A 57,671-nucleotide genomic window follows, 5' to 3' on the forward strand; every position below is an offset into this window, starting at 1 on the left:
TCAATGAACAAGTTACCAGATAGGTGATCAATTTCGTGCTGCATCACAATCGCCAAGAACTCATCGCTCTCGATTGTAGTCGGGTTGCCATCACGGTCTAGTGCAGAAACAACAACTGACGTGTAACGCTCTACATCTGCGTAGTACTCAGGAACAGAGAGGCATCCCTCTTGACCAAGTGCTTTGTTTTCTCCGCTCACCACTTCTGGGTTAACCAAGATTAAAGGATCATTGCGTTCGTCAGAGATATCGATGACAACAACCGCCTCTTTTCTGCCTACTTGGGTTGAAGCTAAACCGATACCATTGCCCGTTGCGTAAAGTGTTTCTAGCATATCGTCTATCAGCGTTTGTACTGTCGATACATCAGTGACTTTTTCTGCTTTTACTTTAAGCCTTGGGTCTGGAATGGAGAGAATTTCGAGGACTGCCATACTTACCTTTCATATCTATAAATCGTAATTCGTGGCGAATTATACACACGTTTCTCGATACATAAACCTGCTAAGCTATCTTGCGCACAAGGCATAAACCATTAACTCAAACGACAACACAATAAATGGGTTTGCCTTTTAAACAAAAAATCCTACAAATAGGAAACTAAAACGCCAGCACATTATGGCTGGCGTCTTGTCATGATCCTAATTGAATCGTTTGTTGTATTTTATCTACTGACTTTCCTTGGCTTTTAGTAACACTCTAATCGCCATTTTCTCACCACTTTTTAAAATTAAGTAGGCGATGCCAATCGTTATTAGCATTATGATAGCAATAAAAATACTTACCCCACCGAGCTCAGATAATAAATAAAACGGAGAAATATCTAACGACATTAAGATAAGAGAGAACACTACCAAACTTGCTAAAGTCCACAGTAAAACAGCATACCATCTTGTTTTTGATGGCATTACATCTCCAGTCTTGTAGCCGAAGTAATAACCAACACTCATGGCTGGGATTAACGTGCTAAGAAAGCCTGTACCACTCATTTCTATCCCAACAATATATTCAATGGCCAACAGCAATGCAGCCCAACAAACGGACGCCAGACACAACAGAGACGTAACAAGAGGTACCGATGGTGGCTGGTTTATTTCTGATTCTGAATAGTTATTTTTTAATTCCACTTTCATTTCCCTTCATTTATTTGAATAAAATAAGCGTTTTAGACCATGCTTCCGCTTGGACAACCTAGAGAAACAACACCGCCATAACTCGTTGTTGGCGTAACTACCATGACTAAATCAACAGGAAGAAACACAACGTCCGTTGCTAACGACAAAGGAATGTCAATCAATGAAAGTGGGTATAACGCGATAGAAGTAATATCAGATCTTAAATAGCAAGGTTGTCGTGCAACTGATAACGCGGTGCCTGAAAACGGCTTTCCGTATCCGCCACCAGCATGCGCATCTATAGATGAACACCCCACCATTAAAGATGCTGACACCACAAGAAATACAACTTGTAGCTTTTTAAATAGTTTTATTTTCATTTAACCTAGATTCCAACTAACTGTTACTTTTTAAAACTAAACCCTCTCTCTCAAATTGTATATTCAATAAGTTTACTCATATGGGTCTAGTGCAACCATGTTAATACGTTCTATGTATCAGAAACAATTCATTTATTTCCAATGGCACTAGTGAGATTATGCGACGTGATTGGAATCTCACTTAAGTTTTCATGGACCTATCGCGCTGAAAATTGAAGCCTCTACCTATCATAGAATAAAAAGCCGTCAAAACCAGTTGGTTCTGACGGCTTTTTATTTTCTATTACACACTCGATTATTGTTGCAGATTCGCTGTGGCTTCTACTGCTTTGTAGAAGTCCAGCACTCTCTGTTTGAGGTTCGATTAAAACCCTATAAAACATTAAGCCGCAATATTAATTGAGTTGTTCTATATAGCGATTCAGCTCTACCGCATATGTTTTTTGATCAATCGCAGTGTCACCTATTTCTTCATCTAGAAATCCAAGTAGCATTTGTGCACCACCTTCACCATTATTTAACGCTTGCGTCAAGTAATAGGCTGAAAGCACCTTATTTTCAGGTAAACCACAGCCATCATCATACAAACATGATCCTAAATAAAATTGTGCACTAGCCAACCCATCATCAGCAGCCTCTGAGATTAAAGAAAAGCCCCGCTTAACATCCATGACTTTTGGCTCTTTCAGAAGGATTACCCCTAAAAGCTCTTTACTATGAACATCATCCACTTCGATAGCTTTGATCAATAAAGACTTTGCTCCTTGCACATCACCTCGTTCATAAAATTTATTTGCTTCGCTGTACAACTGCTCTGGAGCTTCTCGGTTCTTAGTTAGGAGGCTTTCTGTCGTTTTAGTTGCCTCAAACTTTGACGTAGTATCGTTACATGCCGTAACAAGGAGCACTACGAATAAAACGTTAACAATTCTCATGTTATTCCCATGTACATTTGATAAACAAGACTGCTGTCGAGTATGAATCGTCATACTGACCGCTTACAATTTGAAACTTTGTATTGATAGGAGCTTTAGCACTAGCTTCACACATATTGGCAATTTGACCACGAACATAAGCACTCGAATCAAAGTTATACTTGTCTTCTTGAGGAATTATACTTGCTAATGAAACTCTAGATAGTTGAGGAGCTTTCCCATATTCCCTTTCGACTTTCAAATACTTCACATTAACAATCAAAATGCAGCCAGATGATTCTAGATTTGCATTGTGTACTCGATTAGCTAGTACTCTAACGTTTTGTCGGATAATATCAAAGAGAAGCATAGCTCTGCCTTTCTGTAATACCATCCCTAAAGCCATGGCCCTTCCACTATTTGCTTTCATTGCAGTAGAAGCTAGAGTTGACGACTGTATTGGAGCTAGAGACGAAAATTTACGTGAAGGAATAACAGCTTTGTTTTTCCAGTGCATTCGATCGGTTAACATACCAGACTTAACCGCCATGTTGCGATCTATCTGTTCCTTAAGCTTTTGTAACCTTTTCTCACCTGTAATATCATTTGGAAGCTTACGTAATGGTCCCGCAAGAGAAGTATCTTTTATGGTATTAACGGGAATTTTCTCATTATCTAATTTGCTTCTTAGTTCGACACAAGAGCTAAATAGTTTGTCAGCTGGATACATGTAATTAATGTAGTTGATTGATAACGGCGTATCTCTCTCGTGCGTTAGTATAGAAATGTACATAATGATTCTCTCAAAACCATTATTATGAACAGGATTGCATAAAGTTCCAAGCTCTAAGTTGTCCTAGTTGTGAGATATACCCTAATCAATGAAAGTTAATTTATAGTTAGATATTTGTTAGAAACACTCAGCGGTCATTACAAATAAACATTCGTTAACTATATGTGTTGTCACCATTACATGTAAGATTATTAAAAATAAAGGCTAACCAGTTGGTTAGCCTTTATTGATATTACTGCTACAATTTTGCTTTGGCTTTTACGCGGACTTTAATTAACACATCACCATCGACCAACCTAAGGTCGAATATTGGTGAATGTCGCGGTGGTGACTCCATCACTTTGTGACGACAACGATTTTACGTCTGCGCTAAAGTAATATGGATTAAGTGGCATTTTATTCTCTGCTGGTCGCGCGTAGTAAAGCTTGGCAGGCTGTTTTGCCATTTGTTGCGCGTACAAATACCCGACCAACGCATGTTCAAACTGGTGGTAACCATTTCCCCAATGGAACGCTTTGGTTGATTTAGGGCTTAGACCGACGCCTCCATATTGATGATCCACCCATGCATCCATAAAAGTGGGTAACGTGTATTGAAGCGTTTCTTTCATCGAACCATCAACAAGGGAAACTGTCATTGCCGCTTGATCGAGCTCTGCCCATTCCCAAGACGAGCTATAGTGCTTGTATGGTCTTGATTGCCAAGCAGGAATGCTCTCTTGCGTCCATTTACTCTGCCATTCTGGTGAGAAAAGCGCTTTGACTTGCTCAAAGTTTTGCTGGTATTGCGCTTGTTTAAGCGTGTGTTTCATTCCTTTGAAACCAAACTCTGTCCAATTGGAATTCTCCAACAACTGACCAGTGAGATACGTCATCCAATACGCTTTGATGGTGTGTCCAAAATCATTGTGTTTCGCATCTGGCATCATTACCGCTTTGTGGTGTATCGCGCCATAAAAACGCTGCTCTTTGACGGAATGGTAGTTATCTAGCATCACTTGCATCAGCCATTGCAGATCTTGCTTCCACTTGGCTTGCGCTGGTTCTGGTAAAAGTGGCGCCGTTAACAACAGGTAGCCATTAATTTGGTCAAGTTGAGCGACTAACTCTTGCTGCTTCTCACTTTCCCCATCACCATCTTTCAAAACCCACGCCAGACCGCGATCATCGCTTCGTCGGTATTGTTTAAATATAAACGCTTGCTGGTCGATAAGTGCTTGTTCAACCTTTGGATCTTGCGTTAAGTAGTAGTACATCGCCAACCCCACCAAGGCGTAAGCTTGGTCTTGAGAAGTTCGTTGTTGCCACTCCATCCCCGGTTTTCCACTACGCGTAAAGCTCACGAAGCCGCCGTTTTTCTCATCTTGTAGATGATCAATCAGGTAATAAGCCCCTTTCTTTGCCAGCTCTAATGCTTGCTTGTCACCCGTAAGATGAAAAAGTACGCCATAAGCGTAAGTTTGGCGCGATTTCATGCGGGTGTATTCGCGATCGAAGTGCGGGCTAATCCACCCTTTGTTTAATTCTTCACACGGCTTTTGTGGGTCGAGAATGACACCGTTATCACAACGAAATGTCGGAAAATTCCCCGCAGGTTGTCCATGCGCGCTTTCCATCATCCAATATGGGGCTAGGCCATTCGTCACATGGTTTAACCAATAATCCCCCGAAGGCAGGCCTACATCAGCAAAGCTGCTCATGCTCGTCGTTGCGAGCAATAAGGTAAGATATTTAAAAGACATAACACTCAATTAAGTTATTGAATTTTATCCAGTATAAATAACTCCCTTTACGCATATTGTTGTCGTGCTCACAATCGCCTTACGCATTTGTTTGCATCAATCATCTTTCAGCCTTGTTCGATGACTGAGCCGAGAATAAACGCTACTCTGTCTTCGACTGACATTTTGAGCACTTCGATCAATTGATAACCGAACTTGTGGTATGCATCGACCATCTGTTGATACGTGGCGACCGCTTCAGAAAAATCTTGTTTTCGCTCTTCATCGTTACTGAATATCGATGCCCACGGTGGAAAAATGAATACTTGAGGATGATAACGAAGCGTCTGGCAATGCGTGATGAGCTCATGCGAGATTGGCAGTTGTTCCAACTTGCTGTAGCCATATACGTCCACAATACTGCGATCAAAAAACACGTCCCCTTGGTGGGCATTGAAAGCTCGGTAATTGCTCACTTCTGCCTTCATCATTTCGTCTCGAAAAGCTTGTTTGTCATTCCAAGGTAATGCTGAACCGTGATTGGCAACCTGCGTTTGTATTATTTGACGGCCGGTTTCTGGCGCGCAGATAAAGCCTTGTGTTTTTAGTTGTTCGATAACCGAGGTTTTTCCTGCACCGGGACCACCAGTGAATACAATGAGTTTGTTCAAAATCTTTTCCTTATTTTTTTGTTTGAGTGAAGTAATGCGTGTACAGCCAAGAAAATGGGCATCATCTGGCGTTTGAAATTGGAATTTGGCACGCTAACGTTAAGCGAGGATCGGTAGTGGGAAATTTGGGGAATAGAACTGAGCAGTGAAGAGATTTACAAAGTAAGAACCGAAACGACGTGTTCATCGGTTATGGAAAACGGAGGAATGCTGAGCGAAGCAAGCTCGCCCAAAATACTGGGTTGGGAAATGGTGCGATTGGTTCTGCTGGTTAACGCGTCAATTGGATATCTATATCAAGAAAATGGCACCTAAGCCTAAGAACGCAAAGAAACCGACGACATCGGTAACGGTCGTCAATACTACCGAGCCAGCCACGGCGGGGTCAATGTTAAACTTCTTCAACGTGAATGGTATCAACGTACCCGATGCCGCGGCCGCCAAACTATTGAGGAAAATGGCACAGCAAATAATAAGCGCCAATGGCAAAGAGTCAAACACCATGTAAACGACACCCGCGATCACCAATCCCATAATTAAACCATTAATGGTGGCGATTTTTAATTCCTTATTCACCAATAGCTTCAAGTTACTTTGGTGCAAGTGGTTTAGTGCGATACCTCGAATGGCCACCGCTAAGGTTTGGCTACCCGCGATGCCGCCCATGCTCGCCACGACAGGCATTAAGATCGCAAGCGCAACGACTTGCTCGACCACATTATCAAAAAGCCCAATGATGGCGGAGGCTACGAAAGCGGTCAGCAAGTTAATCACCAACCAAAGTGCTCTTAGCCTTGTCGCCACGCTTAATGGTGTAAACAAATCTTCTTCGCTTCGTACGTTTTCTGCCACTACAGCTTGTAGGCTGAGTTCACGCAAGGTAATCGCGATGGTCGCCATCGACAAGACGCCCATAATTTTGCCACCAGCCATGATAGGAAACCAATGTGCTCCACCATCAATCGAGACTTGTTTGCTGACGCTTTGAATCGTTTGAATATCTTCTAGAATTGGCGTAACTACGGTCAAGTCGGTAAGTTTGATATGATTTTCGTGCAGCAACAGGGTTTGCGGCTCTATCGTACCAATCACACCACTTGCATCACGCACAATAATCAACCGCACTGGACTTTGCCCACGTTTTAGCAGCTCGGTTTTGATGCCTCCTACGCTGTTTTTAGGGTTTGCGACCAGAAAGTGAGGCTCGGCATAACGTCCAACTTTGTTGTCTTCATACGACAATGCTTGTTGGATATGCGCGACAGACTCTTCACTTTGATCAATAAGGTATTCATCTACAAATTCGGTCGGTAGAAAGTCCGCAAAGATGATCAGTTCTGAATCCGTTATGTACGCCAAGCGTTCATGTTGTAAGTCTTTATTGAGTGATTGATGAATGTGCTTGGCGGTGTCGTATCGGAGCAAATTTAATACCGTCCAATACTTCTCAGGCGGCACTGCTTCTATGACACGCTTACGGTAAGCAATGTTGACCGATTCCAAAATGTTCGCAATCTGTGCTTCTTGATAGTCTTTCAAAAAGCTCAAGTCTTCGGTCGATTCTATCGCTTTAATGATCTCAGCAAGCAAATGTGGCACTTTGCGGTTAATTTGCAATTGGTTGGAATCTATCATTACTTTTACCTATAGCTTTCACTACCACATTCGCCGCATTGACGATATGTGCTATCCGAAGGCATGAATTCTTGATGTTAAAATTCTAGGCGATAGTTGACTTAATTGCGGAATTTATATTTCGCTCGCAGAAACAAAACGCCTCTGCATCAGTTCATGGTATAGACTTGAATGTGTGTCAGGCTCATTCGCCTTGTTTGATAATGGAGTAATCAATGGCACCTGTATTTTTTCTGACTCAGCAGGCCGCCTTACCAAGTCGTAAGGTGCTTCGTAAAGTGATTCAATTTTCGACAGCGCTGGCTCAGCCTATTGTAGTTTTAGTGGAAGACCATCGCCGAAGTGAAGATCACGCATTCGCTCATTTTCTCAGTTTCAACTCTGACCATATAGAAAAAAGACAAGCTGAGTTTGAAGCTTGGACCTTAAAGTTCAACGCATTAATTGTCGAACTTTGTGAAGAAGAAGAGCTTGAAACACCAACGCTCTCTTACGAGCATTTCAAAGGGAGCCATTGGGTTGAGCAAGTTGCGAAACGACTTGTTGACCACACTGACTTACTGCTCGTGGGACACTTTAACAAACACGAGATTCAAACGATGCTCACAGAACTGGCACAACAAGATTGCGACTTGTTGCTACTGAGTGAGCGTTCATGGCCTTCTCACGCCAACATGCTTTGTGCAATCGACCCACTTCATCGAGGGGATGAAAAGTCGATAGTAGATAAAGCCATCGTCTCGCGAGGCTCAAAATTAGAACAAACCTTAAGCGGGAAAATGACGCTCGTTTACTGCCGATACGTCGCGCCATACCTCTCTCGCTATCGTGCAGAGATATTAAGCAATCAAAAAGCAGGCATTACAGATTTTATTAGTGCGCAAAAGTTAACGCGAGTTCCATTACTATTACCGGAAGGAAACCCTGAAACGGCGTTACCAAAAGCAGTTAAGCAATCACAAGCAGCGATTTTGATTATGGGGGCATGTAAACGAAGCATGTCATCTCAATTTTGGTCTGGCAGCACTGTAGACACGTTACTTGATCAACCACCTTGTGACCTACTGTTGGTCAACAGTTCCAAGGGCTGACTAGGTATTCCCTATTAACCAACCCTTTCAATACCAAGCGCAGTTATTGGCTCTTTACATCTTCTAACTGCGCGGCTTCGTGCTCTGCGTTCAAGGCTTGTTTCTGCTGCTGTTTTATCTCATCCCAACTGCGTCCCGACTCAATCGCAGATACACGCTGATCGTATTTGTTGCAGGCTCTTTCGAGTACTTTCTCAGGATCTATGCCCTTTTCTCTTTCCAGCGCTTTTAATACGTTAAGATAGTTCCACAACACATCGCCTAACTCGTCTTCCAAATGACAAAGGCGATCCTCACGAATCTCTTCGCGGACTTCATCAACTTCTTTGCCAATGGCCTCCAGATAAGTCTCTACGCCTTTAAACCAAGTGTTGGTTTGGTCATATTGAGATTTTCTCGTCGCAATTGCATACAGCTCATCAAATTTCTTCATTGCCTCTCCGTAGAACACGTTTTTATTTATGCCTTTTTAGGACGAATAAACTTCCCTTTAGCCGTCACTCTAACTTCGCTATTGACCCGCAATTGAGCCACCAGTTGATATATACCGCGTCGTTCACCTTCACAGTGTGCGGTAATCGTGACTCGATCATCTAACTGAATAGGTGCATGGTAGCGCACATCCAACTGCGCCGTAAGGGCTTGAATGTCTTTAGATAACAAACAATGCGTCATTGCACCATCGAGAAGCGAACTGGCAATACCACCATGCAACAGGTCTGTGTAACCTTGATGACGCGGTAAAACGTGAAACTCTCCGACAACAGAGCCATCGGCTAGGTATTGGTAGTTCACGGCCAAAGAGTTCGGATTCACATTAATTGAAGAACAAACCGCACATTGATGATGAGATTCGTGAGTGTAATGACAATAGCTGTTTGTAGACATGATAGTAACTCGGTTTCTCAAAAGAGTAATTAGCATATGCCAACAATTAAAAAGAAACGGCGAGTAATCTTTGTTTGCATGTTGCAGGGCCAGTAACCTCGCTTTTCATAACACTAAATAATCATTTTAATAATTAACGATAATTTCCAGTTTATTTAGAGTGGCGATATGGTTTGCATAGTGATTACGCAACGTTATGAAAAGGCGACTTATGAAGTTTCTCCACACGATGATCCGTGTAGCTGACCTAGACAAATCTATCGAATTTTATACAAAAGTTCTGGGAATGAGTGTTTTGGATCGTTTTGAAAACCAAGAATACCGTTACTCACTGGTGTTTGTTGGTAACCCTGATCAACCAGATGGCGCGACCATCGAGCTAACTTATAACTGGGATACCGACAGTTACGACTTGGGTAACGCATTCGGACACATCGCACTGGGGTCTGAAGATATTTACGCCGCTTGCGAAAAAATTAAAGCGCTTGGTGGCAACGTTACTCGCGAGCCAGGTCCAATGAAAGGCGGAGAAACTCACATCGCGTTCATTAAAGATCCCGATGGTTACCAAATCGAACTCATCCAAACTCAAAAATAACGAGGTTTCCTATGACAGGCGCATTATTTCAACCCATTCAACTTGGCTCTCTCTCACTAAAAAACCGTATCGTTATGCCTCCGATGACGCGCTCTCGTGCTTCTCAACCAGGTAATATCGCTAACGATATGATGGCGACCTACTATGCTCAACGTGCTGAAGCGGGCCTAATCGTTGCTGAAGGCACACAAATTTCGCCAATGGGTCAAGGCTATGCATGGACACCAGGCATTTACAGCCCAGAGCAAATTGCTGGCTGGAAAAGGGTAACTAATGCGGTGCACGAGAATGGCGGCACTATCTTCGCGCAATTGTGGCACGTTGGTCGCGTGACTCACCCTGATAACATTGGCGGTGAGCAACCTATTTCTTCTTCTGCGCTAAAAGCAGAAAACGTGAAAGTATTTGTCGATAACGGCACAGACGAACCGGGCTTTGTCGACGTGGTTGAGCCACGTGAAATGACCAAACAAGACATCAAGAACGTTATTGAAGAGTACCGCCAAGCCGCACTAAACGCGATAGAAGCCGGATTCGATGGTATCGAGCTTCATGCAGCGAATGGCTACTTGGTTAACCAGTTTATCGATTCTGAAGCGAATAACCGCACCGATGAATACGGTGGCTCTATTGAAAACCGTCTGCGTTTTCTTGGTGAAGTGATAGAAGCGATGACGCAAGCTATTGGCGCTGAGCGTGTTGGTGTTCGTCTTGCACCATTCACTTCGTTAAATGGCACCGTTGATAGTACGCCAGTCGAAACCTACACCGCCGCTGCAGCGCTGCTTGATAAACTCAATGTGGTTTACATTCACATTGCAGAAGTAGATTGGGACGACGCGCCAGACACTCCGCACGACTTTAAAACCGCAGTTCGTGAGGCGTATAAAGGCACACTGATCTATGCCGGTCGTTACAACGCAGAAAAGGCGCAACACGCGATTGAAAGTGGTTTAGCTGACATGATTGGCTTTGGCCGTCCGTTTGTTGCAAACCCAGACTTACCAAGCCGCATCAAGCATGGCTATCCACTGGCAGAACATGACCCTGCCACATTGTTCGGCGGCGGTGAAAAAGGCTTAGTGGACTACCCTGCGTACCACGCGGGTTAATTCATCTACGTAAAGCTGATTCGCAACTCGCGACAAACCAATAGCTAACCCAAAAGAACCTTGCTCTTCCCCCTGTGACGCCAAGATGCAGGGTTCTTTTTAGGCAAGCCACCAGAATTAACGTCTTTGACAAGATGTACAACCTCGGCACGCAGAGCGCATCGTTTTACTGAGCAAACTGCGTTGTACTTTACAGTAAGCATTCTTTAAAGCACGACGACCTGAAAACCAATCATCCGGTTTAGTGAGGATTAAGTAGCCGTGAAACCTCTTAACCAACTCGGTTCGATTGTTTTCGATAAATCGGCTATCAAACTCGATGTCGAAGTAATTCAAAGCCTCTTCGATACAAGTAAAGCTGGCAATTTTTTCCTGAATCGTATTCTCTGTCATCGTTTCTTTAGCGTAATCATTTTCAATGAAGTCTAAGTGCCTCGCGCTTTACGTTCTTTGATTTAGCGCTTCTTAAGAGCATTCTTTATGGGTTTTCCATATTGAGATTCAATTTGGGAATTCGTTAACCCACCTAGCATTTTCATTTTGACAATCACTTTAAAGTGCTGATTTAAAGCAACATTATTTCTGGTTCAGATTTTGCTCTACTTCATTAAACGGAATGTTGGAGCAACACGATATGACTTACAGAGCAGAAGTAGACGGATTAAGGGCGATTGCTGTCACGTTGGTGATTTTGTTTCATGCAGGAGTTGAGCAATTCGCTGGTGGCTTTATTGGCGTCGACGTATTTTTTGTGATCAGCGGCTATTTGATCACTACCATCGTGATTAACGACTTAGAAAACCAGAAGTTCAGCCTCGGTGATTTTTATGAGCGACGCATTCGTCGCATACTCCCCCTCTTACTGGTGGTGATCGCCGTAAGCTATTTGATGTCTTGGTGGCTATTTTTGCCGCAAGCACACAAAGACGTTGGTCAGTTCGCAGTGTCTTCCATTCTTTCCGCATCCAACATTCTTCTGTATTTAAAAGGCCACAATTACTTCGGTTTAGAAGATCAAGCGAACCCGCTGTTCCACACATGGAGCTTGGGCGTTGAAGAACAGTACTACATTGTCATTCCTTTGCTACTCATACTACTCGCTCGTGGTAAAAACGCATTTTACCTGACTTTTTTTATCACGGTATTTGTGCTGAGTTTGATGACTATTGTCTACGAGAGCAACGATCCTGATTTCGCTTTTTACATGATCTTCTCTCGCGCTTGGGAGCTGGCAACCGGTTCATTACTCGCATTAGTGATGAGAAAAGTCCAAGTTCAATCTAACGATACGCTAGCAACCATTGGCATCGTTTTGATATTGGCTTCCGCGCTTTTGTTTGAAAAATCGCAAGATGGCGCGGGCATTACGCTGCTGGTGCCAGTCATCGGTAGCGCGTTGGTGATTTTGTTTGCCTCTAAAGGCAATGTCTGCGGTAGATTACTGAGCCTAAAGTGGGTCGTGTTCGTCGGCTTAATCAGCTACAGCTTATACTTGTGGCACATTCCATTATTTGTCTTTTACCGCTACGTGTTGGACACAACACAAGACGTCAATATCCCGCTTTACTTTATCGCTCTTTTTGTACTGTCTTACTTCACTTGGCGCTTTATTGAAAAGCCGTTCCGTAGCCGAAAAGCCATGAGCATGCGCACTGTGTCCGCGGTTATTGTGTTGTTGACGTTGCCCTTGCTAACGCTCGGCGTTATCGGTCATCAAAACGGTGGTTTTCCAGAAAGAAGCGCATTTTTCGAGGCCATGCGCGTTAACAACGGTTATGGTTTAGATTGCAACGGCAACACCAACGTTAACGATGTGTGCTCGTCTGCGCCGCAGCCCGCCATCGCTGTGTTAGGCAATAGTCACAGCATGGTTTACGTGAAGCGTCTATCCGAAGTAACACCAACTGGCGTGGTGCAACTTACTCAAGATTCCTGTGCGGTCGGTTATGTCGACATCCTAGAAGCTGCTGGCTCAATTTCTTGCCGACAGTTCTTCAATGAGGCTGTCGATACAATTCTAAGTACCCCTTCCATTCGTCGCGTTGTTATCTCTTCTAATTTCAATAAAGAGCTTTCACAAGCCGATTATGAAGCATCATTAACCAAATTATTGAATGAACTGAAAGGAAAGGAAGTGGTCGTTTTCGGTCCAACCCCTTCTGCACCGTTTGCGGTAGGAGAATGCCTTTGGAAAGCGCGTTTGTTTGGCGAGACAGAAGAGTCTGCCTGCGACTTTTCTCCCAAACAACATCACCCTCAAAACGTGGCGAAGTTAGTGAACTACTTTGAGCAATTTGAGCACGTTGAGTTTGTCGACTTGACCGATGCCATTTGCAGAAATGGCGTATGTCGAATGAGAGTTGGAGCAAACAATGCGATGTATACGGATGACAGCCATTTATCTTACAAAGGTGCTGAGTTGGTGCTTGGACATTACCACAACAGTACAAATGAAGCGCAACAGTTCACTTACGACCGACAATAACCAAGGGAATAAACTTTTATGCTTCAGCGCTTATCTCAGGTAAGCGCTGAATGCTTTAAAGCAAGACAAAGCTAGGCGTCTATTTGAAAATGCGCGGATCAAACGCGAAATCGAGCTTTTCGGCTTTCTTGATGATCTCTTTCATTTTGGGATGATTTGGATTCACCACGTAGTTTTTATCACGAGGTGAAATCGTTGAAGGCACTTGCAGCGCGGCAAACTCTGGATGAGGATCATTGAGAAACTGATCACCAATGTACTGCGTAGACTCGCTCGCCGGTATTGCTCGCCACGTCACAGGGAGATCTTCTTCATCTAAGGTGGCGATGAGGTATTCTGGCATTTCAATACGATATAAATCGTAAAGTTTGGTGATAGCAGGATCGTTGTTTACGTGAACAAATACTTCCAACGAGCAAAGGGATTCCGATTCAGAGAAGTAGAGGGCTTCGGTTCCTTTTGAGTTCCATCGCCCTCCAAACAACTTTGCGCCAACGGGGCTGAATGGCGTGTCAGCAAATTTCTTTTGTGTGAGACGATAGAGCTTCATATTACGAGAATACCCCGTGCTCTAAACGGCCGATCAAATCTTTTACGATTTCAAAATCCACCGTGGTCGAGACCATATCAAGTGGACGTTTACCTCCTAAGCCATACACATTCTCTCTCATCCATTTTAACGCGCGCTCTTCGTCGTCAAACAGCTCTGTCGCGAGTTTCAATAACATCGCTAATCGATAGATTGCATCACTTTCTTGCGTATTGAAGCGTTCATCGTTTTTTAGACGACGCTTGACCGTGCTGACAGGTATCAATGTGACGTTTTGAAACTCACTCTGAGAAAGCTTCACACGCTCAACAATATTGCGATACACCTTTGGCTCAAAGCCTTTGTGAACCGCATCAGTGCGACCTGTTTCAGCGTCTTCAATACCCAACATAAACCAGAAATTGGCTTTATGAGGTTGTTTCGGTTTGAAGCTTTTTAATGCTGCAGTTGCCATATCAAGCTCCTATGGTTCATATGGTCCAGTTATTATGGTTCAAATGAGCTTAATTTTCAATCAAAGTAACAATCAAAGTAAAAAGATAGGTAAAGAAAAAGGCGAGCTTTTCGCCCGCCTCTCTTACTTATTCATCAACTTTGTTTACGCATCTATCGATGAACATCGTTTCACTTATTGCAAGTCAAAACGATCCGCGTTCATGACTTTCGTCCATGCGGCGATGAAGTCATGGATGAATTTTTCCTGATTATCATCTTGCGCATACACTTCCGCATACGAACGCAGGATCGAGTTTGAACCAAAGACAAGATCCACACGGGTTGCCGTCCACTTCACAGCGTCGGTTTTACGATCACGGATTTCATATTGATTAGCACTCACTGGTTTCCACGTATATGCCATGTCAGTAAGGTTCACGAAGAAATCATTCGACAAAGTGCCGACTCGGTCAGTAAATACGCCCTCTTTTCCACCGCCGTAGTTACTGCCTAGAACGCGCATACCACCGATAAGTACCGTCATTTCTGGCGCCGTTAGCCCCATAAGCTGAGCACGATCTAATAAAAGCTCTTCTGGCTTAACCGCGTAGTCTTTCTTCAACCAATTTCGGAAACCGTCAGCGACAGGTTCAAGAACTTCGAATGATTCAACATCCGTCATCTCTTGGGTGGCATCACCTCGGCCTGGCGCGAATGGTACGGAAACATTATGACCTGCGGCACGCGCAGCCAGTTCAATACCTACGTTCCCAGCAAGCACGATAGCGTCTGCAACACTACAGCCCTCTTCTGCTGCTATTTTTTCTAGCACCGCAAGAATACGACTTAGACGTTCAGGTTCGTTCCCTTGCCAATCTTTTTGCGGAGCCAAGCGAATTCTCGCGCCATTTGCACCGCCTCGGCGGTCAGAGCCACGGTAAGTACGCGCACTATCCCACGCCGTACTTACTAACTCACTAATGGATAGGCCACTTGCTTCGATTTTTGTTTTTACTAAATCAACATCGTAGTCTGTCTTACCTGCGGGCGTTGGGTCTTGCCAAATAAGATCTTCGCTTGGCACATCAGGGCCGAAATAACATGATTTTGGTCCTAGATCGCGGTGTGTCAACTTAAACCAGGCACGAGCAAAAACGTCATCAAAGTACGCAGGGTCATTTTGGAACTTTTCTGCAATCTTACGATATTCAGGGTCCATTTTGAGCGCCATATCGGCGTCGGTCATGATTGGATTGTAGCGCTTAGAACCGTCTTCAACATCGACAGGCTTGTCTTGTTCTTCAATGTCGATTGGCTCCCATTGCCATGCACCTGCTGGGCTCTTTTTCAGTTCCCAGTCATACTTAAATAGTAGGTGGAAGTATCCGTAGTCCCATTGTGTAGGGTGTGTTGTCCAAGCACCTTCAATGCCACTCGTTACCGTGTCACGACCAATACCACGTGTTTTGTGATTAATCCAGCCAAGACCTTGCTCATGAACGTCTGCTGCTTCGGGCTCTGGGCCAAGGTTTGCGGCATCACCATTACCATGACACTTACCCACCGTGTGACCACCAGCTGTGAGCGCGACGGTTTCTTCATCGTTCATTGCCATTCGCGCAAAGGTCACTCGCATGTCATGTGCTGTTTTGAGAGGATCTGGGTTACCGTCTACCCCTTCAGGGTTCACATAGATAAGACCCATCATTACCGCAGCAAGCGGGTTTTCTAAATCTCGCTCACCAGAGTAGCGGCTGTTATCAGCGTCACTTGTGGCTAACCATTCTTGCTCAGAACCCCAGTAAGTGTCTTTTTCTGGGTGCCAAATGTCCTCTCGTCCAAACGCAAAGCCAAAGGTCTTAAAACCCATGGATTCGTACGCCATGTTACCGGCAAGGACAATCAGGTCTGCCCAACTTAGTTTGTTGCCATATTTTTTCTTGATTGGCCATAAAAGGCGTCGAGCCTTATCGAGGTTGGCGTTATCTGGCCAAGAGTTGAGAGGAGCAAAGCGTTGGTTGCCTGTAGCAGCACCGCCACGGCCATCCGCAATACGATAACTGCCCGCTGCATGCCATGCCATTCGGATCATTAAACCACCGTAGTGTCCCCAGTCGGCAGGCCACCATTCTTGGCTATCAGTCATTAAATCTTTTAAATCTTTTTTAAGTGCTTCGACATCTAGCTTTTTCAGTTCTTCTTTGTAATTAAAGTCCTGACCAAATGGGTTGGTTTTGGAGTCGTGTTGATGCAGGATGTCTAAGTTCAAGGCATTCGGCCACCAATCCATCACCGACTTATCTGTAGATGTTTGCCCACCATGCATAACTGGACATTTACCTACCGAACCGCCGTTTGCTTTGCTCATATAATGCTCCTTCGTGTCGTGGTTGTGGTAACCACTCTTTGTTATTCAATAAATCGAATATCCACCTCAAACAGCGTAGTTCATACACTGTTTTTTTAGTTAACGCCAAGTCAAAATTTCAAACATTTCAGCGAATAAATAATTGTTATCAAACATGTACCTATATGCAGAAAATATGGATAGAGATCAGTTTAAGTCCATACCTGAATACTTAATCCCAGACAGCCTCGCCATGTTGTGATCCCAGGTCGCTAAATCATGATGACTAAATTCACTCAGAGCGTGATGACCACAAGCCCTCGCCATGACTTTCATGAGCTCGACCGAGGATTCGAAGAAATTTTTCAGTTGCTGGGATGACTTTTCAACGTCGAGACGCTGCCTCAAATCGGCATTTTGTGTCGCAATGCCTGCAGGGCAATTATTGGTGTTGCAGATGCGAGCCGCGACACAACCGATCGATTGCATCGCACTGTTTGCTATCGCTACTCCGTCTGCTCCAAGTGCCAACGCTTTGACAAAATCCGTAGGAACTCGCAACCCACCAGTGATGATTAATGTGACGCTGTCACTTACACCTTTTTCATCTAAGTACTTACGTGCACGAGCTAATGCAGGGATGGTGGGCACACTAATATGATCACGGAACATAGTTGGCGCCGCACCCGTGCCACCACCGCGACCGTCTAAGATGATGTAATCAGCCCCAGCATCAAGCGCAAACTGAATGTCTTGCTCAATATGGTTGGCACTGAGTTTAAATCCAATTGGAATACCGCCTGTGATGCCACGAACTCTGTCAGCAAACTTTCTGAAATCGTGAGTAGTGTGAAGATCTTTGAACGTTGGTGGTGATATCGCTGGTTGTCCCTCGGGGATGCCTCTCACCTGAGAGATCTTACCTACATTTTTATTTGCAGGCAGATGACCACCCGTGCCCGTTTTTGCTCCTTGCCCGCCTTTGAAGTGAAACGCCTGAACATTAAGAAGCTTAGATTCGTCGTAGCCAAATTGAGCACTAGCAAGCTCATAGAAATACCGTGAATTGGCGGCTTGCTCTTCCGGTAACATGCCACCCTCACCAGAGCAAATCCCAGTCCCTGCCAACTCTGCACCTTTTGCTAGTGCAATTTTCGCCTCTTCAGAAAGTGCGCCAAAACTCATGTCCGACACCAACAAAGGAATGGCGAGTCTGAGCGGCTTACGCGCGTTTGGTCCCACAATCAACTCGGTAGACACAGGAACGTCTTCCAACAACGGTTGTGTCGCCATTTGCGCCACCATGATTTGTATAGCATCCCAATGTGGTAGCAAATGCCTAGGAACCCCCATTGCAGCCATCGGACCATGATGACCGAGTTTAGAGAGTCCTTCTCTCGCTAATTGGTGGATAAACTCGAGGGTTGGCTCTTCTTGAGTAGCAGACGCCGTTGGTTTGTCTCTTTTCTCTCGCTTTTGTTCCGGTCCCTCTTTACCGACTTGCTCTGCGGTAAATCGCTTGTGTGTACCATCACAAAAAGGAGCATTGGCGGTATGCTTACATTGGCAGAGATAGGCATCTTCGTCTTTTTCCGCACTAAAGCTCATTGGCTTTAAGCCGGTTCCCGAATGAGACCCATCGCAGTAAGGTTGATTTTTAGAACGCCCACATCGGCAGAAGTAATATTCTTGCCCAGCTTTCAACTCTACTTTGATCGGCTTGTTATCAGCGATGATTGGCTTGCTCATGTTGCCCCCTATTTATTATTGTTAACCATGCTTTCTCGCTGGCTTGCAATAAGCGTAGAACAGGAGCGTAAAGAGCGTCAGTGTCGCCGAGTAAAATGCGCGATTGTCGCCCGACTAACCTATACTTTTTATGGGTCTCATACACGTGGAGGCTATATGACGATTGCAACCCGATTAGATGAATATTTGACTGAGCATAACATTCACTTTCAAACCGTGAATCACAGCCACAGTCATAGCTCGCTACAAAGTGGTGTTGCAGCAGGTGTGCCTTTAATGAATATCGCAAAAGGTGTGATTCTAGAGGATCATGAAGGGCGTCATATGATGGCGGTCTTACCTGCCAACAACAAAATCAGTTTGTCGAGATTAAACGACGAGTTTAACGCCACCTTCCACTTGGTGAAAGAGCGTATGGTTTACCGACTCTTCACCGATTGTGAACACGGCGCTATTCCACCGATTGGTAGTCCTTACCACATGTCGACAGTTTGCGATGAAAGATTAGCAAACTTGGAACATGTCTACCTTGAAGCTGGCGATCATGAAACTCTGATTAAGCTGGACCGAAAGGCGTTTAAAGAACTGATGAACGACTGTAGATATCTAAGATTCAGCAGTGAAGTTCTGCATTAAACTTGCCAAGATCTCTCGACACTTCCTGAACAAGGCTCTTTCAGCAAGAGCCTTTCTTTGTTTTGTTGGTAGCACGCGAAGGAAGTTTCTCGAACTTTGGTGCCCAGCGTTTCAGAGCATATAGAAACAAAAAACCGCCTATTCGGGCGGTTTTTTATCAATCAAATCATAATTATTATCGAACAAAGATCTTTTGGATCGCTTTTATCGCCATAGCCCTACGGCGCATTAATACGCTCGTTCTTGGCAACCATTTCGGTGTGTGAAGAATGGTTTTCGCATGACTAAAAGTTCTGAATCCTTCCTCTCCGTGATAATGCCCAATACCCGATTCACCAACGCCACCAAAAGGCGCATCTTCAGCGCCAACATGTAAAACCGTATCATTAACGCCGACGCCACCACTGTGGGTGTTGCGTACAATATGTTTGATGGTCGATTTGTCGTCCGACATAACATACAGCGCAAGTGGTCTTTGGTGCTGATTAATGTAGTCAATCGCTTCATCAACGGCATTGTAGGGCTTAACAGGTAGAAATGGCCCGAAGATCTCCTCTTGCATGATTCGCATATTCGGCGACACATCCGTGACCAAATGAGGATACAGAAGTCGTTCCTCTTGGGGCGACGCTTCAACAGTGTGAAGGTTAGCACCTTGCGCTTTTGCATCCTCAAGTAGCGCAGTCAAACGATCATATTGTCGTTGGTTGACAATATGGGTCAGCTTTTGATTCTTGTTGGATTTTAAATAGAGCTTTTCAAAACGTTTTAAGAATAGCGAAATGAACTCTTCGACACGTTCTTGCGGTACAAATGCGTAGTCAGGCGCGACACAAATCTGGCCTGCATTAATGCATTTACCAAACAAGATAGCATCAACGGCTTTCTTCATGTCTGCATCTTTTGCAATGATCACCGGGGACTTTCCACCCAACTCTAACGTCACCGGGGTAAGGTTTTCCGCTGCCGCTTTTGCCACTGCGCGACCAACACTCGTAGAACCCGTGAACAAAAGGTGATCGAATGGCAGTTGGCTGAATGCTTGTGCGACGTCTGCTTCACCCTCAAAAACTTCGACATACTCAGACAACCCACGGCAAATATCGACGATGACTTTATTGGTTTTTGGCGTAAATTCGCTGAGCTTCATCATCACGCGGTTGCCAGCAGCCAATGCTGTCACTAAAGGCGCAAGGCTCAAAATCACAGGAAAGTTCCACGGCGAAATGATCCCGACGACACCTAACGGTTGATACTGAACGGTGACTTTAGAAGGTGCGAGCAATAAGCCGGATTCGCGCTTGCTGGGTTTGCACCATTTTTTTAGTCGTTTGAGGGTATAATTAATATGCGAGACCGTTGGCAAAACGTCGGTCATAGCGGTATCAAATTCTGAGCGATAGCCAAAATCGTCACTTAACGCTTCAACCAGAGCTTGTTTGTTCTCAAGCAGCGATTTTTTTAACAAAACGAGGCGCTGTTTACGTTCATCCACACTAGGATAAGGTTCGGCTGCATATGCCGCTTTTAAGCGTTCGAGGCTTTGCTGTAACAAGTTATCTACTTCAACCTCTGTGATTGCGTTCATGATGCTTCTCCTAACCTAGTTTCTACCAATGACGCCCCAAGTTAACACGAGCGCAACAATGTTACTATTGTAGCGCTCGTGAAGTTAGAGTTCGAACTCTGATTAAAATATCTCTAGGGTGGATACTACGTCAAACGTAGTTCATAAATGCCTAGTCGTTGAGAGCGGTCAAGCATATCGAACTCATGATCAACGTATTCTTTTAATGTGGCGCCTGCACGCTCAGCAATATTGATGCTAGCGATGTTATCTTCCATACAATGGAACTGAATGAATTGTGCGTGCCCTTTCTTCTTCAAAAAAGGGATCAATACTGCGAGTACTTGATCAATCACACGATGGCCTCGTCCATTGTTGGCAAGCCAGTAGCCAATTTCAGTAACACGTGTATGTGAATCCACACCTTTAATACCAATAACACCCGTAAGTTGCTCATCAAAATAAATTGCGCACCAGTGGGAATCTAGCGCATTACTGTTCACTCGCTGGGAAATGTAGTTCACGGCCTCTCGATGATTCGTGACAGAATCCGTCCAAGGTAGATAGCCCTCAAGGCTCTCTCGGTGAGTGTTCACAACCTCTAGTAAAGCGGACGCGTGTTTCGTGTTGAGGGGCTCAATTGAGACCCTTTGCGAGACGGAAAAACGCTTCTGTAAGTGATTTCCTTGATACGTCTCTTGGCATGTGACTTCATCCATAGATGTTATTCCTTTTTATTGTGAACGCTCAGCGCAAATCCTAACGCTTCATTTTATGAGAACAAACCTCTCTATAAAAACTAATCAAAGCCGTTGCCGTTCATTTAGCCCTTTTGATCGATCAGCGTAAATGGCGTTAGTGATGCCACATCTACATAATGTTTCCATACATGTTCATAGAGGTGATGCTGATTGGCAAACGGAGCCAGCTGCTTAGCTTCTTCAAGCGTACACCAGCGATACTCGGTATGCTCTTCGTTGAGAACAACTGATTGGTTAGGCGGACAAAGTAGCACAAAACATGGGATAACCATGATACGGTTATTTTTTGCTTCGTAGAACTGCTCTAGAAAGTCTGCTGTATGTAACTCAACTTGGTCAATTCGTGTCTCTTCTTTTAACTCTCTTAAAATGGTTTGCCACCCGGCTTCACCCGCTTCGATACCACCTGCAACATGGCACCAATAGCCACCTTTTACGCGTTTGAGTAACAGCATTTTTTCTATGCCATCAATTTTTGAAATGACAACGCCTGAAACATGCGTTGCTTTTATCGGGATCATGTAAGCTCCTTAAATATCGAGTTTTTATTGTTACGCTGAGAGAGACAGATTAATTGCTACGTATTCTACTGTTTATTCATCTTGTCGACAGAAGTGTTTGAGTTGAGAGGATTTAATCGCTAACTAAGTATGCTAAAGTGAGATCTGTCGCAACAAATGAGCAGTAAAATGTCCAATTCATTCAACACTATGATTCCCATCGGTGTGCGCTTTATGGTGCTTTCCGCGTTCGGCTTTGCTCTGATGTCGGCTACAGTAAAGCACGTCGGCAACTACGGTATCCCCGTTTTTGAAATCGTTGCAGCAAGAGCGCTCGTTTCACTTATCATTAGTTATTTCGATGTAAAGCGAAAACGAATTTCTGTATGGGGCAATAATAAGCCATTACTATTTGCACGCGGTGCTGTGGGCACGATGGCTCTGATGTGTGTATATTATTCAGTGACCACCTTACCTTTGGCAGAAGCGACGATATTCCAATATATTCATCCGGTGTTTACTGCACTACTCGCCGTATTTTTCTTGAAAGAGCGCATCCAGCCGTCAACTTTCCTTTGTATTGCGTTGTGCTTACTCGGCATCTATATCATGGTAAGCCCAGAAACTGGGCAAGGCTCAGATAGCGCTTTACCAATGTTTAGCGTCATGATTGCGATCTTAGGCGCATTTGGTAGCTCAATTGCCTACGTCATTGTCAGAAAACTGAGTCAGACAGAAGACAGCTCAGTGATCATTTTCTATTTCCCGTTGGTTGCTCTCCCCGCTTCACTCTTACTGATTGGCGACGATTTTGTAATGCCCGATCTATATCTGACTTTCATGTTGGTTCTAGTTGGTGTCTTTACCCAAATTGGGCAATTGGGGTTAACCAAAGCGATGCAAACTCAACAAGCGGGTAAAGCCTCCGCTTATTCGTATATCCAGATCGTATTTTCTGTGTTGTTAGGCATCATTTTCTTTGGCGAGGTTCCGATCATTTGGACGTACGTCGGTGGCGGTCTGATTGTTACAGGCGCATTAATTAATGCGTTTGGTCATAACTTACGGTTACCTTTTATTAAGCGCAACGCTTGATATACCTACCCAGAACCGTAAACACGACATTTAGAAAAACAGCCAGAGTGACTCTGGCTGTTTTGTGTTTAGCCTAACGTTAAGCTGATATTTTTAACCCTGCGATACCAGCGACAATCATTAGCAAGCTTAAGGCTTTGATAAGTGTTGCTGGCTCATTGAACAGATAAATACTCACGACTGCCGTGCCTATTGCGCCAATCCCTACCCATACGCCATAAGCAATGCCTAAAGGCAAGGTTCTTAACGCAATGCCAAGCAACCAAAAGCTCAATAACATAAAGACAATAGTGAATGCCGAAGCACCGAATTTGGTAAACCCTTGTGAATATTTAAGACCGACAGCCCATGCGATTTCACACAAGCCCGCAATGAAGAGAATTCCCCAAGCCATGTCACATTTCCCAACGAGATGGGGTCGTCCCCGAGAAAAGATAGAGCGGTGAGGTCGTCCTCACTTCTGATTGACTGCTTATTATATACGGAAATCTAAACATAAAAAATAAAACACGGCGATAAGCATACAACTCAAACATCTCATGTACGCTTAAATTCTACGCTTTTCTTTTTAACGGTGGCGGACTCTCTATTTCGCATCAATAACGACACCGTTTTTTAACAATTTACATATAACCTTCTGGTGTTGAAAGTGTTGCATTTATTGCACAAATCACACAAAAACTAATTGAACATGTAAATATGAAAACGTTTGTGTGACTAATATCGCTTAAAACAATGACTGATGACTTTAATATTCAGCCGAATTAATTATAAGGTATGACGTACCCATGAAAGCAATCAAAACCTCTATCGCTGTCCTTGTTGGCGCCGCTCTACTATCTGGATGTAATGACGATACTGAATACGTCAATGTTCAGCCTAAAGAAGTAAAAATAGCGACTTACAACCTCTCTTTTGACCGCGCTACCTTCGAAACTTTGGTAGATGAAATGCAAATTGAACCAACGCAACAAACTGCGTTGGTCACCTCTTATTTAGACGGTTCAATCGCAGCCGAAGACAAAACCACTGCGGAAAAAGTCATTCAAATTCGTAACGTTGCAGCAATCATTCAAAAGAATCGTCCTGATGTTCTCATGATGGCGGAATACAACAACGACGGAACAGGCGAAAACAAAGCAGCCATTGAAGGATTCCAGAAGAACTACTTGTCTGTCGCGCAAAGTATCGATGGCGCGGGCGGTGAAGCAAACCTTGAGCCTATTGAATACCCTTATGCTGAATCTTACTCAACTAATACAGGGTTGTTGAGTGAGTTTGATCTCGACAACAACGGAACCGCAGGTCAAATGCCAGGTGATGCATGGGGCTTTGGCATGTACCATGGTCAATATGCATTTGCCCTTATGTCTAAGTATAAAATTGACACAGCAAACACACGTACATTCCAAGCATTTAAATGGAAAGATATGGAAGGTGCGAAAATTCCAACCATTACTATCTGTGACGGTTCGCAAAAGATTCCAGACGGCATGAAGTGTGGTGATGAATGGTACTCAGCGGAAGAATGGGATCAAGTGCGTCTATCTTCGAAAAATCACGTCGACGCACCAATCATCATTCCAACTCGCAATGGCGAGGAAGTTGTACACTTGTTGATGTCTCATCCTACTCCACCAGTATTTGACACCGGTAAAAACAAAGCGCAAAACGCAGCAGAAGTGGAGTTTTGGCATCATTACATTCAAGGCAAAGACTATTTTTACGACGATGCGGGTAAAACAGGTGGCTTAACGAACGGCGCTAAATTCGTAATGATGGGTGATCAAAACCTTGATCCAGTGGCTGGTGACGGTATTAGCTCTGTAATGCAAGAGCTGCACAACGATCCATTGGTTAACCAAACCGTGATGAATGGTGCGCTTTACCCAACAAGCTTTGGTGCAGCTGAACACGCTGTTGACCGCAGTTCAACTCACTCATATCCGAATCGCATCACTTCAACGTTTGGCTTAGGGGTAGACTATGCCTTGCCTTCAGCAAATTTGAATGTAATAGACTCTGGTGTGTACTGGTCAGCGTCTTATGAAGAGGGCCGTAAACTATTTAACGATGCACGTATCGGTAAGTATGGTGATGGTAAGGATGTATCTTCCGACCATCGCATGATCTGGATTAAAGCACAGTTCTAGACTGCATAAAAAAAAGCCAACCACAAGGAGTCGTGATTGGCTGTATATATTTGTGAACAAGATGGTTCACTAACAACGTCAGTTGGCTAGGTGACCCTCGGCTTAGAAAGGGTCACTCATACTAAAGCATGAGGCGTGCCAACTTTTCAGCGCACAAAAACAGGTTGTTATTTAATCACTTTCATTAAAACTTAACCAATAGCTACTGTTTGCTCACAGAATAAATTGCAATTTGCAAACTACCATTGGCATTTCGCAATAAACCTGATCTTTAGCTCTTGCTTTTATTGCTTCCTAGCTAAGTCGCGTGCAAGGATTAACGCAAGTCCGAATACTTGCAAGAAGAGTCCGATATTCTTGTACCAAGCGATCTTTTCATCCTGCTTTGCCATTACCTCATTGAGCTCTACATTCTCAATGTAGTAATTATCGATGCGGTCTCTATACGAAGCTTGTGCCTGATTTATCTTTGACATTAGTTGCGGAAGTTGATCAATTTGTATTTCATCCGACTCGTTGTGAACCCAAGAAGATAAATGCCCTGCTAATACCTCTTCTAGCTCTAAAGGTATCGCTACGCTCTGACTTATGTGCACATGCAGCAGTAAAGCTTCTCTTTTCCTTTCTAGGGTTTCCACACTGTTCCATGCGAGTTGGATGGAATACAAGTTTTCTGCTGTTTGCTCTGCGAGCTGCGAGTGCTGTTTACCCAACTTATCAAGGACTAAGCTAGTAACGATGATCGCGCCAATATTCAGTACTAATCCAATCAGAACGAGTACCCATGGTGGTGGAATGTAACGTCGCAGACTTACCATAACTTATCGTATGGCAGGTAAATCATATTTAACACAACCAATGAAAGTATCACCAGAAATGTCACCTGCATCCCTCTAATGCGCTTTTTCAAGTCTTTTTTCAATATGCCTTTAGCATGAATAACTCGACCAATTACAAAAATAATACCGGTGAGATGTATCCATGTTGGGTAAGCACTATTGAATTCTAAAAGTGCCATTAAAATCAGGGTGATGGGGATATATTCTGTCGCATTACTCTGGGCACTACGAGCAATTTGTAGAGCCTCTACCCCACCATCGGCATAAGCAATTTGATTTAAGCGACGTTGCTTAATTACTTGAACAGCCAACCAAATAATGAGTATTGCGAGAATGTTGGCATACAGAGCAGTGATCATATGTCGTCCTTCTTGATCTGGTTTTCACTTATATAAGCGTGTCACTTGGCTATAACTATAGCGGTATCATTATGATAATGCGTAAAATAATCTCAAGTTATGATTTCTATTCAGGCAAAAAACGAAAGCCAATGCTTCATGACATTAAAAATGCCCTCGAATGGAGGGCATAAGAATAAAGAAGCTAATATGTGAGAATATTGAAACCACTATAAGGGGTGTTTGACCAGCTTTTTGCGCCGATGCCCTTTGATAATACTTTCAAAAATGGTGAACAACAGCCCTACCCAAATAAATGCAAAGGTCACCGCTTTCACTTCGTCAAACAACTCGCCAAAAAACATAACTGCCAACACAAACTGCAAGCTTGGCTCGATGTATTGCATTAGACCGACGGTTGATAAATTAGTTATACGTATTGCGATAGAATAAAATACAAGTGGTAAAAGTGTGATAGGTGCACTGCCAAAATACAAAAGCAATGTTTTGGTATCTGTGCCCGAAGCCAGTTCACCAGTTGCCCATTGTTTATAGAGCAAATATGCGAGTGCAACTGGAGTCAGTAACAACGCCTCAACAAACAAGGTTGTACTCCAGTCATAATTTATCTTCTTCTTGTAAAGCCCATACAAAGCAAAGAACAACCCCATCGTTAGTGCGATAACGGGCAGCTGACCATAGTGAATCACTTGATACATAACACCAATTGTTGCCAGCACGATTGCAATAAGTTTGCCTTTTGAGAGCTTATCCCCAAGAATAAATACGCCTAGTGCAACAGATACTAATGGCCCAATAAAGAAGCCTAAGCTGGCATCAATGACCCGATGATGGGTCAAAGCCCAAGTGAACGCACTCCAAGAAATACACATCAAACTGCTCGCCACAAACGTGTACCACAAGGATTTTTTATCAAGCCAGATTTCTTTCCAATTCAACCCTCGACGGGTTATCCCAAGTACAATTAGAAACCCGACAGGTACAGACCCAATGATTCGCCATGCTAGCAACTCATCCATAGAAGCATTTGGTAAATAACGATAATAAATTGGTAGCAATCCCCAGATCACAAAGGAGAATGCTGCCATAAAAGTGCCATAACGAGTGTTATTCATAAAACTATCGCCCATCTAAACGACCAAATTTGGCGTAAGTAAACAAGTCCGCCATACATAAAAAGGAATGCAATCCCGCAGTGACTTTATGATGCAGATGGCATTATTGGCTCAACGCTTGTACGACGGCGGTAAAGCCACTCACAAAACACAACATAAGTGCCCCAAACCGAATCTTTTCTTTTGGTAACGACTGGGTAGTTTTCATTGCTAGCCAGTAACCAAGCGCCGCAGCAGGTAATAGAGGAATAGTAATGACCAAATGATGCAATGTGAAGAAGCCCACTGGGATTTGTACTATTAGTGAAATAATCGAACTGAAAACAAAAAAAGCCGATAAGTTGCCGCGTAACTGATTTGCTTCTTGATGCTGCAACAATAACGCCATCGGAGGGCCCCCAATCGCAGAACTGGTACCAAACAACCCAGAAAAGAAACCAGCACATGTCATACGCGAAGGCGTAGGCTCAACCCGAAACGGTAAAACACTCACCACGACTGCAAACAGCACCAACAAACCAATCCAAAGCGTGAGAGTTTGTGTAGATACAAAAAAGAGTAGCAAGCCACCAGCAATTGATCCCGGCACTCGCCCAATCAACGCCATCTTTAAGCCGCCGATTTCAACACTACTGCGGTGCTTCATCGCATTCATCAACGAAATAAATAACGCGACTAAACAGATTGGCGCAGGAACATATTCTGGCGCCCAAAGAATCAGTAAAGGTGCGGCAACAATAGCCAAGCCAAAACCGATTGCGGTCTGGACATAAGAGCCAAGAAATATCAAACCTATTGCAAGGAAGTTTATCGAATCGAATTCCATTTAGATTATTCTTATATTTGAAAAATAAACACAAAACCAAAGCACATTCGCATGATGAATACCTCAGGCATACTGCGATATGAATTCCGCGTAGCATTCATCAAAGTGAATAAAAAGACAATCCATTTGTGCGGTTCGCCCTCATTTGCATTTTGTATTTCATTCCGCTGATGTACATGTTTGCTTACATCGAAGAGGATTCATGCTCGCCTGTTCACGCAGCATTTCTTCAGCGGAATTAATGACCTCTTAAAATCTAGCAGAATTAGACCCGTGAATTCTCCATTGCATTTAATGGATTCAGTCAATTAGTGCGGCGTCGGTATAGCACTTTACAACTCACCTCTTTATACTACTGATCGATTTATCATTACCGTACTTATTTACACAATAAACAAGTGTACGGTCAGTGTTTTTCTACCTTTAACTTGCTGTGAAAATAATATGAAAAAACAAACGGGATTTACTCTAATAGAGTTAGTCGTAGTTATTGTCGTGCTCGGTATTCTTGCTGTCACTGCCGCGCCACGCTTTTTAAACCTTCAAAGCGATGCACGTGAAGCACGTTTGGAAGGAATGAAAGGCGCTATTGCGTCAGCATTAGGCGTGGGTTATGGGAAAATGGCGATTGCGGGATTGGAAAGCAAGCCTTACGTTTCAAACTTCGTAGACAGTGCTTTAATGGCAGATTTACCATTTGACGGCTGTAATATTGGTGGTTCAAAGCGCTGTGTTTTTTTATATGGATATCCTGATTCTGATAGCGAATCGATGAAGTTACTCGTGCAAGGACTGAACGAAGAAGACTCGGATTGGAAAACATTTCATCACCCGGCTGGTTCAACAACTCGCGAAATGGTCATTGCTGCAGCCGACGAAAAAAGAGCTAGCCTTACACAATGCGGAATTTTATATGGGCCACCGCAGACTCCAAACGAGAGTTACACCTTAGAGATTCTTCCCTGCCCTCAATAAAAATAAGGCTGCCAATCGGCAGCCTTATTTGTTTCATCTGATCGGTTTTTTACGCAAAGTTAAACACGTATTTATCCATCATATTCACCATGCGGCCAATCTCTGGCTTGGTAATCGTATCATTTGCGCCAAGAGATAGTGCTTTCGCTCGGTTATCCTCACTCATCAATGACGAGAACATAATGATCGGCATTTCATAAAACGCTTCGGTATCTCGTAGTCTCTTCACTAAGTGCATACCATCCATTCGAGGCATTTCTACGTCCGTAACCACCGCATCTAATAGCTCTTTAACTGGCAAGTTTTCTTCTTTCGCGACCTCGATCAAGCTCATCAACTTCTCATGCGCCTCACCACCGTCTTTACATGTGATCACATTGTAACCTGAAGAAGCTAATGTATCTTGGATCAAAGAGCGAATAAATGCTGAGTCATCCACCACCATGATCGTTTTAGCATTACGCTTACCGACCATTCTCTGGTTGAGATCCACCGACTTGTCCCCTTTCACATCGTATTTTTCCATACTCAGTTCTGGGTTGATGTCTGCGATGATTTTTTCAAAGTCGAGAATCATGATCAGGTTGCCTTCTTTACGGACAACGGCTACTACACAATCTTGTTCGCCCGCTTCCAAAAACTGACTTGGTGATTCCACATCATTCCAAGAGATACGATGAATACGCGAAATGCTGTCAATTAAGAAGCCATTGGTCATTTTGTTGAAATCCGTAACGATTACAAACTTGCGCTCCAGATCTTGTCGTGTTGGCACACCTAACCAACCAGCTAAATCCACTAAAGGCGTCAGTACATCTCTGGATGAGAACACACCAATCATATGCGGTTGTGCGTTTGGATAATCGGTTGTTTCTGGCACGCGAATCACTTCTCGTACTTTCGCAACGTTAATGCCGTAATAACAAGTTTTTGTGCTGCCATCTGGCAATGTTTTTTCTAAATGAAACTCGATGATTTCAAGCTCATTGGTACCACTTTCTGTCAAAATGGTGCTGGTTACGTTACTCATAAAGCCAATTATCCAACCAAAAATACGCATCAGAAAAGTTTGATGCAAACGCCATGAGAAGCCGTTCTCTGGCTAAAAATCCAAAAGTCCTTTTTAGTCGTTACAACAAAATTTGTAAACCATCAAAAGGACGGCTAACGCACATTTCCATACCAAACCATGTAAAATTGTCTCATTTTTGAACACGACATTATGAGTGGCCAAAGTGCGAATTAACACCTCCACTTTTAGCGGCAGAGTCAATGAAAAGTTTAGAAATAATTTGAAGTGATGTTCAGCGTCAATAGCCAAACCTATCTAACAGATATCAGTACAAAGTTGGCTACTGTGCTCATGCCTGGTGTATAACAAGCTCTCTTCAAGTGGCATGGTATAAAACTGCGCTTGTGAACACACGGGTTTAAATCGAAGCGCTAGAGGCATCGCAAGAAAATCTGAAGGCATAGAACACTGAAAGAACACTTTCAGTTTGTTAGTTTTCTGTCAGCGTAAGTTTTAAGCAATCATCCTATCACTAGGTATTTCAATACCTGACATCGCTATTCCCATAATCAAGACACTGATTTTCACTTTTGGAAAGAGTCATTTTCCTTCCTCTTAGCAAGGTTTTTCCTACAATCCTATTCATCCAATTGCGCTGTCGCCTGACAGCACACTAGTTGATGTATTAGGTGAGGTTAACTTTGAATAATGTTCTTATTATCGACGCTCAACCATTGTATAGCGAAGCTATTGCTTCTCTAGTTGAATCTGTAGTCAACACAGCTGAAGTGATTCAAACCACTGACAGTGCGGAAGTGATGGATCTTGTCCGAGGCCAAAAGATTGATTTGATTATTTTAGACGTAGTGCTTGGCGACCGCGATGGTATGCGTTTAGCCAAAAACATTTTAGCGACAGGATATCGTGGCCGACTGTTATTTGTTTCTTCACGTGACTACTCGAGTCTTTCTAAAGCAGCGTACGAAATGGGCGCAAACGGCTTCTTAAGCAAGCATGAAACAAGAGAGACCATTATCGACGCAATTGTGAGTGTTTCACGCGGTTACTCAATGTTTAAGTCGACTCACACACCATCGTCGGGTAACGTAACACTTTCAAATCGCGAAGCCATGGTGTTCCATTATCTTGTACAAGGCTACTCTAATAAGAAGATTTCTGAACAACTTTCACTCAGCGCTAAAACAATCAGCACCTACAAAACGCGTATTCTGAAGAAGTACCATGCGGACACGTTGATTGAACTTCTGCATACTATTCCTCAGTCAGAAAACATTGAGTTTTGCCGCTAAGCGCTCATGTATTTTGCAATAGCACCGATTAACAGCTGGTGCATTGCATCATGTCTTAAGCTTTGCTTCACCTGTACAACCACTTTTGGCCAGCCATCTGGGTAAAAATGCTCTGGCACTCTTATAAATTTATATCCATCAATTGGCGCCTGATATTCAAGTAGCACGGTTGCGGCGCTTTTTTGCTTAATTAGCTTCAATACGCTGCTTACGTTGTCTAGAGCCGCAATACGGTTGATGACCATACCGTGGCTTTCCATCGCACGCTTAACGAGCTGCTCTTTCTCTTTCCAACCGATAATCTCTAACATGATAAAGGGAAGTTTGGCTGCTTCTTCTAGGGTGGTAATTCCCAGCTCTTCAGGGACAACTAACACAGCAGGCGCATAGCCGATGAACTTCTGATAAACAGATTTCGGAACATCCTCGTTGAAGTAATGTAATTGCGCATCCACTTTGCCTAGGATTATCTCTTCTATCGTATACTCTGTAATCGTTGCTATCGAAATGTGCGCCTTGGGAAACAGCGCCATTAAATCCATTGCAAGTAAATGCCCAAATGAGTATTGAGCGGTTTGCGGTAAACAAATGGTGATGTCTTTTTCGTAATTTTCCGGTTCAAACTCATCTCTAATTAGACAAGTTTCAAGCTTCTCGAGTGCATCGGAAATTTTAGGTAATTGACGTTTTAAATAGTCCGTCGGTTCCATGTGGTGAGGATGCCGAATAAACAATTCATCGTTTAGCTGGAGTCGCAATCGGGCAAGGTATTTGCTAATTGACGCTTCGCTCTTCCCCATCGCTTTCGCAACGGGCTTGAGCTGACGGTGCTTATCCAGTAAGACAAGTATTTTAAGTAAGTTTAAGTCGAGATCTTTGTTCACGTGCGACACCAGATGTAAGGTCGAGAATAAATAGAGCAATCACTATTTGTTGACTGCTCTAATATAAAAGACCACTCATTCTGTTTGGTCAAATTAATCAAACAGTTATGTCATGGTTATGTTCCGTAACTTAACATTTAGTCAATACTAGACCTGCTTAATGGGACTTTTGTCTGTGTTTTTTCATCTCATAGAGATCTTCATCTGCACGTACAATAACGTCCTGAAGCGTTTCGTGTAACTCATTCGCCGCGATACCAGTACTCACACTAACTTCGATATCCAAGGTCTTTAGTCGGTTATCTTTAACGACACTACGAAGCTTCTTCGCCAATATTGAAGATTGACTGATACTGCAACCCGGCAGAATCGCAACAAACTCATCACCACCAGTTCGAACTAGATAATCACTATTTCGAAACACTTTAGACATAGCATCAGCAATAATCCCAATAACTTCGTCCCCTACATGGTGACCGTAATGGTCATTGATTCGCTTGATCCTATCGCCATCTATTGCAATGACGGAATATGGCGCGGTTTCCAAACGACGTTTGAATTCGCTATCTTGAAAGACTCTGCGGTTAAACAATCCCGTTAAATCATCTTTCGTCACGTTCGTCAGTGCTTTCGCGAGGCGAAGTTTGCTCTCTTTAGATTCATAAGCTTTGTTGTAATACGCTAAGGTTACGAAAAAGAAGATGATAAACAAGAACACGTAATCCAATACAATTTTACTGAATGGGTACATGTAAACGATAAGATTGTTGTTGTCTGCGACATATGATTGGGTGTACGCGAATGATGGAAAGGGGTAGCCAGCGAAATAAATCACCATTTGCTTGTTCCCATTCGCTATTTGAACATCTACCGCTTTCCCATCATTGTAAAGCGGCGAGAGGTACAATTGTTCCGAGAACTCCCCCACTAACTCACCTTGAAAGTAAACCGGACTCATGATGCTTATCGCCATGTCATCGGAGTATGTCGTTTTAAATGGTAGGGAAAACAATACCCGGTCCGTCAGTTGCTCTTTCCACGCAGCTAACACACAAGAATAATTACTTTTACACCAATCAACATCAAATGTGGCTTTCACTCCCTCTAACGCTTCAATCGGTCTCTCTAAGATGAGTTTGTTTCCAGTATAAGAACGAAAATACATAACGGCATTTTGTCGATTGAACGCATTTGATAAATACGCTTCAGCCTGATGAAGCGATTTCCGTGCAACAGCTTCAACGTAATTAAGTTTTTCATAAGGTGACAGGGAGTAAATCGCATCTTGAAAGCTCAGCTCTGTTTGCGCTTCTACTTCACTCACGCTCATGCCTTTGTATTGCTCGAGCTGCGCTTCCGTCAATAGCCCCATGAGAATTACTTTTTGTTTTATTTTGGCTAAATTATTCGCGTAAGTGTTGAACTGCTTTACTTCATAAGAAATTAACACCGCACCAATCATTGTGACAGAAGTGACGAATAGTAATGTTGCGATGAAAAGAGACAACGCGATACTTTTAAGTGTCATGATGCGGTCTTACGCCCCCGCCACTCTTGTTAGCTCAACAATGTTCTTTACGTTAAATTTATCCAATAGACGGCGTTTGTATGTGCTGACTGTTTTATCACTTATTGATAGCACTGAAGCGATTTCTCTATTGGACTTTCCTTGTAGTAAATACTTCATTACTGCACTTTCTCTGCTTGAAAGTTGTGACATTTCTCGAACGCTGTTAACAACTTGCTTAAATTTGAAGAAGGTATACCCCTTCTCTACCGCTTCTATCGCGTCTTTAAGAATGTCGTGATTTTCCGATTTACACACATAGCCATCAGCGCCAGAACGAAAAGCCATTTGGCTGTACATTTGGCTAGTTTCAGCGGAGAAGAAAATGACTTTGCCTTCATAACCATGGGATTTGATACGTTTGTAGAAATCAAACCCATCGCAATCTGCCAAGTTCACATCTAAGATCAACAGTTGAATTTCTTCCTTTTTCAATATTTGTAATGCCATCTTCGCTGATGTTGCAGTAAATACCCCATTTGTTTTACCTAACTCTTCCAACAACGACTTGATTGCAACACAAACGAGAGGATGATCGTCAAAGATCAAGTAATTCAATTTATTCATATCTTTCATTTAGTATGGTTATGGCTTCTAGTGGCATGGGTTTATCAATGTAAAAGCCTTGGCAAAGATCAATCCCATACTCACGTATCGCTTGCAGTGTGACTTCGTCTTCAATACCTTCCGCGACCAGTCGTATATTCAAACTTTTCGCTAACGCGCAAATAGCAACAACGATGTTGCGTTTTTTGATGTCGCATTCGACACCTTGTACAAACGAACGATCGATTTTTAACTCGTTGAATGGCAGTTGAGCCAGTTTTTCAAACGTCGATGAACCCGTGCCAAAATCATCTATTGAGACAGTGACACCGTTCATCCTCAACTTGAGTAAATTCTTGTACAGGGACGCGCTAGTCTGAAATGTATCTCGCTCTGTAATTTCAATGGTGATTTGTGATGGGTCAATCTCGCTCTCTGAACATTGCTGTAAAAAGTAGTGAGAGAACGCCGTATCTTCTAAATTTTCATGGTCTACATTGATGGATACGTTTTGCGTCAATCCGCGGTGTTTCATGTCATAGATAACATTACTCAATACAGCTTGAAACAACTCTCCTGAAAGGCGGCAACGCTCTACAATTGGCAAAAAATAATGAGGTGCTAACACACCATAAATGGGGTGATTCCAACGCGCGAGCGCTTCATACCCAAGCACTTTCCCACTTTGCACATCGACTAAAGGCTGGTAATAATTTTTCACGCGCCCTTCAGCCAGAGCAAACAGGAATTCTTGATCTTCCACTTCAATAGGTTGCGCAAAGCTGACTTGTTTCGCTTTTTCATCTTTTATTTTACCTAACAAATCAACGACTTCATTTTCATCGTATGGCTTAGGCAGCTTCCCTAATACTTCAAAACTAAATCCCTCGCACATGGCTCTTACCGCAGAAATAATGGTCAATTCCATTGCACTGACCAGTACAACTTGCCCCTGGTACTGGACTTTATCGAGCATTTCCATCATATCGATGCCGTCTTTTCCGGGCATTTGGATATCACAAAAAATTACGTCAAAATGTTGTTCCTGCACACTCTGAATAGCAGCATCCACACAGTTAAAGGGGATGACTTGCGCGCAATAGCGATCCAATATTTGCGAAAGTATTGTGGTTTGTAGCGGATGGTCATCAATCACCATCACATTAAGTTGTGTATTCATTTGTCTCTACCCAATAGTTTATGTTTTCGATCTCCTGCTCGATTCGTAAAATTAGCTCCGCTGTTCGCCTGTCAAACTCCGCAGCACTAACTCGTTCTGCCTCAATACAAAGCTCAGTCAGCATGCTTACCCCTATCGCCCCAACCGCTCCTTTGATGCCATGAATGACCCGTTTTTTGTCTCGCTCAGTCGATGCGGCGTTTAAGTTTTTTATATCTGTAGACATTGATTGACTAAACACGCGCGCAATCTCTTTTGCGTCCTGTGCTTTGAACCGTTTAATCCAGCCGGGCAGCCTACCCCTCTCTTTTTCGCCAATAAATGGAATCAAAACGGTTTTTAATTGATTAAGGTCATAGGGCTTGTAGAGCACATCATCAATGCCGATATCCTGTGTACGTTCAATGGCAAGACGAGCATCTTCTGCTGTCACACCGATGATTGGAATTGCTTTAAATTCGGAGTTTTTCACGTGCCTAACAAGCTCATAGCCATCCATTTCTGGCATATGAAAATCGGTCAGCAGCAACACAACGTTTTCATCTTGGTTGATGTATTCCCATGCTTCGCGGCCGTTATTCACAATGACAGGTTCGATTCCAAGTTCATGAAGCTGCATTGCTATCACACTTTGGTTAATGGGATTATCTTCTGCGACCAGTACCGTGCCGAGAACCCAAGAAACCACTTCTTGATTTGCGTCACTAAGCTTGGTTTCTTGCTGCGTTTGGCTGAGCAAATTGAACAATGTATCTGGATATTGAAGCTCTCTTAGCGTAAGACTGCCAAGTACCCTTTGTTCGTCACGCAGCATTAGGCCATTAAAACTGGCATCGCTGTCGTGTATAGGGTGAAGGTTCGCCACCATTGTTTTTAACGTCGCTGGACGCATTTTCCACGCGTCACACCACTGGCGAACATTAAGTGGTAAGCTCTCGCTATACGTCCAGTTCAAACAAACGTCTGGCTCAGAGTCGCAATGCTCAATTGGCAGTCTGACGGTAATCGTCGTGCCCAAGCCAAATTGTGAATCGATGCAGAGCACGCCGCCCATGCTGTCGATCAATCGGTCAACAATGCTTAGCCCCAATCCAGTACCGCCATATTTACGCGTAATAGTGTCATCCGCTTGAACAAAAGGATTGAGAATGCCTTCGAGTTGGTCATCCGTCATGCCGATACCTGAATCCGCCACTTTCAAAATAAGCTGCTTTTCATGAAGAATGACACTGATTCCAACCTCTCCTTCGGCAGTGAATTTCACCGCATTGGAGAGCAGATTGGTGGTAATTTGCACCAATCGCAGCGCGTCGATTTCAATGAAAGCATTCGAAAATGGTTTGATTGTCACTTTGTAATCCAAACCTTTCGCAAGCGCTCGTGGTTCAAAGCTTCGAAACACATCGCACAAGGTTTTAAGCAAGTCGGTCTTAACTGGGGCGACGGTTAAGTGCCCTGCCTCTAACTTTGAATAATCCAGTACTTCGTCTACTAGCGTATTCAAATGATTGAGCGAGCGTATGGCTTGGGCAATTAACTCGCGATTTGAATCTGCCATCACTTGGCGATTTAGCAAATCGAGGATGCCGTGTGCTGCCGACAATGGCGTTCTTAATTCGTGACTCATGGTTGCCAAAAAGTTTTCGCGCGCACGTACCGCGGTTTGCGCTTCTTTTTGCGCATCGATTAACGCCTGCTCACGTTCTTTTTGCTGGGTAATATCTTGAATAACAGTCAGTACAAACTTGTTCTTACCGCTAGGAGAAGCGATGACTTTGCGTTCTCGATATACATGTTTAATATCAAGTTCACAGCCCGACGAGGCAACCTCTTCTGAAATACGCTTTCCAGCAATAACAGTGGTTAGTTCATCAAAATTATTCACCAGAGGAGCGTGCGCAGAATCACTTTTCAACTTACATTGTTGGCACTGTTTACTGTTGTAGTTGGCACAATTGCTCATCTCCATATGGTTATTTTCACTATGGATAAAAACCAAGCTATTGATCTCTTTGATGATGTCCATCAGCCATTGCTTTTCCGCTTCCTCATTGTCAGCATTAAATTCGGCTAACCTCACTTTAAGTCGCATGTGAGATAAGATGAAATACGTCGCAATTAACATGAGACAGAATATGAATGAACCAGCAACAACAAATGTAGCGATCTGCTCCGCGTCATAGCCATAAGTCAGTTTGAAGCTTCGGTGAGAACGCAGCAGTTTTTCGATCTCGTTAGAATCAATGGTTTCGATGATGCTGTTCAACATGTGTTGCAGTTGTGTATTGTGGTTTGCAACCGCAAATGCATTAGAGAACGTCAAAACGTCCTCCGCATTGATCACCAAGCCATCGACTTGATCTTGTGCAATCATGTTGTGAACGATGTCGTCAGGAATGTAAGCCACATCCAAAACGCCCGATTTCAAATCGGTAAGCAGCTTTTTCAAATCATCATAATGATCAACTTGGCCTCGCTGCCAAGTGCCCAAATGAACTAACCCTTGCTTTTTCAAAGTGAGCAGAATACCCGCTTCTTTCAATGCAGATTTATCGCGCTTGCTCTGCTCCGCTTGGATAGCCACGTAATTACTGTGCATGAATGGTTTAGTGAACAACCAATCTGACTTAGGTAGATCACCCACATAAGAAACGGGGACTATATCAGCATCAAATGCCGTTAATCCATTGGAAAGGCTCGACGTCGGCTTCACATACTTAAAGCTCAAGCCAGTACGAGACTGCAATAAGTCGATGAAGTCTGGAAAGAAACCATCTAACTCGCCCGTTTGCGAATCTCGGTAGAGAAACGGATAAGCTTCGTCACTGCTGCTGTAAGTTATCACTAGTTTGTTTTGATGATTACGTCGGTAATCTACCAATAACTTATCACTGATATGGTAAGGATTTTTCGAGGCGACGGAGCGAATGTTTTTTCCATTTTGCTCCCACTGAAGGATTTTGTTGATGTCATCGATCAGACTTTGTTTGTCCAACGAAGCGATAAAACTCACCTCTTCGTTTTTCAACCAACTGGGAATATCGACAACCCCTTTTACAATGTCATTCAAATCCAAATATTGGGTAATACCAACATAAGTGTAAATCAGCGCGTTCGCTTTACCTCGCTTAACTTCATTAAACGCCTCTAAACGTGTTTTAACGTAATGTATCTTATCGATACCGCGTTCAGTGAGGTTGTCACAATATACACTGCCCTCAACACACACCCATTTAAGATCACGCGCATCACTATCTCGGTAAGTGGCATTCCGATACCAAACAGCGATAGTGCTCGAAAAAAAAGGCATCGAAAACAAGAAACGCTTTTCTCTTGCTGCTGTTTTACTAAATCCAACCGCACCATCAATCCTCTTGCTTTCGACATCCGCAAGTAAAGACGGAATATGCTTGTAAGTCCGAAGTTCTAACTCATAATCCAGAGCTTTAGTAATGTTAGACAAATACTCAAGACTAATTCCGTACGAAGGACCAACGCTACCGTCAAACGAGTCTTTAGCTTCGTCTTGCGCAATAACACCAACGATGACCTTCGGTTTAGGACTCTGTTTGGCAGTTGAGCAAAAAGAACTCGCTAAAAAAATTAAGGCGACGGACGATACCGTAATACTTCTAAGAATACTGAGCATGACTGCTTCCTCTGAATGGAAGCTCAGACTAGTTTTTGTCAGATAAAAGTCAAACTTCGCTCAACAGCGAAATAAAAATAACACTTTGATATAAAAGCAGAAAACCAAAATTCGTCAGAACAATCTGACAACACAATCCACCTTTGACTACACAGCGTTTGCGTTCGGTCTCTCACCCAGACGGATATTCACTGCGAGTCGGTATATATAAGAGATGTGTGCGCTTAGGTTTGCACGCCATAGCTTTTTACTTTCATCTTGAATGATTCATCATCATTCCATGATAAACTGACGCATTAACATGAAAGAAAGCTCAACTCCGCGGTTTCGAGCAGCTTGAAGTAAACACAGTTTTAGAAAATGCGTTCTAGTATTGTATTACTCAAGATTCACATTGCTACTTTTACAACCGCTGGAGCATTAGAAAAATTAAGGTATTAAATTCAAATGGTTAATAACTCAATCCAGTGGTTTCCTGGCCACATGCACAAAGCACGTAAAGAGATCGAAGAAGCAATCCCTCAAGTGGATGTGATCATCGAAGTACTGGATGCTCGTATTCCTTTCAGTAGTGAAAACCCTTTGATTTCTCAAATCCGTGGTGACAAACCTGTCGTTAAAGTTTTGAACAAACGTGATTTGGCCGATCCAGAGTTAACTCAACTGTGGATTGAGCACTTGGAGCAAGAGCAACATGTAAAAGCAATGGCGATCACGACTTCTGAACCACAAGAAGTGCATCGAATCATGGAGCTTTGTCGCAAACTTGCCCCACACCGAGAAGAAATTGGTAAAAACATTCGCACCATGATCATGGGCATCCCAAACGTTGGAAAGTCGACGATCATTAACACCCTCGCAGGTCGAACAATCGCTGTAACAGGTAACCAACCCGCGGTTACACGTCGTCAACAACGTATCAACCTGCAAAATGGCATCGTATTATCTGATACTCCAGGAATTTTATGGCCAAAAGTGGAAAATCCACACAGTGGCTTCCGCCTTGCGGCTACCGGCGCGGTAAAAGATACAGCGATGGAATATGACGAAGTCGCATTCTATACCATTGAATACCTAGCAGCTCATTATGCAGACAAGCTTAAAGAGCGTTATCAAATTGAAGAGCTTCCAGAATCAGATATCGAGATCATGGAAGAAATTGGTCGTCGCCGCGGTGCACTACGTGCAGGTGGACGTGTTGACTTGCACAAAGTATCAGAGATCTTATTGCACGAACTTCGTCAAGGCACTTTGGGCCAAATTACATTAGAACGCCCAGAAATGATCACTCAAGAGCTGATTGAAGTCGAGATTGAGACCGCCCGTAAAGAAGAAGAAAAAGCGAAGCGTAAAGAAGAGCGTCGTAAGCGCTATTTACGTAATAAGCGATAAGCTTGTCTCTTATCTACTCATGTTTCAAGGCGCGATTTTCGCGCCTTTTTTGTTATCTAATGCGCCCATTTTTTTCACTTTTCAAACTTTATATTCCTCATCCAAAATCCCAGATATGAAGCACGAAAAAACACCGCAAAATCGCCGTATAAACTTTAAGCACAAACTAGTTTAGACCCCGGGCCCCTATAGAGTTACAGCCACCATCCAACCCTCAAATGTCGAGTTTGCAAGGGTCTGCAAACTTATGCAACCTGGTTAGTGACACTCTCCCCAAAATCCGCAATATGAATAAGTGTCAGCGCTGGCGTTTTTCCATATGAAGAAGAGATTTATTATGAGTGAAACTATACAAAGCAAACCACTTCCCTCCTTTATCGAGGAACGCCTAGATTTTTATATTCAAGATCTAATCGAACCGAATGAGAACAAAAAACACCTTGTTCTTGGTAAACGCCCACCGTGTAATGCCGTTGTCCTGCAAAGCAATGATTACCTTGCACTGTCTCATAATAAGGAGATTCAAAACGCGCATCGTGATGCGATTTCCCAGCACGATGACAACGTCGTGATGTCCGCGATTTTCTTACAAGACGATGAATCGAAACCTGTATTTGAAACGCAACTAGCCAGTTTCGTTGGTATGCCTAGTTGTCTACTTTCTCAATCTGGTTGGGCTGCGAATGTCGGTTTATTGCAGACTATTTGTGCACCGAACATACCTGTGTACATTGATTTCTTTGCACATATGTCTTTGTGGGAAGGCGCACGTATTGCCGGAGCACAAATTCATCCGTTCATGCATAACAACACCAGTCACCTAAGAAAACAGATTTCACGTCACGGTTCAGGGATCATTGTTGTGGATTCGGTTTACAGCACTATCGGGACCATCGCTCCTCTACGTGATATCTACGAAATAGCACAGGAGTTTGACTGCGGCCTGGTTGTAGATGAATCACACTCTTTAGGTACACACGGTCCACAAGGTGCGGGGATACTGCAGGGTCTTGGCTTAACTCATAAGGTAGATTTTATTACCGTTAGTCTTGCCAAGACATTTGCTTATCGTGCTGGCGCGATTTTAGGCCCAGAAAAACTGGCGAAGACGCTTCCATTTGTGGCGTACCCTGCAATATTTAGTTCTACCGTATTACCGCAAGAGATCATTCGGCTAGAGAAAACACTGGACGTCATAAGAAAATCAGATGATAAGCGAGATATTCTGTTTGAAAGAGCCAAGTCTTTAGCCGTTGGTTTAAAACGCATTGGATTTACTATTCGCAGTGAATCACAAATTATCGCATTAGAATGTGGTAACGAGAGAAACACTGAGCGAGTCCGCGACTTTCTCGAAGAGCGAAATGTTTACGGCGCAGTGTTTTGCCGCCCTGCAACTGGAAGGAACAAAAACATCATCCGTTTTTCAGTCAATGCAGACATGACAGCTGCTGAAGTTGATCATGTACTCACTGTCTGCCAACAAGCATTTGCACACCCTGACTTAGAGTTTGTGTAAGTTAGTGTGTAGATAAAACTAAAGAGCTCAACAGTTTTGCTGAGCTCTTTATTCGTGTTATTCGTTGTGAGCAACTCGCCTCAAGAAAACAAGTCGCGAATGATTAGATCCAGTTTGCGATTTTATCGAACAAACGATTTTTATCCGCCGGTTTTACGATGAAGTCAGACATACCCGAAGACCCAATTTTGTCCAACGTGACAGGTGAACTATCCCCTGTATGCGCAATAATAGGTACCGACGCATAGTTTTTATCCGAGCTTCGAATTCGCCTAGACGCTTCTACACCATCCATAATTGGCATTTCGATATCCATCAGAATGAGATCAACATCTTCTTGCTCTAGTGTATCCAGAGCCTGCTGCCCGTCTTCTTTCTGAATCACTTCAAAGCCTTGCTTTTCAAGTAACATTGCCGTGAATTTACGCAAAGATTCATTATCATCCACGACCATAATTGTGCGCTTATTTGAATTATCTAACGTCACCGAGGCCGTTGGTGTTGATACATAGCTTGAATCATATAAGAGACGCTCAATAGTTGGTTTAGTATTCAATAACCAGACTTGCGTTTCGATCCAAATAGGTTCATATGCAGCCTTACGTGCTCTCTGAGTCGGATGATGCTCAAAAAGATAAACTATGCGTGCTTCAGTGAAAGACAAGAGAGATTCTAATCTATCCAATTGGTTTGCTCTTGGATCTAAGCTCTCAAGATCGATAAAAATCAGATCGAATTCGAACTCGTACTCTTTCTTTTTGAGTACTTGGTTGGCATCTAAAATCGTCGAGTCAAAGCCCATAAAACGGCTAATATCTGTTACTTTAGACACCAAGATATCTTGGCTAGTCACCGTTAGAATGGTTTTGAGTTTAGTCAGATCGTTTTTGATTTCAGTAACGGTATCAGATGTCGTTAGTGGGAAAGTTAACGTAAATTGAGACCACTCCCCTAACTGAGATTGACACTCAATGTTCCCCCCAAATGAACGCATGACTTTTTTACAAAACGGTAGACCCAAACCATAACTTCCTGATTTGCCAGTGGTGTAAAAGTCTTGAAAGATATTGCGTAGAACATCAGGAGCAATGCCAGCACCATTATCGGTTACAACAATTTGATTAAAGCGTTCTGAACTTATCATGGATACATGTATGTGAAAATCTTCAGATTTACGGTGATGGAAGGCATTCTTGAAGAGGTTATACATAACGTATTTAAGTAATGTATCACTACCTAGAAACTCAAACTCACTTCTCGCATCCAGCGATATGGCAAATCGATCAGTGGCACGTTTATAACTGAAGCTTTCAATTGCCCGTTCAACGACCGAGTGAACTGAATATTTTTTGAAGCTAGAACGAGAAACTCGATTTTCATCAATCGAAGTTAGCAATAAATCGATGGTTTCATTACCCGATTGGATAATGTTCATTGCATCCTGACTCACTTCACGTAATAAGGTGACATCCTCTACACTCATGACGTACTGCTCTTTTCCTGCCTCTTTCATGTTGGGCAAGATCGACTGGATAACATCTATTGAAGTGCAAAGCCCACTCAACGGGTTACGCATTTCATGTGCAATCCCTGCCCCGAATGATTTTGCCAGCGAGACTTTCGCTTCATGTTCAACTTGGTTACGAAAATAGAACAAATTACCGAAGACATAAATAAACAGAAAGATTGGCACATGAGTCCAATCCATGGTCAAGTCAAGATGGAACCCTTTTGCAACCCAAGCGAAGAATGTTGCTAAACCTATCCCAGCAAAGGTTTGAGCAAACATGACCCTAGTAACATGAACCAGTAAAATGTGTAAGAAAATTGCAGACATAAACGACATAACCCATACATTGGACCAGTCATTCATCAGTAACATATAAAAAAAGAAAAACGGTAAGCACAGCGTTATCGTCACTTGGTAGTAAATAGGAACATAATCTCTCCAAGTCGATGATAAGCGGTTTCTAAAAATGATGCCGAAAAACAATAACGAGCAAAACAATCTAAGAGGTAAATTTTCATAAGCCTGTGGAAAGGCAAACTCCCAGACAAAGTAGTACAGCGGAAAGCCAAGAAACCCCATCCAGCCAACGAGAGTTAGGTTTGGTTCTGCATATTGATAAACCTTACGTATCGAGTCCATATAATCTGTTTTGCTTACTCCGCCTGACGCACAATAGTGTGATTTTGATTCACTTTTATCGTTTTATTATTAACTAATTATATATTAATCATCATTTATAAGCAGCGCGAAATGACGTAAACAGCTCGCAATACTTATCTTTAGTTTCAATCTTTTAAGACAGCTACACTTGATTTACAACCAAATAAACAAAGTTGCATATAGTTTAGTGCAATTTTGCGATAATCGCTCTGTATCCAATTGGATGTTAATCTCATTTTGTGCAAGAAACTTAAGTCGCGCCTTTGGCACGACTTTCCAACGATTCAAAAACAGTACTCACCGCATATAGCGTGGTGAAGAACAATTGGCTTGGGATGTGTTATGAATTCTGTCCAGATAAAAAATGTCATTTTTGATGTAGGTAATGTATTGGTACGCTGGTCTCCAGTAGAAATCGTTCGCTTAACATTTGGTGGTTCCGTAGAGTCAGAGAAAATGGCTCAGATGCTATTTTCATCACAAATCTGGAAAGATTTAAATAAAGGGACGATCTCCGAAAGGGAAGCAAAACAGCGTTATCAACGTGAACACCAAGTAACGACGGAAGAAATGGGCCGCTTCTTTTATTATGTAAAACACACTCAAATATTACTTTACGGCAGTATAGAGCTGTTAAAACGAGTAAAAAGAGCCGGATATGGCGTATATGCGCTCACAGACAACATCAACGAAATTGTGGAACACCTTCGTACTACTTATGAGTTTTGGCCACTGTTTGATGGAGCAATCATCTCTTCTGAAGTTCAATTACTAAAACCACAAGCGGAGATCTACCAAACTCTACTTTCAAAGTATCAGCTTAACCCCGAAGAGACAGTATTTCTTGATGACATGCCTTACAATGTTGAAGGTGCCCGAGCGGTTGGCATGGCTGCTATTCAGTTTGAAAATGCTCAGCAATGTGAGCTCGAACTAAAAGCTATGGGGGTTAACTTCTAGAAAGCTTTTAATAAAAACATAACTTTAGGGTGTATAAACAAAAAAGAGCAGTGTTGAGACTGCTCTTATCTAGTGTTTCAGAACGCTAGGTTAGGAGTAAATCACGTTTTCCTCAATCCCACTAACTAATGACTGGGCGTTCTTCCAACGGAATACTTTTTCTAACACCTCTTTGCCATCAGGTGCGCGCCAAGTTCGCTCTTGATCCTCTTGTCCACCAATGTGGCGATAGAATTCAATCGCAGAAATGTTTTGCGACACAACTTCTAAATAAAGACCTGTGTCTTTAAAGTACTGCTGTTGCCATTCGGCGACAGCAAGTAATAGCTGCTTACCAATCCCACGACCACGGTAACTGTCATCAACATGCAATGCGTCAATAAAGGTTCCACGCTCGAAATCATGGTTGCCGAACACACAAACAAAGCCAAGTAGCAAACCTCCCTCCTCCGCCAAGACAATGTGCTGATTGAATGGTGGGTTGGTCAAACGGGTTTGCCAAATCAGTAGTTTGTCGTCAATCGCTTCTTTCTCAAGATAGTTATCACTAAGAATGCCACGGTAATGACGCTTCCAGCTATCCGCATGAAGATGCGCAATGCGCTCGTAGTCCTTATATTCCGCTAATCGTAAATCCATTACGTATTCCTATTTTCTTACATTTTTGCTTCTTTATAGAGTCTCGGTATATTCCACCTTTATAACACTTGTTTCTTGGCAGATTTTATACACCTTAAGCCAGAGCTCATTTTTTAATACTACTCATTATTCAATTAAAAGCAAAATATCCCATCAAGTTCCTTAATCTACACCCAAAGGAATAGTCACATTTGTCTAACTTTAATTTGACTTACATGTGTACGCTGATATTCTAGCGAACAGTTGTTAGCTCAAAGTTAGGGATACACCTGTGACTCAAAACAAACCACCTATTATCTGGTTGAATACATTAATATTTTCTGCCAGTTTTGTTCTGACTTTTATTGTAATGCCTTGGTATGCATATCATTTTGGACTAGGTTGGGAACATCTAATTTGGGGAGTGATTGCATTTAGTTTCACTAACCTTTCTATTACAGCAGGCTATCATCGTCTCTGGAGCCACAAAACGTACGAAGCTCATCCTATTTTGCGCGCCATTTTTGCGATTGGAGGAGCATTTTCTTTGCAAAATAGTGCATTACATTGGTCTTCTGATCATCGTGTGCATCACAAACATGTCGACAATAACGATAAAGATCCGTACTCAGCCAAGCGGGGTTTTTGGTATTCTCACATTGGGTGGATGTTACGTGATTACAATAAGTCAAAGGAAAACGAATATACAAACTGCCGTGACCTAAAGCGCGACAAAATCGTCATGTGGCAGCATAAGTATTATGTTCCACTTGCCCTACTGACTAATATTGGTTTCCCAGTCATGCTCGGACTGATCTACGGTGATATCTGGGGGATGTTATTGGTCGTTGGTGCGGCTCGACTCTTTATGAGTCACCATACGACTTTTTTCATTAACTCCCTCGCACATATTTGGGGTAAGCAAACTTTCACAGACAAAAACACTGCTCGCGATAATGGTGTACTCGCCTTTTTCACATTTGGAGAGGGTTACCATAATTTCCATCATATTTTCGAGAATGACTATCGCAATGGCGTGTATTGGTGGCATTACGACCCAACGAAGTGGTTGATAAAGTCATGTTCTTGGCTAGGACTCACATCTAAGTTGCGCACAACGCCTACATTTAGAATTGAAAAAGCCCGTGCGAGTCAACTTTTGAAGAAAGCAAGAGAAAAGCTAGAATCGAAACCGAACACGCAAACAATCCTCGATCAGCTGCAGCACGAGTTTGATACTCTAGTTCATCACATGCAGGAATACTACGAGATGCGCAAAGAAGTACTCGGTGCCAAAACTGCCAGTGTGGTAAAGAAATACGAATGTTCTGTAACGAAAATGAAGTACCAGCAAATTAAAGCAGAGTTCGAACGGCAGCAACGTAGTTGGAACCTTATGGTTCGTCGATACGCATAGTTTATCCTCATTCTTACGATTACTTAGCTTCGCTTCGGCGAAGCTTTTTTGTTGTGAAGAGTGTTTTCCAATAATTGCTTATTGAGTAAAGTCTTTTTCCTATTGTGAATCAATTCACTCATTATTCATTCACTTTCCTAGTCATATTTTCCTTCCTATAAATAGCTTCAAACCAGCACATAACACTTAGAAAACCAAATTCCAACAATACAATCTAACGAAATTATTTATTAAATTATTATTTGTCTCAGATCATGCAAGCCCCATATTTGTCTCGTGCCACAGCTAAGAATTCTGTAAATTCCTTGTCATAAACTGAAACAGTTTCTTTCTTTTTTACATAACATTCGGAGATCCCTATGTTAGAGCTCTTAATTGGCTTAGTGGTTACCATTGCGGTGGGTTACTTTATTGTCAAAGGCTATAAAGCTGCGGGCGTGTTACTGACCGCTGGTATTGCTTTACTTCTTATGACTGGCGTTTTGGGGCACGACGTGCTGCCGTCAAAAATCACCTCAACTGGTAACATGGTGACAGATGCGCTTGAATACGTGAAATACATGCTTCAATACCGCGGTGGCGGTCTTGGTATGCAAATCATGCTGCTTTGTGGTTTTGCGTCATACATGACTCATATCGGCGCGAACAACGTGGTAGTGAAACAGTTCTCTAAACCGCTTTCTGTCATCAAGTCTCCTTACGTCCTTTTGGTAGCGGCTTACATTGTGGCGTGTTTAATGTCTCTTGCGGTAAGTTCTGCAACAGGCCTTGGCGTACTATTAATGGCGACATTATTCCCAATGATGGTCGCGATGGGCATTTCTCGTCCAGCAGCCGTTGCAGTGTGTGCCTCTCCAGCGGCAATCATCCTTTCTCCTACTTCTGGTGATGTTGTTATCGCAGCAGAAAAGTCTGGTTTAGAGCTTGATGTGTTTGCGGTACAAACTGTGTTGCCTGTTTCTATTTGCGCAATCATCGTCATGGCAGCGGCAGCGTTCTTCTGGAACAAATACTTAGATAAGAAAGAAAATACACCAATGGAAAAAATTGATGTATCAGAGATCAAAGCTGACGCACCAGCGTTTTATGCAGCTCTTCCATTTCTACCTATCATCGGCGTTTTCCTATTCAACGGTCGTACCATTCCAGGACTTAGTCTAGACATCTACACTATTGTGGTTGGTTCGATTTTCCTTGGAGCTCTGATCCATTATGTTGTAAATAAGTTCGATGGTAAAAAATCACTAGAAGATTTAGATTCTTGCTACGCAGGCATGGCTGACGCGTTCAAAGGCGTTGTGATGCTTTTGGTTGCCGCAGGGGTTTTTGCACAAGGTCTGATGTCTATCGGTGCTATCGATAACCTACTTCATCTAGCAGATAATGCTGGTGCAGGCGGCGTTGCTTTAATGCTTATTCTAACTGCATTGACAGTTGCAGCAGCAATTGCAACGGGTTCGGGTAACGCGCCTTTCTATGCGTTCGTGGAGTTAGCACCATCTTTGGCTGCTAAAATGGGATTAAACCCTGCTTTCCTAATTATCCCGATGCTTCAAGCATCAAACCTAGGCCGTACTATCTCACCAGTATCTGGCGTAATCGTTGCGACATCAGGTATGGCAAACATCAGCCCGTTTGAGGTTGTAAAACGCACATCCGTTCCAGTTCTAGCAGGCCTTATCACGGTGATTATTGGTACTATGGTGCTTGTTCCAATGAGTGCCTAACGGTATTGCCACGATCAAACTAAAAGCAATATCCGAACAAAATTACGTTTAATTAAAAACGCCAGCAAATGTGCTGGCGTTTTTTTTATTCTAATGTGTTGATTTACGCTGACTTAAATCGGTCAGGAATCTTAGTGATGCTCTCTCTGTAGCTAAACCATAAGTAGGTAACGGCAAGCGAAAAGAATAAATATGAAAGTGCGAATACGATTGGAGACGTGATTAATTCCGCGGACATTCCCCACATCACACCGACTACGGTTATCGTCAACTTAGAAAGCATACCGCAAATGAGTAGGAATAAAGCAAGCTGTGGAAAGCGCGAGCTGCGAAATGCGAAGAAATAACAGCTACCTACCGCTAAAGAAGCAATAGATAAGCCCAACATAAATGAATGGATGTGGTCTGCTGATGCGATACCAGCGGATACCGAAGCCATGAGTAATAGGAACAGTTTCATAAGTCACCTCACAACAAATCTAAAAAGCATCCCTTCATAAATGAAAACTCATTTTTCACTATATTCTGCGCCTAAAATCAGCAATTACAAGTTACTTTTTTGCTCACTTAATGAACATAAAAGCTAATCAGCTTCAATTATTACAAAAGGTTAACAATGAAAAATTAAGAAACCCTTTGCATCTGATACTTACGACAGTTAGATGATAAATTCGCCATTTTTGTTACAGATGGTTAACATGGAAACATTTTGAAATTTTTTATTTGAAATGTGAACTGTGCACTCAACAGCGTAAAACCTCTCTGTCTTGACTCATCATTCGTTATTAGCGAACAAAAAATATCACTTTTTTACAACGTTCTTACTACATACAAAACCATGAATTCACATCCACTTTTAATGTTGCAAATTATTTTATCAGTAACCGTAAAAAGAGATTCCAATCACATATTTATTGGTTATAATCCGCGCTCATTGCGTTAAACGTTGAAAAACGCAAACTAATTTTGAGAAAAAACATCTTTAAACCAACCTTCTTTGCGGCATTGCCAATAAGAGGAAAAACTGAGAATAAAAATGAGCAAGATTGATAAAGCTATGCGCATCCTGTTAGCAGGGTTCTGTATCAACCTTTGTCTTGGCATCCTGTATGCTTGGAGTGTATTCAACAAGGCACTGGTAACTGAATCAGGCTGGAGTGCTGCAGAAGCTTCTGCACCTTACGCAACTGCAACCATCACTTTCTCTATCTGTCTTCTTATTGCAGGTATTCTTCAAGACCGCATGGGCCCTCGAATGATCCTTATCCTAGGTACTGTTCTTACAGGTCTGGGCATGATCGCGTCTGGCTTTGTTGACACTCCACTCATGCTGAACATTACCTTCGGTGTGATCACAGGTGCAGGTATCGGTTTTGGTTACGCATGCCTATCACCTTCTGCGATGAAGTGGTTCCACGCTTCGAAGAAAGGTATGGTTAACGGCATTATTGCGGCAGGTTTTGGTCTAGCGGCTATTTACCTTGCGCCAGTAACTTCTGCGCTAATAGACAGCATGGGCATTCAAACTAGCTTTATGGTTCTTGGTGTTGGTATCCTAGCGATTGCGGTTCCTCTTGCAGCAACCATCAACAACCCACCAGCAGACTACACACCTGCGGAGCCTAAAGTAAAAGAAGGCCAAGCACCTAAAGCGGTGAAAAAGTCAGATGACTTAACTTGGAAAGCAATGTTGAAAACGCCACAGTTCTACTCTCTATGGATCATGTACGCGTTTGCAGCTTCTGTTGGTCTAATGATCATTGGTAACATCACGACAATCGCAAGCGTTCAAGCAAACTTGCCAAACGCGGTTTACCTAGCGTCTATTCTTGCTGTATTTAACTCTGGCGGTCGTGTTGCCGCGGGTATGCTTGCAGATAAAATCGGCGGTGTTCGTACGCTTCTACTCGCGTTCGTTCTACAAGGCGTAAACATGGTGCTGTTCGCGACGTTCGACTCTGAGTTTACACTGATCATCGGTACAGCAATCGCAGCGGTAGGTTACGGCACACTTCTAGCGGTATTCCCTACTCTAACGGCTGAGTTCTACGGTCTGAAAAACTACGGCACTAACTACGGTGTGCTTTACACAGCATGGGGTATCGGTGGTGCAATCGGCGCAGCGGTTGTTGGTTTCTCGATGACAAATGGCGACGGCTACACCTTGGCTTACACAATTTCTTCGGCAATGATGGCAGTATGTATCGTACTTGCGTTCATCACTAAGCCATTGTCTGATGCGAAAGTAGCACAGCTAAAAAACGCATAATTGCGAATTGATTTGATAGCAAAAAGGCTTAACCTATGGGTTAAGCCTTTTTTGTTATCGGTCGTTTATGGAAAGCCCTATCGAACTTGCACCAGACTACTATCTAGAGAACTTCTTTAAGCTGACTCATCACGCAGTAACTTGGTACAGCGATTTACTGACCAAGGAAGAACACGCATGGCTTTGCTCGTTTGATTCTTTGAGCAAACACGCCCAGTGCCTTTTGGTACGTTTATACAGCCGAAAGGGATGTTGGTTTCGAAGTGATAAACTGAGTTATCAAGAAATACCTTCTATCAATGAAGCGCTGGCGGAATTGAGTCAACATGAGTTTGTAGCCCTTTCCCCACCCCTTTCTCATCAAGAGTTAGCGGCCAATTTACTGACCAAACCAGAAATCTCTGCGCTTTATCCCGAACTGCCGAAATCACTCAAGAAAGACGCCCTTGTCGAACGTTTGAGTAATGCGGAATTTGATCGTATAGAGAAGCTTGAGTTTACGATCGTCAAACTCAATTCAGCTCATATGATCGACGTGTTGCTCACTCTGTTTTTTGCCAACACCCATCAAGACTTAAGTCAGTTTGTGCTTGATGACTTAGGTTTGCATCAGTTCGAGCAATATCAATTGAGTAAAGTGCGCCGTTTCTTTGATTCACGTGAGCAAATAGACCGTTTAATTGAACTGAGCCAGTTGGCCAACCTGTACTGGCAATTTGACCGAAAAGACAAAGCCAATCTCGACTTATTAATTGAGGCAATGCCTCAGCCCGTTAAACACCGTTACGTAGATCGTAAACGCGAGCACATGTTGAATGACATAGCACGTGATTACGAACGGCTTAATGATCTAGAGACCGCCCTGTCTCTATTTGGCCAAACTCAACTCACACCGAGCCGAGAACGACGCGCACGTATCTATGACAAATTAAACCATGATGATTTATTTGGTGACATTGTCACAGATATGCTTAACTCACCGATCGATGTGTCTGAGCTCGAAGTTGCACAAAAACTTGAGCAACGGTTAAAACGAAAACAAGGCGAGAAAGTGCCAAGAGTGACGAAGCCAACCTGTACGGAATACCGCCTTGAACTGGATTTATCTCAACAGAGAGTCGAACTCGCCAGCAAAGCGTATTTTGAGTCCTTAGGCTGGACTGTATTTTACGCCGAAAATGCACTGCTTAATGCATTACTTGGTCTCACTTTTTGGGATGCGATTTTCGCTCCCATCGAAGGCGCATTCATCAATGCCTATCAACATCGTCCTCTGGATTTGTACCATTCTGATTTTGTTACCAAACGCCAAGCTTTGATAGATGCGACGTTTGATATGTTGGAAACGGGCAATACTTATACGTTGTTAACTAGATACGATGAGAAGTTTGGTATCAGCAATCCATTTGTGCATTGGAGCTTAATAAGTAAAGAGCTACTCGAAATGGCACTCGATACAATCCCAACTAACATGTTGATGGCGCTATTTAAAATACAATTGAGTGACCTAAAGCTTTACCGCAATGGGATGCCTGATCTGATTGCTTTTAAAGGAAACGAGTTCGAATGGATTGAAGTAAAAGGGCCAGGCGATAAACTCCAGGATAACCAATGGCGTTGGATCAAAGAGTTTACTCGCCTTAATGTCCCGTTTGCGGTGTGTTACGTCGCAGCAACTTAACTTACTCTATATAAAGAGCTTGGTGTTTGTTCACTCAAACCGCCCCTCGGTTATCGCCCCTTGCTCTTTTTTCTAAACATTTTTTCGTTTCTTCACGATCGCTTCACGCTTCTTCACACAAAATGCGCTTCTACTCACTAAGTTGATTTGAAGAGGCAAAATAAAATGAACAAAACACTTCTTGCGTTACTTGTTACCTGCTCAGTTTCGGTATCTGCGGCTCCTTATGTAGGTCTGGAATATGGACTAGGCACCACTGACCATGACTTGGAACCTCACTTTTCAGCTGAAAATGTAACACTTAACCCAGAACTTGAGGATGGTATTTTCTCAGGATTTATCGGTTACTCGTTTAATGACAATTGGGCAATTGAGCTAGGTTACAGCCAGTTTGACCTTGATGACGGCCGTTCTAAGGACCTTGGTATCAAGACAATTGATGGCAAAGATTACAATCATGAAATGGATTGGGATTCCTCTATCACAGCCAAACAAGTCTCGCTAGCACCAGTGTTTAGCTATGCATTAAGTGACAAATGGACAACAAAATTCAAAGCGGGTTTAACTTACACACAATACGACGCCAAGGTTGCTCAACATCAAGAATATGAGCTTGTCGTGAATGACGATGTGGAAATAAGCAACACGCTTTTCCATAGCTCAGAGAAAAACAACGAGTTAGGCGCAATGTTCTCTGTGGGCGCGGAATACCAAGTGTTGCCAAAGCTCACCATTGGCGCAAACGCAAAATACCAACTAGACAGCTACGCAAACACTGCATCCTTTAATGTAGGCACAACTTATTACTTCTAATATCAGGAGAGGATAATGAAAAGAGTATTGTTAACATCCATGCTTGCCCTACTTTCAAGCTCGGTTTTCGCCGCGTTTAATGGTCCAGAAGTCAGTGCAATCAATACGGTGAAAGAGGCGCGCAACGCAACCGACGACAGCGCTGTAGTGCTAACCGGGCATATTGTTCAATCATTTGGTAACGAGACTTACTTGTTCAAAGACAACACTGGTGAGATCGAAGTAGAGATCGACAACGAAGATTGGATGGGTCAAGAAGTGACACCAAAAGATACCGTAATGATTCGAGGAGAGGTTGATTCAGATTGGACAACTACGCAAATAGACGTTGAGACCATTCAAAAACGTTAAGAAGTTGACTAATACCTCAACACAAATAACACAGCCACATTTTAGTGGCTGTGTTACGCAATAATCATGGAAAACGCTCGTTTAGCTAGTCAAGCAAGGGCAATCTTGCGGTACGACTAATCGTATACTCTTAGGCTGAACATCAAATCTAATGGTTCTCGAATGATAAGGTTCTCCATCTAAATTAAGAGGCAATGGATTCGGAAAATCTATCTCCAACCAGCTTGCTTTAGTGTACTTCACAAACTCTCCTTTCTCACTCGGGTTATTGATCTCGTCGATTACTTTAGGCAGCTCATGAGGTAAAAATGGGCGCACCAATGTTAGATCCATCATCCCATCATTAATCATCGCTTTTGGAGCTAACTCTTGCCCACCTCCAGCAAGGCGCCCATTACAAAACGCACCGAGCAACATTTCTCCCTGATACGCGCCACCTTCAATCTTTATTGTTCCGTCATATGGTTTAAAGCCAAGTGCTTTTATAACACCAGTTAACGTGTAAGCTCCGCCGCCAAGAAAGTTTTTGAGTTCAACAGGCGTTTCTGCTGTAACTTCTGCACCAAACCCTGCTGTTGCCACGTTAATAAAGCAGCGATCGTTCGCTTTGACGCAATCGACCAAAGCGGACTGCCCCTCAACAGCAAGAGATAAAGACGCCTTAATGGAATTAGGTACTTGAATAGCGGTAGCAAAGTCATTGGCGGTACCAAGGGGAATAATGGCTAACTCAGGGCGTTTTTCTTTGTCAATTTGAATAATCGCAGAAGCCGCCTCATTGACGGTCCCATCGCCACCAGCGACAACAATACGTTCAATGCCTTCATCAACCGCTTCTTTAACTAGCCGCGGCATGTCTTGAGATTCCCACGTCACACGCACCTGTACGTCGATGCCTTTTTCTCTCATTTTCATGATTGCATCTCTTAACTCTGGATTCCCAGCTTTTTTTCCGTTAAGGATGGCACGTATTGTCTTTTTCATTGCACTTCCTATTGGTTGATGACTTTTCCTGCTTGCTTAATCTGTGAACGTAACCACTGATGGGCGCTGTCGTTTGTGCGACTAGGATGCCAGATTGTACAAAGCTCATACATTTGTTCATCAAATGGCATTGATAAAGATTTAACATGATAGGTGTTATTGAACAAGTTGATCATCGACTCTGGCATTAAACCAATGTATTCACTACCACAAATAATTGGGAGCATTTCTAGTACGCCTGAGGCTCGATACTTAATCTTTCTCTTATCCAAGTCGACAATGTCATCGGCGTTTAACAAGCTCTTACGACTCTGCCACTGCGAAACCACTACGTGTTCTTCTTCAAAAAATTGTTCAGCCGTAATCTCGTCATTCAGGCGTGGATGCGCTTCGCTACATACCACCACCAAACGCTCCGTAAGTACAGTTTCCAGTTTTAACACCGTTCTTGCTCTTGGTGTGATATCAATGATCAAATCGTATCGTTGTAACCGCAGATCACTTTCAAAATCTTCCGTAAAAAGCGGATGTACTTCTAATGCAACATTTGGCGCCGACACACGGATTTGTTTCATGACTTGAGGTAGCAACTCAAAGCTTGCAACGGACACACAGGCAATAGAAAACACTCTATTCGACACTTTAGGGTCAAACTCACTAGAGGCCGATAATGTCGAAGTGAAATTTTGTACTGAAGCTAGAAGAGCAGGATAAATATCCATCGCAAACGAGGTAGGCTCGAGACCTTTAACGCAACGATGAAACAATGGGTCATCGTAGATATCACGTAGCCTTGCTAGCGCTTTACTCACCGCAGGCTGGGTGATGTTTAAACGCGCCGCCGCCCCAGACAAGTTACGCTCTTCATAGATGGCAGTGAAAATGGGAATAAGATTAAGGTCGGTCGGTTTCATGCTATTAAATTTTTCAAAAGTCACTTTCTCTATTTTAATCTAACAGCATGATCCTTCACGTAGCCAAGTGCAATAAATGGGCGGTATCGCTTGTTTTAATGAGTTTTAACTCAATTTTGACGCACTTCATTCACCACATAAACTGGCACCATAGTGCAACGTAAAGCTTGACTTAGGCTTTGCCTAGGTAAGGGGTAAGAAACTCGCTGACTTCCTCGCCGCACAAACCCGTTTCTACCTCTATACCTGCTTGTTTTAGAATCTCGATACCTCGACCACTGTTGCGCGGGTCGGGGTCCAATATGGCTACGACGACTTTGCTTATGCCGGATTTGACTAATGTCACCGCGCAAGCTGGCGTGCGACCAACAAACGAACACGGTTCCAGCGTAACGTATGCCGTCACCGATTCTAACGAGCCTTGATACGCATTCAGCGCTTCCACTTCCGCGTGATTGCCACCAATCGCTTGAGTATGACCTTCAGAAACGATTTGATTGTCTTTCACTAACACGCAGCCAACCGGCGGGTTGGGTTGACATTCAGGAAGCGCATTTTTGGACACTTCCAATGCGCGGCGCATAAACTCTTGGCTCATTTGAACTCTATTCTCTAATAAAAACGAGGCGCTATATTAGCGCCCCGTTTTATTCATTGCCATCTCTTCCAATGACTTTGTCCAGTTCTGGTAACGCTCGCGGAATACGGAATTTAAAGCGTTTTTGTTTGGTCTGGACTTTGCGCCACATCGACTTCAGTAAATGAGCGCTATTTTCACCATTTTGCATTCGCGACGCACTTTTTTGCCACGATTCACTCGTATCGGCTTTGGTCATTTCTAGCTCGGCCGTATTTAAACGCAATTGTTTGTACAATATGGTCCTTGCTTCAGACCAACGTTTAGCCTTTAACAAACGGTGGAACGTCAGCCATGCTGGTGTCGGTCTGTTGCGGTAGTAACGTTTAATGGCTACCAATGAAATAATCACAAAACCCAGAAATACAAGCGTGGATACAATCCATGCAAAGTACGTTTTGATGAAGGATTTCAACGTGTGCTTCGCAGCAAATGTTTTGCCCTCTAACACCACCGTTTCCACTTGTTGAGTCTTACTGTTCCACCAACGGAACTCATAATCTGGCAGGGTTAATTCACCACCTTGTTGAATCACGTACACACTCTCTTCTGTGCGTGTTGACTGGTAGTCACCACGTGTTTGCGTATCTGTCAAACGGTGCGGTTGAGGATACGCTTGGTAACGGGTTGTTGATTCTCCTTTCAACAAGTCTGGTAGCAACACAGATAGCGAATCATGAGCCAAAATGGTGATTTTACGCGTGATTGCATCCCCAACTTTGAGTGACTCAGTGGAGGTTTCCCACTCTTGTTTTACGTCT

54 protein-coding genes (2 of these 54 running past the window's edge) are annotated in these 57,671 nt (G+C 43.1%); 18 read left to right on the plus strand and 36 right to left on the minus strand.

Annotated features, from left to right (window positions below):
- The 8 genes from def to R7P35_RS04685 form a co-directional block, all read right to left on the minus strand.
- On the minus strand, nucleotides 1-434 hold the 5' portion of the coding sequence (gene def / locus R7P35_RS04650; protein ID WP_213871085.1) for a peptide deformylase. The gene continues 73 nt to the left of window position 1, outside the view; 434 of the gene's 507 nt are visible here — the first part of the coding sequence; the start codon lies at nucleotides 432-434; the stop codon falls past the left edge of the window.
- A 234-nt stretch (nucleotides 435-668) separates the two neighbouring features.
- A complete protein-coding gene (locus R7P35_RS04655; RefSeq protein WP_318091750.1) occupies nucleotides 669-1,133 on the minus strand; it encodes an ABZJ_00895 family protein in 465 nt (154 codons plus the stop codon).
- Nucleotides 1,134-1,165: 32 nt separating this feature from the next.
- Nucleotides 1,166-1,495 carry a YceK/YidQ family lipoprotein gene (locus tag R7P35_RS04660; RefSeq protein WP_053307645.1) on the minus strand — a complete coding sequence of 110 codons (330 nt, stop codon included), beginning with the start codon at nucleotides 1,493-1,495 and terminating at the stop codon, nucleotides 1,166-1,168.
- Between the two features lie 395 nt (nucleotides 1,496-1,890).
- The gene (locus tag R7P35_RS04665) at nucleotides 1,891-2,430 is read right to left on the minus strand and encodes a tetratricopeptide repeat protein (RefSeq protein ID WP_167416057.1); all 540 of its coding nucleotides are present in this window, start codon (nucleotides 2,428-2,430) and stop codon (nucleotides 1,891-1,893) included.
- Nucleotide 2,431: 1 nt separating this feature from the next.
- Nucleotides 2,432-3,202, minus strand: a complete 771-nt coding sequence (locus R7P35_RS04670) for a hypothetical protein (protein ID WP_033906510.1) — start codon at nucleotides 3,200-3,202, stop codon at nucleotides 2,432-2,434.
- Between the two features lie 296 nt (nucleotides 3,203-3,498).
- On the minus strand, nucleotides 3,499-4,944 hold the full coding sequence (locus R7P35_RS04675; RefSeq protein ID WP_042520750.1) for an AGE family epimerase/isomerase: 1,446 nt from the start codon (nucleotides 4,942-4,944) through the stop codon (nucleotides 3,499-3,501).
- A 107-nt stretch (nucleotides 4,945-5,051) separates the two neighbouring features.
- Nucleotides 5,052-5,594 (minus strand): AAA family ATPase, encoded by a 543-nt coding sequence (locus tag R7P35_RS04680; RefSeq protein WP_025767824.1) that lies wholly within the window; start codon nucleotides 5,592-5,594, stop codon nucleotides 5,052-5,054.
- A gap of 291 nt (nucleotides 5,595-5,885) precedes the next feature.
- A complete protein-coding gene (locus tag R7P35_RS04685) occupies nucleotides 5,886-7,229 on the minus strand; it encodes a magnesium transporter (protein WP_017635328.1) in 1,344 nt (447 codons plus the stop codon).
- Nucleotides 7,230-7,444: 215 nt separating this feature from the next.
- On the opposite strand from R7P35_RS04685, the gene R7P35_RS04690 reads away from it, so the two are divergent.
- Nucleotides 7,445-8,320, plus strand: coding sequence for a universal stress protein (locus R7P35_RS04690; RefSeq protein WP_025767825.1), 876 nt, complete (start codon nucleotides 7,445-7,447; stop codon nucleotides 8,318-8,320).
- Between the two features lie 43 nt (nucleotides 8,321-8,363).
- Here the strand turns inward: R7P35_RS04690 and R7P35_RS04695 are convergent, their stop codons facing one another.
- Both R7P35_RS04695 and R7P35_RS04700 read right to left on the minus strand, forming a co-directional pair.
- The gene (locus R7P35_RS04695) at nucleotides 8,364-8,753 is read right to left on the minus strand and encodes a MazG nucleotide pyrophosphohydrolase domain-containing protein (RefSeq protein WP_005376487.1); all 390 of its coding nucleotides are present in this window, start codon (nucleotides 8,751-8,753) and stop codon (nucleotides 8,364-8,366) included.
- 26 nt (nucleotides 8,754-8,779) lie between these two features.
- Entirely contained in the window at nucleotides 8,780-9,208 is a 429-nt protein-coding gene (locus R7P35_RS04700) for a PaaI family thioesterase (protein ID WP_042520747.1), read from the minus strand.
- 211 nt (nucleotides 9,209-9,419) lie between these two features.
- Between R7P35_RS04700 and gloA the strand changes: the two genes are divergently transcribed.
- A complete protein-coding gene (gloA, locus tag R7P35_RS04705; RefSeq protein WP_025767827.1) occupies nucleotides 9,420-9,806 on the plus strand; it encodes a lactoylglutathione lyase in 387 nt (128 codons plus the stop codon).
- An 11-nt stretch (nucleotides 9,807-9,817) separates the two neighbouring features.
- A complete protein-coding gene (locus R7P35_RS04710; RefSeq protein ID WP_025767828.1) occupies nucleotides 9,818-10,918 on the plus strand; it encodes an alkene reductase in 1,101 nt (366 codons plus the stop codon).
- Nucleotides 10,919-11,035: 117 nt separating this feature from the next.
- Here the strand turns inward: R7P35_RS04710 and R7P35_RS04715 are convergent, their stop codons facing one another.
- A complete protein-coding gene (locus R7P35_RS04715; protein WP_025767829.1) occupies nucleotides 11,036-11,311 on the minus strand; it encodes a nitrogenase-stabilizing/protective protein NifW in 276 nt (91 codons plus the stop codon).
- Nucleotides 11,312-11,552: 241 nt separating this feature from the next.
- Between R7P35_RS04715 and R7P35_RS04720 the strand changes: the two genes are divergently transcribed.
- On the plus strand, nucleotides 11,553-13,403 hold the full coding sequence (locus R7P35_RS04720) for an acyltransferase family protein (protein ID WP_042520745.1): 1,851 nt from the start codon (nucleotides 11,553-11,555) through the stop codon (nucleotides 13,401-13,403).
- 79 nt (nucleotides 13,404-13,482) lie between these two features.
- On the opposite strand, the gene R7P35_RS04725 is transcribed toward R7P35_RS04720, so the two are convergent.
- From R7P35_RS04725 to R7P35_RS04740, 4 genes are all read right to left on the minus strand, one after another.
- A complete protein-coding gene (locus tag R7P35_RS04725; protein ID WP_005376497.1) occupies nucleotides 13,483-13,953 on the minus strand; it encodes an RES family NAD+ phosphorylase in 471 nt (156 codons plus the stop codon).
- A gap of 1 nt (nucleotide 13,954) precedes the next feature.
- A complete protein-coding gene (locus R7P35_RS04730) occupies nucleotides 13,955-14,407 on the minus strand; it encodes an antitoxin Xre/MbcA/ParS toxin-binding domain-containing protein (protein WP_005376498.1) in 453 nt (150 codons plus the stop codon).
- Between the two features lie 174 nt (nucleotides 14,408-14,581).
- On the minus strand, nucleotides 14,582-16,756 hold the full coding sequence (gene katG / locus R7P35_RS04735; protein ID WP_025767831.1) for a catalase/peroxidase HPI: 2,175 nt from the start codon (nucleotides 16,754-16,756) through the stop codon (nucleotides 14,582-14,584).
- A 186-nt stretch (nucleotides 16,757-16,942) separates the two neighbouring features.
- Nucleotides 16,943-18,484 (minus strand): glutamate synthase-related protein, encoded by a 1,542-nt coding sequence (locus tag R7P35_RS04740; protein ID WP_025767832.1) that lies wholly within the window; start codon nucleotides 18,482-18,484, stop codon nucleotides 16,943-16,945.
- Nucleotides 18,485-18,640: 156 nt separating this feature from the next.
- Between R7P35_RS04740 and R7P35_RS04745 the strand changes: the two genes are divergently transcribed.
- Nucleotides 18,641-19,120 (plus strand): aminoacyl-tRNA deacylase, encoded by a 480-nt coding sequence (locus tag R7P35_RS04745; RefSeq protein ID WP_005376501.1) that lies wholly within the window; start codon nucleotides 18,641-18,643, stop codon nucleotides 19,118-19,120.
- Nucleotides 19,121-19,295: 175 nt separating this feature from the next.
- Here the strand turns inward: R7P35_RS04745 and R7P35_RS04750 are convergent, their stop codons facing one another.
- The 3 genes from R7P35_RS04750 to R7P35_RS04760 form a co-directional block, all read right to left on the minus strand.
- A complete protein-coding gene (locus tag R7P35_RS04750; RefSeq protein ID WP_025767833.1) occupies nucleotides 19,296-20,708 on the minus strand; it encodes a coniferyl aldehyde dehydrogenase in 1,413 nt (470 codons plus the stop codon).
- Nucleotides 20,709-20,833: 125 nt separating this feature from the next.
- The gene (locus R7P35_RS04755; protein WP_025767834.1) at nucleotides 20,834-21,406 is read right to left on the minus strand and encodes a GNAT family N-acetyltransferase; all 573 of its coding nucleotides are present in this window, start codon (nucleotides 21,404-21,406) and stop codon (nucleotides 20,834-20,836) included.
- A gap of 104 nt (nucleotides 21,407-21,510) precedes the next feature.
- The gene (locus R7P35_RS04760; RefSeq protein WP_025767835.1) at nucleotides 21,511-21,969 is read right to left on the minus strand and encodes an NUDIX hydrolase; all 459 of its coding nucleotides are present in this window, start codon (nucleotides 21,967-21,969) and stop codon (nucleotides 21,511-21,513) included.
- Between the two features lie 168 nt (nucleotides 21,970-22,137).
- Between R7P35_RS04760 and R7P35_RS04765 the strand changes: the two genes are divergently transcribed.
- On the plus strand, nucleotides 22,138-23,043 hold the full coding sequence (locus R7P35_RS04765) for a DMT family transporter (RefSeq protein WP_025767836.1): 906 nt from the start codon (nucleotides 22,138-22,140) through the stop codon (nucleotides 23,041-23,043).
- A 79-nt stretch (nucleotides 23,044-23,122) separates the two neighbouring features.
- On the opposite strand, the gene R7P35_RS04770 is transcribed toward R7P35_RS04765, so the two are convergent.
- Nucleotides 23,123-23,437, minus strand: a complete 315-nt coding sequence (locus R7P35_RS04770) for a DMT family transporter (protein WP_005376506.1) — start codon at nucleotides 23,435-23,437, stop codon at nucleotides 23,123-23,125.
- 394 nt (nucleotides 23,438-23,831) lie between these two features.
- Between R7P35_RS04770 and R7P35_RS04775 the strand changes: the two genes are divergently transcribed.
- On the plus strand, nucleotides 23,832-25,196 hold the full coding sequence (locus tag R7P35_RS04775; RefSeq protein WP_025767837.1) for an endonuclease/exonuclease/phosphatase family protein: 1,365 nt from the start codon (nucleotides 23,832-23,834) through the stop codon (nucleotides 25,194-25,196).
- 284 nt (nucleotides 25,197-25,480) lie between these two features.
- On the opposite strand, the gene R7P35_RS04780 is transcribed toward R7P35_RS04775, so the two are convergent.
- From R7P35_RS04780 to R7P35_RS04795, 4 genes are all read right to left on the minus strand, one after another.
- Nucleotides 25,481-26,014, minus strand: coding sequence for a hypothetical protein (locus R7P35_RS04780; RefSeq protein WP_025767838.1), 534 nt, complete (start codon nucleotides 26,012-26,014; stop codon nucleotides 25,481-25,483).
- Entirely contained in the window at nucleotides 26,008-26,394 is a 387-nt protein-coding gene (locus R7P35_RS04785; RefSeq protein ID WP_005376510.1) for an MAPEG family protein, read from the minus strand. The genes R7P35_RS04780 and R7P35_RS04785 overlap by 7 nt, the downstream gene beginning before the upstream one ends.
- A gap of 209 nt (nucleotides 26,395-26,603) precedes the next feature.
- Nucleotides 26,604-27,509 (minus strand): EamA family transporter RarD, encoded by a 906-nt coding sequence (gene rarD, locus R7P35_RS04790; RefSeq protein WP_025767839.1) that lies wholly within the window; start codon nucleotides 27,507-27,509, stop codon nucleotides 26,604-26,606.
- A 103-nt stretch (nucleotides 27,510-27,612) separates the two neighbouring features.
- Complete coding sequence (locus R7P35_RS04795) at nucleotides 27,613-28,335, minus strand: sulfite exporter TauE/SafE family protein (RefSeq protein WP_042520743.1); 723 nt, start codon at nucleotides 28,333-28,335, stop codon at nucleotides 27,613-27,615.
- Nucleotides 28,336-28,779: 444 nt separating this feature from the next.
- Between R7P35_RS04795 and R7P35_RS04800 the strand changes: the two genes are divergently transcribed.
- Nucleotides 28,780-29,310, plus strand: coding sequence for a prepilin-type N-terminal cleavage/methylation domain-containing protein (locus tag R7P35_RS04800; protein ID WP_042520741.1), 531 nt, complete (start codon nucleotides 28,780-28,782; stop codon nucleotides 29,308-29,310).
- Nucleotides 29,311-29,359: 49 nt separating this feature from the next.
- On the opposite strand, the gene R7P35_RS04805 is transcribed toward R7P35_RS04800, so the two are convergent.
- Nucleotides 29,360-30,340 (minus strand): chemotaxis protein, encoded by a 981-nt coding sequence (locus R7P35_RS04805; RefSeq protein ID WP_025767840.1) that lies wholly within the window; start codon nucleotides 30,338-30,340, stop codon nucleotides 29,360-29,362.
- Nucleotides 30,341-31,023: 683 nt separating this feature from the next.
- On the opposite strand from R7P35_RS04805, the gene R7P35_RS04810 reads away from it, so the two are divergent.
- On the plus strand, nucleotides 31,024-31,632 hold the full coding sequence (locus R7P35_RS04810) for a response regulator transcription factor (RefSeq protein ID WP_025767841.1): 609 nt from the start codon (nucleotides 31,024-31,026) through the stop codon (nucleotides 31,630-31,632).
- On the opposite strand, the gene R7P35_RS04815 is transcribed toward R7P35_RS04810, so the two are convergent.
- From R7P35_RS04815 to R7P35_RS04835, 5 genes are all read right to left on the minus strand, one after another.
- Complete coding sequence (locus tag R7P35_RS04815; protein WP_025767842.1) at nucleotides 31,629-32,516, minus strand: LysR family transcriptional regulator; 888 nt, start codon at nucleotides 32,514-32,516, stop codon at nucleotides 31,629-31,631. The genes R7P35_RS04810 and R7P35_RS04815 overlap by 4 nt on opposite strands.
- Before the next feature lie 157 nt (nucleotides 32,517-32,673).
- Nucleotides 32,674-34,044, minus strand: coding sequence for a GGDEF domain-containing protein (locus R7P35_RS04820; RefSeq protein ID WP_005376517.1), 1,371 nt, complete (start codon nucleotides 34,042-34,044; stop codon nucleotides 32,674-32,676).
- 9 nt (nucleotides 34,045-34,053) lie between these two features.
- Entirely contained in the window at nucleotides 34,054-34,650 is a 597-nt protein-coding gene (locus R7P35_RS04825; RefSeq protein WP_025767843.1) for a response regulator transcription factor, read from the minus strand.
- Complete coding sequence (locus R7P35_RS04830; RefSeq protein WP_025767844.1) at nucleotides 34,643-35,809, minus strand: EAL domain-containing protein; 1,167 nt, start codon at nucleotides 35,807-35,809, stop codon at nucleotides 34,643-34,645. Before R7P35_RS04830 ends, R7P35_RS04825 begins: the two co-directional genes overlap by 8 nt.
- Nucleotides 35,793-39,458, minus strand: a complete 3,666-nt coding sequence (locus R7P35_RS04835) for an ATP-binding protein (protein ID WP_025767845.1) — start codon at nucleotides 39,456-39,458, stop codon at nucleotides 35,793-35,795. The genes R7P35_RS04830 and R7P35_RS04835 overlap by 17 nt, the downstream gene beginning before the upstream one ends.
- 447 nt (nucleotides 39,459-39,905) lie before the next feature.
- Between R7P35_RS04835 and ylqF the strand changes: the two genes are divergently transcribed.
- Together ylqF and cqsA are read left to right on the plus strand one after the other, a co-directional pair.
- Complete coding sequence (ylqF, locus tag R7P35_RS04840) at nucleotides 39,906-40,850, plus strand: ribosome biogenesis GTPase YlqF (protein ID WP_005376521.1); 945 nt, start codon at nucleotides 39,906-39,908, stop codon at nucleotides 40,848-40,850.
- Nucleotides 40,851-41,187: 337 nt separating this feature from the next.
- Complete coding sequence (cqsA, locus tag R7P35_RS04845; protein ID WP_017635350.1) at nucleotides 41,188-42,369, plus strand: alpha-hydroxyketone-type quorum-sensing autoinducer synthase; 1,182 nt, start codon at nucleotides 41,188-41,190, stop codon at nucleotides 42,367-42,369.
- A gap of 103 nt (nucleotides 42,370-42,472) precedes the next feature.
- Here the strand turns inward: cqsA and R7P35_RS04850 are convergent, their stop codons facing one another.
- Nucleotides 42,473-44,518, minus strand: coding sequence for a response regulator (locus R7P35_RS04850; RefSeq protein ID WP_258458587.1), 2,046 nt, complete (start codon nucleotides 44,516-44,518; stop codon nucleotides 42,473-42,475).
- Between the two features lie 363 nt (nucleotides 44,519-44,881).
- On the opposite strand from R7P35_RS04850, the gene R7P35_RS04855 reads away from it, so the two are divergent.
- Complete coding sequence (locus R7P35_RS04855) at nucleotides 44,882-45,499, plus strand: HAD family hydrolase (RefSeq protein ID WP_025767847.1); 618 nt, start codon at nucleotides 44,882-44,884, stop codon at nucleotides 45,497-45,499.
- A 90-nt stretch (nucleotides 45,500-45,589) separates the two neighbouring features.
- Here R7P35_RS04855 and R7P35_RS04860 read toward each other — a convergent pair whose 3' ends face one another.
- A complete protein-coding gene (locus R7P35_RS04860; protein ID WP_005376525.1) occupies nucleotides 45,590-46,138 on the minus strand; it encodes a GNAT family N-acetyltransferase in 549 nt (182 codons plus the stop codon).
- Between the two features lie 271 nt (nucleotides 46,139-46,409).
- Here R7P35_RS04860 and R7P35_RS04865 point away from each other — a divergent pair, with 271 nt between their 5' ends.
- A complete protein-coding gene (locus R7P35_RS04865; protein ID WP_115386608.1) occupies nucleotides 46,410-47,534 on the plus strand; it encodes an acyl-CoA desaturase in 1,125 nt (374 codons plus the stop codon).
- A gap of 359 nt (nucleotides 47,535-47,893) precedes the next feature.
- The gene (dcuC, locus tag R7P35_RS04870; protein WP_005376528.1) at nucleotides 47,894-49,261 is read left to right on the plus strand and encodes an anaerobic C4-dicarboxylate transporter DcuC; all 1,368 of its coding nucleotides are present in this window, start codon (nucleotides 47,894-47,896) and stop codon (nucleotides 49,259-49,261) included.
- A 103-nt stretch (nucleotides 49,262-49,364) separates the two neighbouring features.
- On the opposite strand, the gene R7P35_RS04875 is transcribed toward dcuC, so the two are convergent.
- Entirely contained in the window at nucleotides 49,365-49,721 is a 357-nt protein-coding gene (locus R7P35_RS04875; RefSeq protein ID WP_005376535.1) for a hypothetical protein, read from the minus strand.
- Between the two features lie 576 nt (nucleotides 49,722-50,297).
- Here R7P35_RS04875 and R7P35_RS04880 point away from each other — a divergent pair.
- The 4 genes from R7P35_RS04880 to R7P35_RS04895 all read left to right on the plus strand — a co-directional run bounded on the left by R7P35_RS04880 (nucleotide 50,298) and on the right by R7P35_RS04895 (nucleotide 54,375).
- Complete coding sequence (locus tag R7P35_RS04880; RefSeq protein ID WP_053303514.1) at nucleotides 50,298-51,530, plus strand: OFA family MFS transporter; 1,233 nt, start codon at nucleotides 50,298-50,300, stop codon at nucleotides 51,528-51,530.
- Nucleotides 51,531-51,597: 67 nt separating this feature from the next.
- The gene (locus R7P35_RS04885) at nucleotides 51,598-53,211 is read left to right on the plus strand and encodes a VRR-NUC domain-containing protein (protein ID WP_115386607.1); all 1,614 of its coding nucleotides are present in this window, start codon (nucleotides 51,598-51,600) and stop codon (nucleotides 53,209-53,211) included.
- Between the two features lie 165 nt (nucleotides 53,212-53,376).
- Nucleotides 53,377-54,024 (plus strand): AcfA family outer membrane beta-barrel protein, encoded by a 648-nt coding sequence (locus R7P35_RS04890; RefSeq protein ID WP_025767850.1) that lies wholly within the window; start codon nucleotides 53,377-53,379, stop codon nucleotides 54,022-54,024.
- A gap of 15 nt (nucleotides 54,025-54,039) precedes the next feature.
- Nucleotides 54,040-54,375, plus strand: a complete 336-nt coding sequence (locus tag R7P35_RS04895) for a YgiW/YdeI family stress tolerance OB fold protein (protein ID WP_005376539.1) — start codon at nucleotides 54,040-54,042, stop codon at nucleotides 54,373-54,375.
- Nucleotides 54,376-54,456: 81 nt separating this feature from the next.
- Here R7P35_RS04895 and yegS read toward each other — a convergent pair whose 3' ends face one another.
- The 4 genes from yegS to R7P35_RS04915 form a co-directional block, all read right to left on the minus strand.
- The gene (gene yegS / locus R7P35_RS04900) at nucleotides 54,457-55,359 is read right to left on the minus strand and encodes a lipid kinase YegS (protein ID WP_005376540.1); all 903 of its coding nucleotides are present in this window, start codon (nucleotides 55,357-55,359) and stop codon (nucleotides 54,457-54,459) included.
- Between the two features lie 8 nt (nucleotides 55,360-55,367).
- Nucleotides 55,368-56,273 carry a LysR family transcriptional regulator gene (locus tag R7P35_RS04905; RefSeq protein ID WP_318091760.1) on the minus strand — a complete coding sequence of 302 codons (906 nt, stop codon included), beginning with the start codon at nucleotides 56,271-56,273 and terminating at the stop codon, nucleotides 55,368-55,370.
- Between the two features lie 172 nt (nucleotides 56,274-56,445).
- Nucleotides 56,446-56,871 carry a bifunctional diaminohydroxyphosphoribosylaminopyrimidine deaminase/5-amino-6-(5-phosphoribosylamino)uracil reductase RibD gene (locus tag R7P35_RS04910; protein ID WP_005376542.1) on the minus strand — a complete coding sequence of 142 codons (426 nt, stop codon included), beginning with the start codon at nucleotides 56,869-56,871 and terminating at the stop codon, nucleotides 56,446-56,448.
- Nucleotides 56,872-56,920: 49 nt separating this feature from the next.
- On the minus strand, nucleotides 56,921-57,671 hold the 3' portion of the coding sequence (locus R7P35_RS04915) for a BatD family protein (RefSeq protein ID WP_025767853.1). Its footprint extends 551 nt past the window's final position; 751 of the gene's 1,302 nt are visible here — the last part of the coding sequence; the start codon falls outside the window, past its right edge; it ends in the stop codon at nucleotides 56,921-56,923.

The sequence above is a fragment of the Vibrio sp. Vb0304 genome (assembly GCF_033338995.1).
GTDB classification, from domain to species: domain Bacteria; phylum Pseudomonadota; class Gammaproteobacteria; order Enterobacterales; family Vibrionaceae; genus Vibrio; species Vibrio alginolyticus.

What these genes read in the sequence shown, in the direction of transcription:
- R7P35_RS04745 (WP_005376501.1), top strand. Translation starts at nt 18,641, where the DNA reads ATGACGATTGCAACCCGATTAGATGAATATTTGACTGAGCATAACATT.
- R7P35_RS04780 (WP_025767838.1), bottom strand. Translation starts at nt 26,014, where the DNA reads ATGGTAAGTCTGCGACGTTACATTCCACCACCATGGGTACTCGTTCTG.
- R7P35_RS04890 (WP_025767850.1), top strand. Translation starts at nt 53,377, where the DNA reads ATGAACAAAACACTTCTTGCGTTACTTGTTACCTGCTCAGTTTCGGTA.
- R7P35_RS04660 (WP_053307645.1), bottom strand. Translation starts at nt 1,495, where the DNA reads ATGAAAATAAAACTATTTAAAAAGCTACAAGTTGTATTTCTTGTGGTG.
- R7P35_RS04750 (WP_025767833.1), bottom strand. Translation starts at nt 20,708, where the DNA reads ATGAACGCAATCACAGAGGTTGAAGTAGATAACTTGTTACAGCAAAGC.
- R7P35_RS04905 (WP_318091760.1), bottom strand. Translation starts at nt 56,273, where the DNA reads ATGAAACCGACCGACCTTAATCTTATTCCCATTTTCACTGCCATCTAT.
- R7P35_RS04855 (WP_025767847.1), top strand. Translation starts at nt 44,882, where the DNA reads ATGAATTCTGTCCAGATAAAAAATGTCATTTTTGATGTAGGTAATGTA.
- R7P35_RS04665 (WP_167416057.1), bottom strand. Translation starts at nt 2,430, where the DNA reads ATGAGAATTGTTAACGTTTTATTCGTAGTGCTCCTTGTTACGGCATGT.
- R7P35_RS04910 (WP_005376542.1), bottom strand. Translation starts at nt 56,871, where the DNA reads ATGAGCCAAGAGTTTATGCGCCGCGCATTGGAAGTGTCCAAAAATGCG.
- R7P35_RS04825 (WP_025767843.1), bottom strand. Translation starts at nt 34,650, where the DNA reads ATGAATAAATTGAATTACTTGATCTTTGACGATCATCCTCTCGTTTGT.
- R7P35_RS04670 (WP_033906510.1), bottom strand. Translation starts at nt 3,202, where the DNA reads ATGTACATTTCTATACTAACGCACGAGAGAGATACGCCGTTATCAATC.
- R7P35_RS04800 (WP_042520741.1), top strand. Translation starts at nt 28,780, where the DNA reads ATGAAAAAACAAACGGGATTTACTCTAATAGAGTTAGTCGTAGTTATT.
- R7P35_RS04655 (WP_318091750.1), bottom strand. Translation starts at nt 1,133, where the DNA reads ATGAAAGTGGAATTAAAAAATAACTATTCAGAATCAGAAATAAACCAG.
- R7P35_RS04685 (WP_017635328.1), bottom strand. Translation starts at nt 7,229, where the DNA reads ATGATAGATTCCAACCAATTGCAAATTAACCGCAAAGTGCCACATTTG.
- R7P35_RS04675 (WP_042520750.1), bottom strand. Translation starts at nt 4,944, where the DNA reads ATGTCTTTTAAATATCTTACCTTATTGCTCGCAACGACGAGCATGAGC.
- R7P35_RS04715 (WP_025767829.1), bottom strand. Translation starts at nt 11,311, where the DNA reads ATGACAGAGAATACGATTCAGGAAAAAATTGCCAGCTTTACTTGTATC.
- R7P35_RS04770 (WP_005376506.1), bottom strand. Translation starts at nt 23,437, where the DNA reads ATGGCTTGGGGAATTCTCTTCATTGCGGGCTTGTGTGAAATCGCATGG.
- R7P35_RS04835 (WP_025767845.1), bottom strand. Translation starts at nt 39,458, where the DNA reads ATGCTCAGTATTCTTAGAAGTATTACGGTATCGTCCGTCGCCTTAATT.
- R7P35_RS04730 (WP_005376498.1), bottom strand. Translation starts at nt 14,407, where the DNA reads ATGGCAACTGCAGCATTAAAAAGCTTCAAACCGAAACAACCTCATAAA.
- R7P35_RS04820 (WP_005376517.1), bottom strand. Translation starts at nt 34,044, where the DNA reads ATGACACTTAAAAGTATCGCGTTGTCTCTTTTCATCGCAACATTACTA.
- R7P35_RS04720 (WP_042520745.1), top strand. Translation starts at nt 11,553, where the DNA reads ATGACTTACAGAGCAGAAGTAGACGGATTAAGGGCGATTGCTGTCACG.
- R7P35_RS04795 (WP_042520743.1), bottom strand. Translation starts at nt 28,335, where the DNA reads ATGGAATTCGATTCGATAAACTTCCTTGCAATAGGTTTGATATTTCTT.
- yegS (WP_005376540.1), bottom strand. Translation starts at nt 55,359, where the DNA reads ATGAAAAAGACAATACGTGCCATCCTTAACGGAAAAAAAGCTGGGAAT.
- R7P35_RS04690 (WP_025767825.1), top strand. Translation starts at nt 7,445, where the DNA reads ATGGCACCTGTATTTTTTCTGACTCAGCAGGCCGCCTTACCAAGTCGT.
- R7P35_RS04895 (WP_005376539.1), top strand. Translation starts at nt 54,040, where the DNA reads ATGAAAAGAGTATTGTTAACATCCATGCTTGCCCTACTTTCAAGCTCG.
- R7P35_RS04710 (WP_025767828.1), top strand. Translation starts at nt 9,818, where the DNA reads ATGACAGGCGCATTATTTCAACCCATTCAACTTGGCTCTCTCTCACTA.
- katG (WP_025767831.1), bottom strand. Translation starts at nt 16,756, where the DNA reads ATGAGCAAAGCAAACGGCGGTTCGGTAGGTAAATGTCCAGTTATGCAT.
- R7P35_RS04765 (WP_025767836.1), top strand. Translation starts at nt 22,138, where the DNA reads ATGTCCAATTCATTCAACACTATGATTCCCATCGGTGTGCGCTTTATG.
- R7P35_RS04875 (WP_005376535.1), bottom strand. Translation starts at nt 49,721, where the DNA reads ATGAAACTGTTCCTATTACTCATGGCTTCGGTATCCGCTGGTATCGCA.
- R7P35_RS04775 (WP_025767837.1), top strand. Translation starts at nt 23,832, where the DNA reads ATGAAAGCAATCAAAACCTCTATCGCTGTCCTTGTTGGCGCCGCTCTA.
- R7P35_RS04760 (WP_025767835.1), bottom strand. Translation starts at nt 21,969, where the DNA reads ATGATCCCGATAAAAGCAACGCATGTTTCAGGCGTTGTCATTTCAAAA.
- R7P35_RS04850 (WP_258458587.1), bottom strand. Translation starts at nt 44,518, where the DNA reads ATGGACTCGATACGTAAGGTTTATCAATATGCAGAACCAAACCTAACT.
- R7P35_RS04740 (WP_025767832.1), bottom strand. Translation starts at nt 18,484, where the DNA reads ATGAGCAAGCCAATCATCGCTGATAACAAGCCGATCAAAGTAGAGTTG.
- gloA (WP_025767827.1), top strand. Translation starts at nt 9,420, where the DNA reads ATGAAGTTTCTCCACACGATGATCCGTGTAGCTGACCTAGACAAATCT.
- cqsA (WP_017635350.1), top strand. Translation starts at nt 41,188, where the DNA reads ATGAGTGAAACTATACAAAGCAAACCACTTCCCTCCTTTATCGAGGAA.
- R7P35_RS04755 (WP_025767834.1), bottom strand. Translation starts at nt 21,406, where the DNA reads ATGGATGAAGTCACATGCCAAGAGACGTATCAAGGAAATCACTTACAG.
- R7P35_RS04830 (WP_025767844.1), bottom strand. Translation starts at nt 35,809, where the DNA reads ATGAATACACAACTTAATGTGATGGTGATTGATGACCATCCGCTACAA.
- R7P35_RS04805 (WP_025767840.1), bottom strand. Translation starts at nt 30,340, where the DNA reads ATGAGTAACGTAACCAGCACCATTTTGACAGAAAGTGGTACCAATGAG.
- ylqF (WP_005376521.1), top strand. Translation starts at nt 39,906, where the DNA reads ATGGTTAATAACTCAATCCAGTGGTTTCCTGGCCACATGCACAAAGCA.
- R7P35_RS04785 (WP_005376510.1), bottom strand. Translation starts at nt 26,394, where the DNA reads ATGATCACTGCTCTGTATGCCAACATTCTCGCAATACTCATTATTTGG.
- R7P35_RS04885 (WP_115386607.1), top strand. Translation starts at nt 51,598, where the DNA reads ATGGAAAGCCCTATCGAACTTGCACCAGACTACTATCTAGAGAACTTC.
- dcuC (WP_005376528.1), top strand. Translation starts at nt 47,894, where the DNA reads ATGTTAGAGCTCTTAATTGGCTTAGTGGTTACCATTGCGGTGGGTTAC.
- rarD (WP_025767839.1), bottom strand. Translation starts at nt 27,509, where the DNA reads ATGAATAACACTCGTTATGGCACTTTTATGGCAGCATTCTCCTTTGTG.
- R7P35_RS04700 (WP_042520747.1), bottom strand. Translation starts at nt 9,208, where the DNA reads ATGTCTACAAACAGCTATTGTCATTACACTCACGAATCTCATCATCAA.
- R7P35_RS04880 (WP_053303514.1), top strand. Translation starts at nt 50,298, where the DNA reads ATGAGCAAGATTGATAAAGCTATGCGCATCCTGTTAGCAGGGTTCTGT.
- R7P35_RS04860 (WP_005376525.1), bottom strand. Translation starts at nt 46,138, where the DNA reads ATGGATTTACGATTAGCGGAATATAAGGACTACGAGCGCATTGCGCAT.
- R7P35_RS04695 (WP_005376487.1), bottom strand. Translation starts at nt 8,753, where the DNA reads ATGAAGAAATTTGATGAGCTGTATGCAATTGCGACGAGAAAATCTCAA.
- R7P35_RS04725 (WP_005376497.1), bottom strand. Translation starts at nt 13,953, where the DNA reads ATGAAGCTCTATCGTCTCACACAAAAGAAATTTGCTGACACGCCATTC.